Genomic DNA, 57199 nt, shown 5'->3' with positions numbered 1-57199 from the left:
CGGGTGCGGAGGGCGGTCAGGACGGCGGAGTGGTCGTGGGCCGATGCCTCCGCCCAGCCCTCGACGGTGCCGAAGAAGCCGAGCGGCACGTAGTGGACGGTCAGGCTGAGCAGGGACGTCATGCGGGACGAGCCCGACGACCGGTTGATCGTCCGGTGGAACTCGTGGTTGAGGCGGTCGACCTGCTCGGCGTCGTGCGCGCGCGCCGCGTCCTCCAGGCGGGCCTGGAGGACGCCGAGGCGTTCGATCTCGGCGTCGTCCAGCGCCTCCGCGGCGCGGGCCGCCAGTTCCCCGGCGATGTAGGCCTGCACGTCGAAGAGGTCCGCGACGTCCCGCGCGGTGAGCGGCAGCACCCGGAAGCCGCGGCGCGGCTCCCAGCGGACGGCGCCCTCGCTGTGCAGGATCATCAGCGCCTCGCGGACCGGGGTCGCGCTGATGCCGAGCTCGGCGGCCAGGTGCTCGGTCCGGATGTAGTCCGGGGCGCGCAGCTCACCGATCATGATGGCCTCGCGGACGTGGGTGGCGACCATCTCGCTGAGCTGGTGCCTGCCCTCCAGCACGGGCATGGTCTCCCCCGCTCTGTCTGCCGGAACGACGTGAGCATATCGTCGGAAGGACCCGCGCCGCCCGCCCCGGCACGGTGATGGCATATTCTATAGAATCCGCCTGAACCGAGGAGCCGCCGTGCGCGACCGAGACGCCCTCTACATCGACGGAGCGTGGACCAGCCCGCTGGGCACCGGGGTCATCGCCGTCGAGAACCCCGCCACCGAGGAGACCCTCGCCACCGTGCCCGAGGGGACCGCCGAGGACGTCGACCGCGCCGTCCGGGCCGCCAGGGCCGCGTTCCCCGCCTGGTCCGCGACGTCGTGGCAGGAGCGTTCGGAGTTCCTGCGCCGCCTCCACGCCGCGCTGGCGAGCCGGGAGGAGGCCATCGCGCGGACGATCGCGAGCGAGGTCGGCACGCCGATGCGCATCGCGACCCGCATCCAGGCGGGGCTGCCGCAGGCGGTCGTCGCCGGGTACGCCGAGATGATCGCCGATGGGCTGCCGGACGAGCGCGTCGGCAACTCGCTGGTCGTCCGCGAGCCGGCCGGCGTCGTCGCCGCGATCACGCCGTGGAACTACCCGCTGCACCAGATCACCTGCAAGCTCGCCCCCGCGCTCGCGGCCGGCTGCACGATCGTGATCAAGCCGAGCGAGGTCGCGCCGCTGGTCGCCTACGAGCTGATGGACGCCGTCCACGAGGCCGGGCTGCCCGCGGGCGTCGTCAACCTCGTCCCCGGATACGGCCCGGTCGTCGGCGAGGCCCTCGCCACCCACCCCGAGGTCGACCTGGTGTCGTTCACCGGTTCGGTGCGGGCGGGTTCCCGGGTCGCCGAGCTGGCCGCGGGCACGGTCAAGAAGGTGGCGCTGGAGCTGGGCGGCAAGTCGGCGAACGTCATCCTGGAGGACGCCGACGTCAAGACCGCGGTGAAGGTCGGGGTCTCCAACGCGTTCCTCAATGGCGGCCAGACCTGCACGGCCTGGACGCGGATGCTCGTCCACCAGGACCACTACGCGCAGGCCCTCGACCTGGCCAAGGGCTTCGCGGAGGGCTTCGCGCCGGGGGACCCGCTCGACGCGTCCACCAAGCTGGGCCCGCTGGTGTCCAAGGCGCAGCTCGACCGTGTGCGGGGCTTCATCGACACCGGCGTCTCCGAGGGGGCGCGCGTCGTCACCGGCGGAACGGCCGCGCCGGACGGTTTCGACCGCGGCCACTACATCGCGGCGACCGTGCTCGCCGATGTCGACCAGAACGCGACCGTCGCGCAGGAGGAGATTTTCGGTCCGGTGCTGTCCGTCATCCCGTTCCGGGACGAGGACGAGGCGCTCCGGATCGCGAACAACTCCCGCTACGGGCTCGCGGGGGGTGTGTGGGCGGCCGACCAGGACCGGGCCATCGCGTTCGCCCGCCAGGTGAGGACCGGGTCCATCGACGTCAACGGCGGCGCGTTCAACCCGATGGCGCCGTTCGGCGGCTACAAGCAGTCCGGGATCGGGCGCGAGATGGGCCGCTTCGGCCTCGAAGAGTTCACCGAGCTCAAGGCAATCCAGCTCTGACCCCCCAGCCGAGGAGAACCGCATGGTCAAGGCCGTCGTCGCGACAGGGCCGGACGTCCCGCCGCAGGTCCGCGACATCGAACTGCCCCGGGTCGGCCCCGGGGACGTCAGGGTCCGGGTGGCGGCGGCGGGGGTGTGCCACTCCGACCTGTCGATGATCAACGGGACGCTGGCGCCGAAGTTCCCGCTCGTCCTCGGGCACGAGGCCGCGGGCGAGGTCGCCGAGGTGGGCGCGGACGTGACGAAGGTGCGGCCCGGCGACCACGTCGTGCTGAACTGGGCCGCGGCGTGCGGCGAGTGCTGGTTCTGCGGGCAGGGCGAGCCGTGGCTGTGCAGCGCCGTGGAAGGTGCCGTGAGCCCCTCGTCCGGTGCCACGCTGGACGGCGGCGAGCTCTACGCGTGCATGGGCGTCGGCGGTTTCGCCGAGGAGCTCGTCGCGCCGGAACGCTCGGTGGTGCCGCTGCCCGCGTCCGCTCCGCTCGACCTCGGGGCGCTGCTCGGGTGCGCCGTGCTGACGGGGATCGGCGCCGTGCGCAACACGGCGCAGGTCCGCGAGGGGCAGTCGGTGCTCGTCATCGGTCTCGGCGGCATCGGCCTGTCGACCGTCATGGGAGCCCGCCTCGCCGGCGCCGGGACCATCATCGCCGTGGACCGCGGCACCGAGAAGGAAGAACTGGCGAGGACGGCGGGCGCGACGCACTACCTCGAAGCGGACCCCAAGCTTGCCAAGCAGGTCCGTGCCCTGACCGAGGGACGCGGAGCCGACCACGCCTTCGAGTGCGTGGGCAAGGCCGAGCTGATCCGGACGGCGTGGCAGTCGGTGCGCCGCGGCGGGCGGTGCACGGTCGTGGGTGTCGGGGCCCGCGACGACGCGGCGAGCTTCAGCGCCCTGGAGCTGTTCCACTTCAACCGGACCCTGACCAGCTCGGTCTACGGCTCCTCCGACCCGGACCGGGACGTCCCGCAGCTCGTCGAGGAGATGGAGGCCGGGCGGCTCGACCTGTCCACCCTGGTCACCCACCGCATCGGCCTCGACGGCGTCGCCGAGGCGTTCGACCGGATGCGGGCCGGGCGGGGAGCGCGGTCCCTCATCGAGATCGCACAATGAGCGAAGCGGCCCGGGGGGCGCGGGGGGTCGTCCCCCCGCGGGAAGCACTGAGCGAGGAGGCCCCGGGGGCGCTTCCGCTCGCCGGGATGCGGGTGGTGGAGCTGTCCAGCTTCGTCGCCGTGCCGCTGGGCGGGATGACCCTCGCCCAGCTCGGCGCGGACGTGATCCGCGTGGACCAGATCGGCGGCGGCCCCGACATCGACCGCCGTCCGCTCGCCCCGTCCGGCCGGAGCCTGTACTGGGCCGGGCTCAACAAGGGCAAGCGGTCCGTCACGGTCGACCTGCGCTCTCCCGAGGGCCGCGACCTCGTCGCGGATCTCGTCGCCGGGAGCGGCGTCGTCATCACCAACGCGCCGCCACGCGACGGCCTCACCTACGAGGCCCTGCGGGAGAGGCGTCCCGACCTGATCCACGTCCAGCTCCAAGGCCGCCGGGACGGAGGCAACGCGGTCGACTACACGGTGAACGCGGCCCTCGGCTTCCCTTACATCACGGGCCCGTCCGACCAGGTCGCCCCGGTCAACCACGCGCTTCCGGCCTGGGACATCGCGTGCGGCCTCTACCTGGCCGTCGGGCTGCTGGCGGCCGAGCGGCACCGCCTGCGCACGGGGGAGGGGCGGCGCATCCGCGTCGCGCTGCAGGACGTCGCCCTCGCCACGGCGGGGAACCTCGGCTACCTCGCCGAGGCGCAGCTCGGCGGGGTGCGCCCGCGGCTCGGCAACAGCCTGTACGGCGACTTCGGCCGCGACTTCGCCACCGCCGACGGCCGCGTCATGGTGGTCGCCCTCACCGCCCGCCACTGGCGCGACCTCGTGGACGCCACCGGGTTCGGCGAGGTGACCGCCGCACTGGAGCGCGCGCTCGGCGCCGACTTCCGCGGGGCCGGGGACCGGTACGCCTACCGCGAGACGCTCGCCGGCGTCCTCGCCCCCTGGTTCGCGTCCCGCACCTGCGCGGAGGTCGAGGACGCCCTGAAGGGCACGTCGGTCCTGTGGTCCCGCTACCGCGACTTCACGGAAGTGACCGCCGGCCTGGACGCCGAACCCCTCATGGCCGAACTGGAGCAGCCCGGCATCGGCGCGCACCTCGCCCCCGGCTCTCCGCTGCGCCTCGGCGAGACGTCCGTGCCGCCCGCCCCGGCCCCGGACCTCGGCCAGCACACCGGCGAGGTACTGCAGGACGTCCTGTCCCTCTCACCGGAGGAGGCGGACGCCCTCCGCGCCCGCCGCATCGCCGGAGAGGCCTGACCGGACTCCGCCAAGTTCGGCCCGTTCGCCGGTTGTTCGCCGTCCTATGAGATCGTTAGACAGGCGAACTAAGAGGAGGGGCACGGTGGCGGCGCGCGAGGGGCGGGGGCTGGTGCCCCTGCTGGCCTTCCTCGGCGTGATGGCGTACTCGCTGTCCATGGCCGTCGTGACGCCCGCCCTCCCGCAGATCCAGGAGGGACTGGACACGACGCCCACGGGCGCCGCGTGGGCGCTCACCGCGATGACCCTGTCCGCGGCCGTGGCCACGCCGGTGATCGGCCGCCTGGGGGACCTGTACGGCCCGCGCCGCGTCCTGCTCGCCGTCCTCGCGGTCGCCACGGTCGGGACGGTCGTCGCCGCCCTCGCCTGGACGGTGCCGGTCATGCTCGCCGGGCGCGCCCTGAGCGGCATCGGCAGCGGCGTCTTCCCGCTCGCCTACACGATCATCAGGGACGTCATCCCGCCCGCGCGGCGGGCCTCGGCCGTCGGGCTCATGTCGTCCATGCTGGGGCTCGGCGGGGCCGTCTCCTGGTGCATCGCCGGGCCGGTCATCGACCTGCTGGGATGGCGGTGGCTGCTCTGGGTCCCGGTGGCCGGCCTGGTGCCCGGACTGGTCCTCGCGTGGTGGATCGTTCCACAACCGAAGCGCCGGACGGGCGCCCGCGTCGACTGGTGGGGCGCCGTGCTGTTCGCGGCCTGGCTGGTGGCCGCGCTGACGGCCGTCGGCGAGGGCACGAACTGGGGCTGGACGTCCCCGGGCGTCCTCGGGCTGTTCGCCCTGTCGCTGGTGACCGCCTGCGCCTGGCTGTGGGTGGAGGGCCGCGTCCGCGAACCGCTGATCGACCTGAGGCTGATGCGGATACGCGGCGTCTGGACGGCGAACGCCGCGTCCCTGCTGGCGGGCTACTCGCTGATGGCGGGCGGGCTCCTGTTCCCCCTGCTCGTCCAGCTCCCGGAGGACACCGGCCACGGCTTCGGCGGGACGGCGACCCAGGCGGCGCTGCTGCAGCTGCCCGCGAGCATCGGCATGACCGCCGCCGGGCTGACGGCCGGCCTGCTCGACCGCCTGGTCGGGTCCCGCATGGTCCTGTTCGCCGGCGCCCTGATGACGGGGATCGGCTACGGCTACGTGGCGGTCCAGCACGACGCAATGTGGCAGCTCTACGCCGGCAGCGTGGCCCGCGGCATCGGCCTGGGCTTCGCCTACGCCGCCGTCGCGAACCTCGTCGTCGCCGCCGTCCCCGCGAGCGAGACGGGCGTGGCCACCGGCGTCAACACCCTCATCCGGACGGTCGGCGCCTCGCTCGGGCCGCAGATCAGCGCGGTCATCCTCGTGATGGTCCCCGGCGAGGGCGGCTACACCGCGGGCTTCGCGATGAGCGCCGCCGTCATGGTGGTGGTGATCCCCCTGGCCCTGCTCATCCCGCGCCGCGGACGCCACCGAGGGGGAGCCGTGCGGGCCCTCGAACCCGTGCGCATGCCGGGGGCGTCCCCGGCGGCGGGCAGGCGACGCTGACGGCCCCGAGACGCGAAACGGGGCCCGGCGCGGTGCCGGGCCCCGTCCGCGATGGAGAACGGGCGTATCAGAACGACTCGACGGCGCGGCGCGCCTCCGGGTCGAGGACGCCCCAGCCGATGAGCTCTTCGGTCAGCTCCGTCGGTGACTTGTCATAGATGACCGCGAGTGAACGCAGGTCTTCCTGGCGGATGGACAGGACCTTTCCGTTGTAGTCGCCCCGCTGGCTCTGGATCGTCGCGGCGTATCGGGCGAGAGGACCGGCCTTGTCCTTCGGAAGCTGCTGCAACCGCTCTAGATCGATCACGAGCTTGGGTGTAGGCCCGAGCGGGCTCGGCGCGGCTCCGCCGGGCAGCAACTCGGATACCGGCACGCCGTAGAAATCGGCGAGCTCGGCCAGCTTCTGAACGGTGACGGCGCGGTCGCCCCGCTCGTACGAACCCACGACGACGGCCTTCCAGCGGCCGCGTGACTTCTCCTCCACACCGTGCAGGGACAGGCCCTGCTGGGTGCGGATGGCGCGCAGGCGCGCGCCGAGAGCCTTAGCGTATTCAGACGGCATTGTGCGGCCCCCAGGCTCACTTTCGTCGTCGTCGGACCCCGGCGGTCGCCGGAGGGGGACAGATTTGGTGCGCTGTCGCGCCACAGGAGCCTGTCCCCAGGGATGGTTACGGACAGTGACGGTAAAACGGAGAAGGCCCTAGGTCAAGCTGATTGGAAAAAAGCGGTCGAATCCGCCGCAGACGATGCGGACGGTCCGGATCGTCCCCAGGCCGCGCGGGCGCAGGCCCGCACGGCCGCCCGCACGGCCGGGCGACGGCCCGGCGGCGGCCCGAATGTGACCCCTCTCACCTGCGAAGACGTGGAGCGGTCCGGGTGCCGGGGCGCTCCGGGCCTGCTGCTAACGTGTGCACGACAAGACGTCCTTTAAAGCCCGTCCAGTGAGGCGGGAAAGGAGGTTCCGGTGGTGAATGCTGCCTCCAGGCCGGAACGGCCTGCCGGGGCGCGCGTGGCGGACGGTGACCCTCGGCAGAAGGCCGTGCTGGAGGGACCGGACATCAGACGCGCGCTGACCCGGATCGCACACGAGATCCTCGAGCGCACCAAGGGCGGCCACGACGTCCTGCTGCTCGGCATCCAGACCCGCGGCGTGACGCTGGCCGAGCGGCTGGCGGGCGCGCTGCGCGAGGTCGAGGGGCGCCCGGTGCCCTGGGGCTCGCTCGACGTGACGATGTACCGCGACGACCTGCGGATGCGGCCCGCCCGCGCCCTCGGCCGCACCGAGCTGCCCGCCGAGGGGATCGACGACCGGGTCGTCGTCCTGGTGGACGACGTGCTGTTCTCCGGCCGGACGGTGCGCGCCGCGCTGGACGCCCTCAACGACCTCGGGCGGCCCCGCGCGGTCCAGCTGGCCGTGCTGGTCGACCGCGGGCACCGGGAGCTGCCGATCCGCGCCGACTACGTCGGCAAGAACCTGCCCACCTCGATGCGCGAGACCGTGAAGGTCCTGCTGGACGAGAACGACGGGCACGACGCGGTCCTGCTCGGGCCCGTCCCGCCCGGCCCGACGGGGGGCGCCGAATGAACCGCCATCTGATCTCCGCCGCCGACCTGAGCCGCGACGACGCGCTGCTCGTCCTCGACACCGCCGAGGAGCTCGCCCAGATCGCCGGACGCTCGATCAAGAAGCTCCCGACGCTGCGCGGCCGGACGGTCGTCAACCTCTTCTTCGAGGACTCCACCCGCACCCGCATCTCGTTCGAGGCGGCCGCCAAGCGGCTGTCGGCGGACGTCATCAACTTCTCCGCGAAGGGGTCGAGCGTCTCCAAGGGCGAGAGTCTGAAGGACACCGCCCTGACGCTGGAGGCGATGGGCGCGGACGGCGTCGTCATCCGGCACGGCGCCTCGGGCGCGCCGCACCGGCTGGCGGGCTGGGTGCAGGGCAGCGTGATCAACGCCGGCGACGGCACCCACGAGCACCCGACGCAGGCCCTGCTGGACGCGTTCACGATGCGCCGCCGCCTCGGCGAGTTGGACGGCCGCAGGGTCACGATCGTCGGCGACGTCCTGCACAGCCGGGTGGCACGATCCAACGTCCTGCTGCTCGACACCCTCGGCGCCGACGTCACCGTGGTGGCGCCGCCGACGCTGCTGCCGGTCGCGATCGACACCTGGCCGTGCTCGGTCTCCTACGACCTGGACGCCGTCCTCGCCAAGAGCGATGTCATCATGATGCTGCGCGTCCAGCAGGAGCGGATGAACGCCGCCTACTTCCCGACCGTCCGGGAGTACAGCCGCCGCTACGGCCTGACCGCCGAGCGCATGGCCGAGCTGCCGGAGCACGCCATCGTCATGCACCCCGGGCCGATGAACCGCGGCGTCGAGATCGCCGCCGAGGTCGCCGACTCGGTCCGCTCCACCATCGTCGACCAGGTCGCCAACGGCGTCAGCGCCCGCATGGCCGTCCTCTACCTCCTGCTCGGCGGCTCCGAGCCCGCCATCGGCCAGGAGGCCACCCAGTGAGCGAGCGGAGAGAAGCCGTGAAGTACATCATCAGGGGCGCGCGGATCCTCGGCGGGGAGGCCGCCGACGTCCTGGTGCGCGAGGGCGTGATCGCGGAGGTGGGGTCCGGGCTGGACGCCGCCGGGGCGCAGGTCGTCGACGCCGAGGGGCTCGTCGCGCTGCCCGGCCTGGTGGACCTGCACACGCACCTGCGCGAGCCGGGCCGCGAGGACGCCGAGACCGTCGAGTCCGGGACGAGGGCCGCCGCGATGGGCGGGTACACCGCGGTCCACGCGATGGCCAACACCGAGCCCGTCGCCGACACCGCGGGCGTGGTGGAGCAGGTGTGGCGCCTCGGGCGCGAGGCCGGGTACTGCGACGTCCAGCCCGTGGGGGCGGTCACGCGGGGCATCGCCGGCGAGCAGCTCGCGGAGCTGGGCGCGATGGCCGACTCCGCCGCCCGGGTCCGGGTGTTCTCCGACGACGGGCACTGCGTGTCGGACGCGGTCATCATGCGCCGGGCCCTGGAGTACGTGAAGGCGTTCGGCGGCGTCGTCGCCCAGCACGCGCAGGAGCCGCGCCTCACCGAGGGCGCGCAGATGAACGAGGGCGAGATGTCCGCCGCGCTCGGGCTGCGCGGCTGGCCCGCGGTCGCCGAGGAGGCGATCATCGCGCGGGACGTGCTGCTCGCCCAGCACGTCGGGTCGCGGCTGCACGTGTGCCACGTGTCCACGGCGGGCTCGGTGGAGATCCTCCGCTGGGCCAAGAGCAAGGGCTGCCCGGTGACCGCCGAGGTCACCCCGCACCACCTGCTGCTGAACGACGCCCGCGCCGGGACCTACGACCCGATCTTCAAGGTGAACCCGCCGCTGCGCACCGCCGACGACGTCACCGCCCTGCGGCACGCCCTCGCGGACGGGACGATCGACTGCGTCGCCACGGACCACGCCCCGCACCCCGTCGAGGCCAAGGAGACCGAGTGGGCGGTGGCGGCGATGGGCATGATCGGCTTGGAGACGGCGCTGCCGGTCGTCCAGGAGGCCATGGTCGAGACCGGGCTGCTCGACTGGGCCGGCGTCGCCGACCGCATGTCCGCGGCGCCCGCCCGCATCGGCCGCCTGTCCGGCCAGGGCCGCCCGCTGGAGACGGGGTCGCCCGCCAACATCACGCTGTACGACCCGTCGCCCCGCGGCACCGTCGACCCGACGGCGATGACGTCCAAGAGCCGCAACACCCCGTTCGCGGGGCTGGAACTGCCGGGACGGGTCGTCGCCACGTTCCTGCGCGGAAAGCCGACCGTCCTGGAAGGGAAACTGCAATGACCCGTGCTCTGCTCGTTCTGGAAGACGGCAGGGTGTTCCACGGGGCCGCGTACGGCGCCGAGGGCGAGACCTTCGGCGAGATGGTCTTCAACACCGGGATGACCGGTTACCAGGAGACGCTCACCGACCCTTCGTACGCCCGCCAGATCGTGGCCATGACGTCCCCCCACATAGGCAACACCGGCATCAACGGCGAGGACCCCGAGTCAGGGCGGATCCAGGTCGCCGGCTACGTCGTGCGTGAGCCCGCCCGTGTGGCGTCCAACTGGCGCGCCACCGGATCGCTGGGTTCAGCCCTGCGGGAGCAGGGCGTGGTGGGCATCGCCATCCCCGGCACGCGGGCGCTGACGCGGCATCTGCGCGACAGGGGCGCGATGCGCGCCGGAGTGTTCAGCGGGACGGCGGCCGAGCCGGGCGTGGAGGCGCTGCTGGAGCGTGTGCGGCAGAGCCCCTCGATGGAGGGCGCCGACCTCGCGAGGGACGTTTCGACCGCCGAACCGTACGTCGTCCCGGCCGAGGGCCGGAAGCGCTTCACGGTCGCGGCCGTCGACCTCGGCATCAAGGCCATGACGCCGCACCGGCTGGCCCTGCGCGGCTGCGAGGTGCACATCCTCCCGGCGGCCAGCACCACCGCGGAGATCCTCGCCCTCGAACCGGACGGCGTGTTCTTCTCCAACGGTCCCGGCGACCCCGCCGCCGCCGGCTACGCCGTGGACGCGCTGAAAGGCGTCCTGGACGCCGGGACCCCGTTCTTCGGCATCTGCTTCGGCAACCAGATATTCGGCCGTGCGCTGGGGCTGGGCACGTACAAGCTGCGGTTCGGCCACCGGGGCGTCAACCAGCCCGTCCAGGACCGCGCCAGCGGCAGGGTCCACATCTCGGCCCACAACCACGGGTTCGCGGTGGACGCCCCCAAGGACGGCCCGTTCGACACCCCCTACGGCCCCGCCGAAGTCACCCACGTCAATCTCAACGACGGCTGTGTGGAGGGGCTGAGACTCCTGGAGCGTCCGGCGTTCAGCGTGCAGTACCACCCGGAGGCGGCGGCCGGCCCGCACGACGCCTCGGGGCTCTTCGACCACTTCTGCGAGCTGATGGGAGGGTCGGAGTAATGCCGCGCAGGGACGACCTGAAGTCCGTCCTGGTCATCGGCTCCGGGCCGATCGTCATCGGCCAGGCGTGCGAGTTCGACTACTCCGGCACCCAGGCGTGCCGGGTGCTCAAGGCCGAGGGCCTGCGGGTGACGCTGGTCAACAGCAACCCGGCCACGATCATGACCGACCCCGAGTTCGCCGACGCGACCTACGTCGAGCCGATCACCCCCGAGGTCGTCGAGAAGATCATCGCGAAGGAGCGCCCGGACGCGCTGCTGCCCACGCTCGGCGGCCAGACGGCCCTGAACACCGCCATCGCGCTCTACGAGGGCGGCGTCCTCGCCAAGTACGGGGTCGAGCTGATCGGCGCCGACGTGGCGGCGATCCAGGCGGGGGAGAACCGGGAGAAGTTCAAGGACGTCGTCGCCAAGGTCGCGCGGGAGCGGGGCCTGAACGCCGAGTCCGCCCGGTCGCGCATCTGCCACTCGATGGAGGACTGCCTCGCCGCGGCGGGCGAGCTGGGGTACCCGCTCGTCGTGCGGCCCTCGTTCACGATGGGCGGCGCCGGCTCGGGGTTCGCCCACGACGAGGACGACCTGCGCCGCATCGCCGGCACCGGCCTGGACGCGTCGCCGACCACCGAGGTGCTCCTGGAGGAGTCGATCCTCGGCTGGAAGGAGTACGAGCTGGAGGTCATGCGCGACCGCCGCGACAACGTGGTGATCGTGTGCTCGATCGAGAACCTCGACCCGATGGGCGTGCACACCGGCGACTCGATCACGGTCGCGCCCGCGATGACGCTGACCGACCGCGAGTACCAGAACATGCGGGACGTCGCGATCGCCGTGATCCGCGAGGTCGGCGTCGACACCGGCGGCTGCAACATCCAGTTCGCCGTGCACCCCGGCACCGGCCGGATGATCGTCATCGAGATGAACCCGCGGGTGTCGCGGTCGTCGGCGCTGGCGTCCAAGGCCACCGGCTTCCCGATCGCCAAGATCGCGGCGAAGCTGGCGATCGGCTACACGCTGGACGAGATCCCGAACGACATCACCCGGGAGACGCCCGCGTCGTTCGAGCCCACGCTCGACTACGTCGTGGTGAAGGTGCCCCGGTTCGCGTTCGAGAAGTTCCCCGGCGCGGACGGCACCCTCACCACGCACATGAAGTCCGTGGGCGAGGCCATGGCCATCGGCCGCTGCTTCACCGAGGCCCTGCAGAAGGCCATGCGGTCGCTGGAGCAGAAGGGCTCGTCGTTCGGCTGGGCGGGCGAACCGGACGCAGCCGCGCTGGTCGAGTCGGCCCGGCGCCCCCACGACGGACGCCTCAAGGACGTCCAGCGGGCGCTCTGGGCGGGCGCGAGCATCGAGGAGCTCTACGAGGCGACCGGCATCGACCCCTGGTTCCTCGACCAGATCGCGGCCGTCAACGAGATCGCCGAGGAGATCCGCACCGCCGACGACGCGCTCACCAGGGAGAAGCTGCTGCGCGCCAAGCGGCACGGGTTCTCCGACGCGCAGATCGGCGAGCTGCGGAACCTCTCCGAGGACGTCGTCAGGGAACTGCGCCACGCCCTCGGCGTCCGCCCCGTCTACCTCACCGTGGACACCTGCGCCGCCGAGTTCGAGGCGCAGACCCCCTACCTCTACTCGGCCTACGACGAGGAGACCGAAGTACCGCCGGGCACTAAGCCCAAGGTGCTCATCCTCGGCAGCGGCCCCAACCGCATCGGCCAGGGCGTCGAGTTCGACTACTCCTGCGTCCACGCGTCGTTCACGCTGGCCGACGCGGGCTACGAGACCGTGATGGTCAACTGCAACCCCGAGACGGTCTCCACCGACTACGACACCTCCGACCGGCTCTACTTCGAGCCCCTCACCCTGGAGGACGTCCTAGAGGTCGTCTACGCCGAGCAGCAGACCGGTGAGGTCGCGGGCGTCATCGTCCAGCTCGGCGGGCAGACGCCCCTGGGGCTCGCCCAGAAGCTCAAGGACGCCGGTGTCCCCATCGTGGGCACCTCGCCCGAGAGCATCCACCTCGCGGAAGAGCGCGGCGCGTTCGGGCGCGTCCTGCACAGGGCGGGGCTGCTCGCGCCCAAGCACGGGACGGCCACGTCCTACCGGGAGGCCCTCGAAATCGCCGGCGAGATCGGCTACCCCGTTCTCGTGCGTCCCTCGTACGTCCTCGGCGGGCGCGGCATGGAGATCGTGTACGACGACGCCACGCTGGAGTCGTACATGGCCCGCGCCACCGAAGCGAGCCCGGAGCACCCCGTCCTGGTCGACCGCTTCCTGGACGAGGCCATCGAGATCGACGTGGACGCCCTGTTCGACGGCGAGGAGCTCTACCTCGGCGGCGTCATGGAGCACATCGAGGAGGCCGGCATCCACTCCGGCGACTCGGCCTGCGCGCTGCCGCCCATCACGCTCGGGCACGACGACATCCGCCGCATCCGCGAGTCGACGGAGGCGCTCGCACGCGGCATCGGGGTGCGCGGGCTCATGAACGTGCAGTACGCGCTGTCAGCGGGCGTCCTGTACGTCCTGGAGGCCAACCCGCGCGCCTCCCGCACCGTCCCCTTCGTGTCCAAGGCGACGGCCGTGCCGCTCGCCAAGGCCGCCGCCCGCGTGATGATGGGCGAGACCATCGCCGGGCTGCGCGCCGAGGGGATGCTCCCGGCGGCCGGCGACGGCGGGTCCCTGCCGCTGGACGCGCCGATCGCGGTGAAGGAGGCCGTGCTGCCGTTCGACCGGTTCCGCAACGAGCGCGGGCAGGGCGTCGACACCGTCCTCGGCCCCGAGATGCGGTCGACCGGCGAGGTCATGGGCATCGACGAGGTGTTCGGCACCGCCTTCGCCAAGTCGCAGCAGGCCGCCTACGGCTCGCTGCCGACCAAGGGCCGCGCTTTCGTCTCGGTGGCGAACCGCGACAAACGGCACATGGTGTTCCCCGTCAAGCGCCTCGCTGACCTGGGCTTTGAGATTCTTGCCACGGAGGGGACCGCCGAGGTCCTGCGCCGCAACGGCGTGCGTGCCAAGATCGTGCGCAAGCACAGCGAGGGTCCGGGACCGTCCGGCGAGCCCACGATCGTGCGGCGCGTCCTGGACGGCGAGGTCGACCTCATCGTCAACACTCCCTTCGGCAGCCCCGGCCAGTCCGGGCCGCGGCTCGACGGTTACGAGATCCGCACCGCGGCGGTGCTGCGGGGCGTACCGTGCGTGACGACCGTGCAGGGGCTCGCGGCGGCCGTGCAGGGCATCGAGGCCGTCGCGGAAGGCCAGGTCGGCGTCCGCTCCCTCCAGGAGCACGCCGAGCGGCTCGGCGGGTCCCGTGGGCGCGTCGGCGGGCCGTCCCCGGACGGTGACGGCAGTATGGCCTCCGGGTGACAGAAGCCGGGACGGGCGGGGCCGGGCGGGACGTGCCGCGCCCCGCCGGCGCACGCGACGAGGAGAGGGAGACGGGTGTCCGACACACCGGTGCAGACGTCGGGGACGGTTCTGACGGTCCGCCAGGTGCAGGACTACCACGCGCTGACGCTGGTGGCCCCGGCCATCGCCGAGCGGTTCCGGCCCGGCCAGTTCCTGGCGCTCGCCGTCGGCGGCGAGCACACGTCCCGGCTGGTCCGCCGCTGCTTCGGGGTGCACGAGGTCAAGTCCGACTACGGCGGCACCGTCGAGTTGGTGTTCGCCGACACCGAGCCCGGCACCGCCTGGCTCGCCGGGCGCCGCTCCCGCGACCAGATCGACCTCGTCGGGCCGCTCGGCCGCCCGTTCCGGCTGCCCCGCGACCCGGTGAGCTGCCTGCTCGTCGGCGGCGGGCCCGGCGCCGCCGCCGTGTTCGCCCTCGCCGACGCGCTGCTGCGCCGCGGCTGCCAGGTGCACTTCGTGCTCGGCGGGCCGTCCGCCCGGCAGGTGTTCGGCTCCCGCATGGCGCAGCGCATCGGCGACAGCTCCACCGTCGCCACCGAGGACGGGTCGATGGGGGAGACCGGCACCGTCCGCGACGTCCTGCCGCGCGTCATCGAGGAGACCGGCGCCGACGTCGTCTACGGCTGCGGCCCCACGGACCTGCTCCGCTCGGTCACCCAGGTCGCGGGCGACTTCGGCCTGCCCTCCCAGGTGTCGGTCGAGGAGTTCCTCCAGCGGACGGGCGCCTGCGGCATCGGCGTCTGCATGACCTGCATGCTGCCCGTGCACGGCGACGACGGCGTGACCCGCATGGTCCGCGCCTGCGCGGACGGGCCCGTCCTGCGCGGCGACCGCGTCCGGTGGGGCGACCTCGGAACCATCCCGTTCGACGCGCTCGGCGCGCCGCGCGTCCTGAGCGTCTCCGAAAGGGGTCCTCGATGAGCGACCGGGTCAGGACCTCACTCGGGCCCCTGGAGCTGCCCAACCCCGTCATGACGGCCTCCGGGTGCGGTGGGACGGGACGGGAGCTCGCCCAGTTCTTCGACCTCACCCGCCTGGGCGCCTTCGTCACCACGTCTGTAATGGCCCAAGCGCGCGCGGGACGTCCCACACCACGGGTCACCGAGACGCCCAGCGGCCTCCTCACCGCGATGGGCCTCCCCGGGCCCGGCATCGAGACGTTCCTGGAACGTGACCTCCCCTGGCTCATGGAGCAGGACGTCCCCACGGTCGTCTCCGTCGCCGGCAACAGCGTCGAGGAGTACGCCGACCTCGGCCGCCGCCTCCGCAACGTCCCGGGCGTCGCCGCCATCGAGGTCAACGTCGCCTGCCCGAACGCCGAGGACCGCGGCCGCGTGTTCGCCTGGCACCCGGCCGCCGCCGCGTCCGTCGTCCGGGCCGTCCGCGACCACGCCCGGCCCGGCACGCCCGTCTTCGCCAAGCTCGCCCCCGACGTCACCGACATCGTCACCATAGCGCTGGCCTGCGTCGACGCGGGCGCCGACGGCCTCACCCTCATCAACACCATGGAGGGCATGGCGATCGACCCGAAGACGCTGCGGCCCGCCCTCACCGGCGTGTCGGGCGGCCTGTCCGGGCCGGCCGTCCGCCCGATCGCGGTCCGCTGCGTCTACCAGGTGCACGCGGCGCTGCCGAGCACGCCCATCATCGGCGTCGGCGGCATCACCACCGGCCTGGACGCGCTGGAGTTCATCCTGGCCGGAGCCTCCGCCGTCGCCGTCGGCACCGCCGTCTTCCACGACCCCTCCGCCGGGCCCCGCGTCCTGCGCGAGCTGGAGGACGCCCTCGCGGCCCGCCGCATCGGGCGCCTCGCCGACGCCGTCGGACTCGCGCACAAGCCCGCCGGGTACGTCCCGCCCCAGGTGCGCCCGCAAGAGCCCGAGAAGGAGAAGCTGTGACCGCCCCCATCGCCGTCGCGCTCGACGCGCCCGACCTGGAGACGGCCGCCCGCTGGGCCACCCTGGTCACGCCGCACGTCTCCACCGTCAAGGTGGGCCTGGAGCTCTACCTGCGCTACGGGCCGGACGTCGTCGCCAGCGTCCGGGGCGCCAGCCGCGTCCAGGTCTTCCTGGACCTCAAGCTGCACGACATCCCCGCGACGGTCCGCGGCGCCGCCCGCGCCGTCGCCCGCCTCAAGCCGTCCTACCTGACCGTGCACGCCGCGGGCGGCCCCGCGATGATCCGCGCGGCCGTCGAGGCGGCCCCCGCCACGAAGATCGCCGCGGTGACCGTGCTGACGTCCCTCGGCGATGCCGACCTCACCGCCCTCGGCCTCGCGGGCCCCGCCCCGGACGCCGTCCGCCGGCTGGCCGTCCTCGCCGTCGAGGCGGGCGCCCAGGCGCTCGTCTGCTCCCCGCAGGAGGCCGCGGCCGTCCGCGCGGAGGTCGGCCCCGGCATCACGCTCATCACGCCGGGCGTCCGCCCCGAGGGCTCCGCCAACCAGGACCAGGCCCGCGTCGCCACCCCGGAGGACGCCCTGGCCGCCGGGGCGGACCTCCTGGTCATCGGCCGTCCCATCACCGCCGCGCCCGATCCCGGCGCCGCCGCGGCCGCCATAGCAGCCGCCCTCCGCAGGACGTCCGCCGGCGCACCGTGAGCGCGCGGGCCCGCGCCGGCGGCCCCGGTGCGCGGAGCCCGGCCGCCGCGCATCCGGAGGGCCTCCCCGGTGGACAAGTGACGGGTTCTGCTTTCTGAGCAGGTTTTGCTAAGGGGTTCTAGGACGTGCGGTATCGCACTTTGTGGTTTTACTCGCATGCGATTACGGAGACGGACTCCTCCGCATTGCGATACGTACCGAACGACGAACTCGTTCACGCGGGGCGACGATTCATGCCGGGGAACGTCCCCGGCGGATCGCCGGCGGTTCCGCGTCCATGTGCGATGCCCTGGCGGCGGGCGGGGAGCTGGAGCGGTGGCGGTGCCCTCCGGTGGCTGGCGCGATCTCGGCGGTCGGGGTGTTGTCGAGGATGACAGTAACCCTCCCGGCGCGACGTGCGGAACGGCGCGGCGTGACGAGTGTCACTCGGTCGGGATCATTTGTGGGGGACCTCACAGGCCCCGTCCGCGGGGCCCTGCGGAGGGTCCGCGGGGCGCCGGACGGCACCGCGGCGGGGGCGCGAACCCCGCCCGCAAACCGGTACCGAGTGCCGCATATGGGGTCAGAAAGGGGGGATTTTCACGATCAAGCGAAAGTCCCAGCAAGGCGCCGGGATGGGCGGCCGAGGGGCCCCGATTGGGTACACTCTGTATTCAGGACACTCCAAGGAGTGATTTTCATGAATTTGTGGCGGGCTAAACGGCACTTCACGTTGCCTAAAGGGCGGTGAACTCGCTAGTTTCCCAACCCGTCCGACTCCGTCGAGTGGAAACCTGAGGTGACCCGGCGTGGCTCTTCCGCCCCTAACCCCCGAACAGCGCGCCGCAGCCCTGGAGAAGGCTGCCAAGGCTCGCAAGGAGCGGGCCGAGGTTAAGAACAAGCTGAAGCACGGGGGAACCTCGCTCGCCGAGGTTCTCAAAGAGGGTCAGTCCGACGACGTCATCGGAAAGATGAAGGTCTCGGCGCTCCTCGAATCGCTGCCCGGTGTGGGCAAGGTCCGTGCGAAGCAGATCATGGAGCGCCTGGGCATCGCCGAGTCCCGCCGTGTGCGGGGCCTCGGCGCCAACCAGCGCGCATCCCTGGAGCGTGAGTTCGGCGGAAGTGCGAACCGCTGACGCGCGACTCACGGGCGGGCGCTGCGGCCAGGCCGCCGCGGCCGGCCCGGGGCGACCCGGGACCGGCACCATCCCGCCCGGCTCCGGCGCACGCGCCGAACGCCTCCCATCACCGGCCGCCCCTCGCGGGGCGCACGTCCCCGGACGGGCCGGATGAGAATGTTCGACGCAGTGCCGGAAGGCTCCGAAACGCCTGGCCCGCTCTCGCGGCGCCTGACGGTCCTCTCCGGGCCGTCGGGCGTCGGCAAGAGCACGGTCGTCGCCGAGATCCGGCGAGCGCACCCCCGGGTGTGGCTGTCGGTCTCGGTGACCACCCGGCCGCCCCGGCCGGGTGAGACCCACGGTGTGCAGTACTTCTTCGTCGACGACGCCGGTTTCGACCGGCTCGTCGACGAAGGGGAGCTCCTCGAATGGGCCGAGTTCGCGGGCAACCGCTACGGGACCCCGCGGCGGCCCGTCGAGGAGCGCCTGGACCGCGGCGAGCCGGTCCTCCTGGAGATCGACCTCCAGGGCGCCCGGCAGGTGCGCCGCACCATGCCCGAGGCGCTGCTGGTGTTCCTCGCGCCGCCCAGCTGGGAGGAGCTCGTCCGGCGGCTGACCGGCCGCGGCACCGAGCCCCCCGAGGTCGTCGAGCGCCGCCTCGCGGCCGCCCGCGTCGAGCTCGCCGCCGAGAAGGAGTTCGACGTCACGCTCGTCAACACGTCCGTCCAGGACGTGTGCGATGAGCTGCTAGCCTTGATGGCTGTTCACTAGTGCGTCCGCCGCGTCCGGCGGGCGCGGAACGCAACACCGGAGCGAGACCTAGGGAAGGCCACCGAGTGGCAGCCAGCAATGAGGGCATCACCAACCCGTCGATCGACGAGCTCCTCGAAGTCGTCGACACCAAGTACGGCCTCGTGAGCATCGCGGCCAAGCGCGCCCGGCAGATCAACGCCTACTACGCCCAGCTGGGCGAGGGCCTGCTGGAGTACGTCGGCCCGCTCGTCGAGACGCAGGTCCAGGAGAAGCCCCTGTCGATCGCCCTCCGCGAGACGCGCGAGGGCCTCCTGAACGCCGAGCCCATCGAGGGCTGAGAGCGCCCCGGGAGAGCGCCCCGCCGGGGCGACCCCGGCGGGAACCCGTCCGGTGCCTGATGGCACAGTGGGCGGCATGACCTCCCCCAAGCCGCGCGTCGTGCTCGGAGTGAGCGCCGGCATCGCCGCGTACAAGGTGTGCGAACTGCTCCGGAGGCTCACCGAGTCGGGCCACGACGTCACCGTCGTCCCGACCGAGGACGCGCTCCGCTTCGTCGGCGAACCCACGTGGGCCGCCCTGTCGGGGAAACCGGTCTCGACGGGGGTGTGGGACGGCGTCGCCGACGTCCCGCACGTCCGGCTCGGGCAGCAGGCCGACCTGGTCTTCGTCGCCCCCGCCACCGCCGACCTGCTGGCGCGGGCCGCCGGCGGCCTGGCGGACGACCTGCTCACCAACACCCTGCTCACCGCCCGCTGCCCGGTCGTCTTCGCGCCCGCGATGCACACCGAGATGTGGGAGCATCCCGCGACGCAGGCGAACGTGGCGACGCTGCGGAGCCGCGGCGCCGTCGTCGTCGAACCGGCGTCGGGGCGCCTCACCGGCAAGGACACCGGCCCCGGCCGGCTGCCCGAGCCCGCTGAGCTGTTCGAGGTCGCCCGGCACGTGCTGGCGCGCGGCGCGGACGGCCGCGACCTCGCCGGGCGGCACGTCGTCGTCTCGGCCGGCGGCACCCGCGAGGCCCTCGACCCCGTCCGCTTCCTCGGGAACCGCTCGTCGGGCCTGCAGGGCTACGCGCTCGCCCGCACGGCCGTGGCCCGCGGCGCCCGCGTGACGCTCGTCTCCGCCAACGTGGCCCTGCCCGACCCGGCCGGGGCCGAGATCGTGCCCGTCGGGTCGGCCGAGGACATGCGCGAGGCCGTCCTGAAGGCCGCCGGCGCCGCCGACGCGGTCGTCATGGCCGCCGCCGTCGCCGACTTCCGCCCGGCCGGCTACCAGGACTCCAAGATCAAGAAGACCGAGGGGAGCGAGCCGGAGCCGATCCGGCTGGCCAAGAACCCCGACGTCCTGGCCGAGCTCGGCGAGAGGCGCCGCCCTGGGCAGGTGATCGTGGGCTTCGCCGCCGAGACCGACGACGTCCTGGAGAACGGCCGCGCCAAGCTCGCCCGCAAGCGCTGCGACCTGCTCGTCGTCAACCAGGTCGGGGAGGGGCTCACCTTCGGGCGGCCGGACAACGCCGCGGTGATCCTCGGGGCGGACGGCTCGCAGACCGAGGTGCCGCGCGGCGCCAAGGAGGCGCTGGCCGAGGTGGTCTGGGACCAGGTCGCCGCACGCCTCGTCCCGCCGCCGGCCGGCTGACGCCGCCCACGCCCGGCGGCCCGCGGCCGGCGCGCCGCCGGCCGGTGCGGCGGAGCCCCCCGGCGTCTCCCGGCGATCGCGGCGGCGTTCGGCGTTCCCGCTAGACTCCGCAATGACACCCGTGGGAAACCCGGCGGGGGGCGGGGTCCCCTGCCGAACTCGACAAGACATCCGTCCCTGCGACGACAGTCAGCAGCCGCTGCAAGGAGTTCACGTACGTGCCTCGCCGCCTGTTCACCTCCGAGTCCGTCACCGAAGGACACCCGGACAAGATCGCGGACCAGATCAGCGACGCGATCCTCGACTCGATGCTCAAGGACGACCCGAAGAGCCGGGTCGCCGTCGAAACGATGATCACGACCGGGCAGGTCCACGTCGCCGGTGAGGTCACCACCGAGACCTACGTCGACATCCCGGGCGTGATCCGCGAGAAGATCCTGGAGATCGGCTACGACTCGTCCAAGAAGGGCTTCGACGGCCACTCCTGCGGTGTGTCGGTGTCCATCGGCGCCCAGTCGCCCGACATCGCGCAGGGCGTCGACGACGCCTACGAGGCCCGCGAGGGCGAGGGCGTCGACGAGCTGGACCGGCAGGGCGCCGGCGACCAGGGGCTGATGTTCGGCTACGCCACCAACGAGTCGCCCGACCTCATGCCGCTGCCGATCACGCTCGCGCACCGGCTCGCGCACCGGCTGTCCGCCGTCCGCAAGAGCGGCGACGTCCCCTACCTGCGCCCCGACGGCAAGACCCAGGTCACCATCGAGTACGACGGCGACCGCGGCGTCCGCCTCGACACCGTCGTCGTGTCCAGCCAGCACGCCCCCGACATCGACCTGAAGGAACTGCTGACCCCGGACATCAAGGAGCACGTCGTCGACCCGGTGCTCGCCGGGTTCGAGCTCGACACCGAGGGCTACCGGCTGCTGGTCAACCCGACCGGCCGCTTCGAGATCGGCGGCCCGATGGGCGACGCCGGGCTCACCGGCCGCAAGATCATCGTGGACACCTACGGCGGCATGGCGCGGCACGGCGGCGGCGCGTTCTCCGGGAAGGACCCGTCCAAGGTCGACCGGTCCGCCGCGTACGCGATGCGCTGGGTCGCCAAGAACATCGTCGCCGCGCAGCTCGCCGACCGCGCCGAGGTCCAGGTCGCCTACGCGATCGGCAAGGCCCACCCGGTCGGGGTGTTCGTGGAGACCTTCGGCACCGAGAAGGTCGCCCCCGAGAAGATCGAGAAGGCGATCTCCGAGGTCTTCGACCTGCGCCCGGCCGCGATCGTCCGCGACCTCGACCTGCTCCGCCCGATCTACCAGCAGACCGCCGCGTACGGCCACTTCGGCCGCAGCGAGCCCGACTTCTCCTGGGAGTCGACGGACCGCGCCAAGGACCTGGCCTCCGCCGCCGGCCTGTAGCCGACCGTCCGGACCGTGGTCCGGCAAACGGGAAGAGCCCCGGGGGACGCCGCCCGGGGCTCTTCTTCGTACGTGCGGTGTTTCGTTCGGCGTGGAGGTCGGCCGCGTCCGCTCAGGGGGCGCAGTGGGTGCCGCGCTGGAGACCGTAGCGGGCGCCGATGGCGTAGCGGCCGGGCGCGTCCGCCTTCAGCCGGATGAACTCGCCCTCGCGCGCCAGGCACGCGTCCCCGCCCGTCACCCTCAGCCAGGGCGACCAGTACGCGCGCACCAGGACGGAGCCGCTGGACGGCATGTCCACGACGAGTTCGCCCGCGTCGAGCTTGTGGATGGACGCCGGGCGGTCGACAAGGGGCGTCGCCCGCAGGACGCGGTACAGCCGCCAGTGCTCGTCGTGCCAGATCTCCGTCAGGTACGGCTGGCCCTTGGCGACGAGCGCGGCCTCCTCCTGCGCCGCCCAGTCGTTCTCCTGCTCGGGCAGGACGACGTACTGCACCGCCCACTTGTGCAGCCAGTCGCGGTAGGAGTCGGACGTCAGCGCGCCGTCCTCGTAGAACAGGCCGTGGCGTTCGGCGTCGACCTGGCGGTTCCAGCCGCGCGCGAGGGTGAAGTGGCGGCTCAGCCCCGCCGCCTCCCAGTGGGAGCGCAGCGGGACGACCTCGATGCGCCCCTTGCCGGCGCCGAGGTTCGTCAGCTCGGTGACGAGGCCGCTGGCGTGCGCGGCGGCCTCGTCGGCGGGTTCGGTGTGGATGAGGTCGTCGACGGGCTTCACGACCTGCCAGGACGCGGTGACGATGAAGGCCAGGGACAGCACGGCGATCCGCAGGCGGCCGTGCGCGCGCGCGACGGCCGACAGCAGGAACATCCCGCCGAACAGCAGCGAGAGCCGCTCGACGTTGCTGCCGACCGGGGACGGGATCAGCCACGTCAGGACGATCCCGGCCAGGTACACGGCGGCGCCGACCCGGACGAGGGTCCAGTTCTTCGGCGCGCACGTCAGCACGGCGATCACGCCGGTGACGGCGGGCAGGACGATGGCGGTGAACGAGATGGGCTGGATGCCGTCGAAGGGGAACAGCAGGCTCGTCGTGCCGACGACGAGGGGCAGGCCCACGGCGAGGCAGACCCCGGCGCGGCGGCGCCCGGTCAGGAACAGCGCGGCGGCCAGCACGAGGAGGAACAGGCCCGCGACCGGGCTCGCCAGCGACGCGAGGAGGCTCAGGACGACCATCCCCGCCGCGCGCAGGGCGGGGGTGCCGCGGCGGGTGAACGCCGCGAGCGTCGCCAGGAGCGCGAACATGAGGCCCAGCCCGAACGTGGTCCGGCCGGACGCGGCGTTGCACGCCAGCGCGAACGCGACCCAGAGGGAGGCGGGCAGCGCCACGGGCGCCTTGAACCGCCGCAGGAGGTGCGCGGTGAGCGCCGCCGAGACCGTGCCGGTCACCACGGCGACCGTGCGGATGCCGAACAGCGCCATGAGGTGCGGGGACAGGACGCTGTAGGAGGCCGGGTGCATGCCGCCGTACCAGGCGAAGCTGTACGCGGCGTCTGGGTGCTGCCAGACGAAGTCCGTCCACGCGGCCTGCGCCGCGAGGTCACCGCCTTCCGTCGCCAGGTACAGCGCCCACACCAGGTGGAGGACGGCCGAGGCGAACGTGGCCGCCACCACGGGGTGACGCGGGTTCGCCCACTTTCTCCAGGGCGCAGGGGACGCGGAGCGGCGCGACGCGCTTCGCAGGGCAGGAGCGTCCGCCCGCTCTCGGGTATGCGGTGTTGTCATCGCCTGCTTGTCATCGCCTGCACGGGCTCGTCGGGCGGCTGGGACTCGGGAGGCATCGGGCGGTTGACCGGCGCGACCGGTGGATGCGCACCCCGTTCGAACGGATCAACCCTAGCGTGCGCGATCGGCTGTCGGGCTGATCTGGTAGGACGGGGTCGTGACGAAGGACGGCGGGGGGACGGACCTCATCCCGGGGCTGGGCGATCTGCCGGAGCGGCCCGCGGACGGGCCGGGCAAGTCCGCTAAGCCGGGCAAGAACGGCAAGCCGGGGAAGGCCGCGAAGAAGGGTGCGCGGCGGCCCGCCGAGGACCTCCCCGTCGCGCGGATAGCGGTCGACATGTCCCTGCCCCACCTGGACAGGCCCTTCGACTACCTGGTTCCCGCCGAGCTGGACGCAAGGGCCGTGCCCGGATGCCGCGTGCGGGTGCGTTTCGCCGGGCAGCTCGTCGACGGTTTCCTGCTGGAGCGGGTCGCCGAGAGCGGCCATGACGGGAAGCTCCTGTACCTGGAGCGGGTCACGTCGTCCGAGGCCGTCCTCACCCCGGAGGTGGCGGCGCTGGTGCGGGAGGTGGCCGACCGGTACGCGGGGACGTTCGCGGACGTGCTCCGGCTCGCCGTCCCACCGCGGCACGCCCGTGTAGAAGCGGAGCCTGTGGCCGCGCCCGGTGACGACGACGAACCGCCCGATGCCAGTGCCGAAGGTGACGGCGCCGGAGTGGACGTCGGCGTATGGCGTGACTACCCGGCGGGGGCCTCGTTCCTGAGCGCTCTGGCCGATGGCAGGGCGCCCCGTGCGGTGTGGACGGCCCTGCCCGGGCCCGACTGGACGGGCGCCATAGCGCGCGCAGTCGCCGTGGCCCTGCGGAGTGGACGCGGCGCCCTGGTCGTCGTGGCCGATGGCCGCGATGTGGCGCGGATGGACGCCGCGCTGGAGGCGGAGCTGGGGGAGGGCCTGCACGTCGCGCTGACGGCGGAGCTCGGCCCGGCGGAGCGCTACCGGAGGTGGCTGGCCGTCCTGCGCGGCTCCGCGCGGGCGGTGGTGGGCACGCGCGCCGCCATGTTCGCCCCCGTCGCCGAGCTCGGCCTGGTCGTGCTGTGGGACGACGGGGACGACGTCCACGCCGAGCCGCACGCGCCGTACCCGCATCCGCGCGAGGTCCTCGCCCTGCGCGCCCACAGGGTGGGCGCGGCGGCGCTGATCGGCGGGTACACGCGGACCACCGACGCCACCCAGCTCGTCGAGACCGGCTGGGCGCACGCGCTCGCGGCGGACCGGCAGCGCGTCCGGACGGCGATGCCCCGCGTCCGCTACGTCGGCGAGGACGCCCAGCTCGCCAGGGACGCCGCCGCGCGTACCGCCCGCCTGCCGAACGTCGCGTTCGAAGCGGCGCGGCAGGCGTTGCAGGACGGGCCCGTCCTGGTGCAGGTGCCGAGGCGCGGATACGTGCCGGGCATCGCGTGCGGGCGCTGCCGTACCCCGGCCCAGTGCGCGGCCTGCCAGGGGCCGCTGTCGCTGCCGTCGTCCCATGCCGCTCCGCACTGCCGGTGGTGCGGGCGCATCGCGGGCGACTGGCACTGCCCCGAGTGCGGCTTCTTCCAGGTGCGTGCCGTGGTGGTGGGCGCCAAACGCACGGCGGAGGAGCTGGGCAGGGCGTTCCCCGGCGTGCCGGTGCGCACCTCCGGCCGGGACGCCATCCTCGAACGGGTCGGCCCCGAACGGGCTCTAGTGGTGGCCACGCCCGGGGCGGAACCGCCCGCCGAGGACGGCTACCGGGCCGCGCTGCTGCTGGACGGCTGGGTGCTGCTCGGGCGGCCGGACCTGCGCGCAGGCGAGGAGACGCTGCGGCGCTGGATGAACGCGGCGGCGCTCGTGCGCCCGCAGGGGCCGGTCGTGGTGGCCGCGGAAGGGACCCTGCCCGCCGTCCAGGCCCTCGTCCGGTGGGACCCGGTCACCTACGCGGAGCGCGAGCTGGCCGAGCGCAGGGAGGTCGGTTTCCCGCCCGCGGCGCGGATGGCCTCCCTGACCGGGACGCCCGCGGCCATCCGGGACCTCCTGGCCGACGCCCGGATGCCCGACGGCGCGGAGGTGCTCGGGCCCGTCCCCGTCCCGCCGGCTCCCGGCCCGCAGGCGGGAACCGACGCCCAGGACAGGGAGCGCGCACTGATCCGCGTGCCCCGTGCCGCAGGGCACGCGCTGGCGCGCGCGCTGAAGGAAGCCCAGGGCGTGCGCAGCGCGCGCAAGGCCACGGAGACCGTACGAGTCCAGATCGACCCCCTGGAGTTGATCTGACCAATAGGGTTCTCGCGTGGCCGACAACTGGGTGGAGACCACCGTGGGCGACCTGCGGCGGTGGGCGGACGAACACGGCGAGGCGCTGGACGAGCCGGGAGCTCGGATCCTGCTTGACCTCGCGCAGAAGGAGATGGGCCTGCCCGGCCCGGATGCGCTCACTCCGGAGCATCTGCGCGAGCTCCTGCTGAAGGTGTTCCCCGAGTCCGTGGTCGCCGGGCGCGAGGACGTCCCCACGATCCTGGACGTCCTCCGCCGGATCGCCGCGTACCTGCGCGACACGAAGGCCGTGACGCCTGACGCCGCCGCCGGTCTGGAGGCCGAGATCGACCGGATCGGACCCGAGTTCGAGGAGCTCGTCGCCTCGGTGGACACCGAGGAGCGGCAGGCCGCCGCGGAGGTCATCGGCGGGCTGATGCAGGCCGACGGGGTCTCCCTGGACGACCAGGAGGCGGTCGAGGCGTGGATCAGCGACTTCGAGGCGCTGCCCGACCACGAGCGCTACGCCCGCACCGAGGGCTACCTGCGCCAGGTCGAGGAGCTGGTCGTCCCGCCGGTGCACCTCGCCCCGCAGGCGGAGCTGGCGGACGCCGTGCGCCGGTCCCGCCTGACCCGGCTCACCCTCGCCCTGGCCGACTGGACGGGCGAGCGTGACCTCACCGAGCACGACACGCTCACCGAGGCCGACGCCGAGGCCGCCGGTGCCGCGCTCGGCCTGGACACCCCGCGGCGGCACGGCCAGATGGAGGACTCGGGGGAGCTGGAGCGGTTCTGGTGGGCCGCCGTCGAGGCGGAGGTGATCACGGCCGACGACGGTACGGCCGGCCCAGGCCCCGCCCTGGACGGCCTCCGTTCCACCGATGACACGACGCTGCTCGGCGCCTGGCTGCCGCTGTTCGACGCTCTGGCGGTGCCCGGCCACGACTATGCGGACGGCCTGGACGCGGTGGAACTCGTCCAGAACGAGATGACCGGCGTCCTCATCCACCTGTACGAGCAGGAAGAGCCGACGGAGCCCGCGACCCTTCTCGGGGCGTTGCTCGGCCACGTCGAGGAGGCGTACGACCTGTCGGACGCCGATGGCATGCCGGCGCTCGTGTCGGACGCGTTCCACCTCGAACTGGCGACCCTGGAGGAATGGGGCGTCATCCAGAAGTCCGGTGCGGAGGAGTCCGGTGAGGGGCGCGAGCTGACGCCGCTGGGCGTGTGGGCCGTGCGGGAGCTGCTCATCGCGGACGGCTTCGCCGCGCCGGTCGTCGGCGAGCTGGCCGGCGCCAGGGCGTCCGAGCTCATCGCCGGCCTCACCTGGTACCGGCCGGAGGCCGCGGACGAGGAGATCGACGGCTGGCTGGCCGGCCAGGACCCGAAGGACGCCGCCGCCGACCTCCTGGACGTCATGCGCACCGGCGGTCCGGGCGCGCGCAACCTGGCGGCGGCCGTCCTGCACCGCATCGGCCCGGAGGCCGCCGGCGTGGTCCGCGCCGCGCAGGAGCATCCGCTCGTCTCGCCCTACGCCGCGCTTTGGCTGAACGCCACTGGGGACCCGTCGGGACGGGAGCTGGCCCGCGAGGAGTACCTGTGGGTGTTCGTCGACACCGTCGCAGGGATGCTGGAGACCGCCGAACCCGAGGAGGCGGTCGAGGCGGCGCTCCTCGACACCCCGCCGGGGACGGAGATGGAGCAGATGGTCGACGAACTGTGGCGCACCGACCATCCCGGTGTGGCCGACGTCCTGGAGGCCCTGGGCGCGCACCACCCCGACAGGGCGACCGCCAAGGCGGCCCGCACCGCCGCCTACAAGGCGCGTTCGGCCAACCAAGGAGCCGGTCGCAGCGTGTGAATGTTCACGGCTCGCCTCCGTAGACTGAACGGAGCATCCCGCCGTGCACGAACCGCAGGAACTCCCGGGGAATCTCGTAGGAAACGGAGCCTTCGTTGGCCGTCAAGCCCATCCGCCTTTTCGGTGATCCCGTGCTGCGCACGCCCGCTGAGCCGGTGAAGGACTTCGACAAGGAGCTGCGGCAGCTCGTCAAGGACCTCACCGACACGATGATCGACGCGCCCGGCGCCGGCCTCGCCGCGCCTCAGCTCGGTGTCGGCCTGCGGGTGTTCACCTACTACGTCGACGACCGGCTGGGCCACGTGGTCAACCCCACCCTGGACCTGTCGGACGAGCGGGAGACCGACGACGAGGGCTGCCTCTCCCTGCCCGGCCTCGCGTTCCCGACGCCGCGGGCCGTCCGCGCCGTGGCGAAGGGCTTCAACATGCACGGGGAGCCGATCACGCTCGAGGGCACCCACATGCTGGCCCGCTGCGTGCAGCACGAGACCGACCACCTCGACGGCATCATCTTCATCGACCGGATGGACCCGGAGCAGCGCAAGGCCGCGATGAAGGCGATCAGGGAGGCCGAGTGGTTCGGCGACCCGGTCCCCGTCGTCAAGGAGTCGCCGCACCGGACCTTCGGGAAGGCGATCTAGGTGCGGCTCGTCTTCGCGGGCACCCCCGAGACCGCGCTCCCGTCGCTGAGAGCGCTTCTGGAGTCCTCGCACGAGGTCGCGGCGGTCGTGACCCGTCCGGACGGGCGTTCGGGCCGTGGGCGCCGTCTGAGCGCCAGCCCGGTCGGTGCATTCGCCGCCGAGGCCGGTCTGGAGGTGCTCAAGCCCGCCAAGGCCCGCGACCCCGAGTTCCTCGACCGGCTGCGCGAGATCGCGCCCGACTGCTGCCCGGTCGTCGCGTACGGGGCGCTGCTGCCTCGCGCGGCCCTGGACATCCCGCGGCACGGCTGGGTGAACCTGCACTTCTCGCTGCTGCCCGCGTGGCGCGGCGCCGCTCCCGTCCAGCGCGCCATCCTGCACGGCGACGACATGACCGGCGCGGCCACGTTCCAGATCGAGGAGGACCTGGACACGGGTCCCGTCTACGGCGTCCTCACCGAGCCGATCCGGCCCGATGACACCACCGGTGACCTGCTGGGCCGGCTGGCGGTCGCCGGCGCCGCCCTCCTGCGGGACACGATGGACGGCATCGAGGAGGGGGTCCTGGAGCCCCGGCCGCAGCCCACCGAGGGCGTCTCCCACGCGGCCAAGCTGACCCCCGAGGACGCGCGCGTCGAGTGGAACAGCCCCGCCCTGCACATCGATCGCCTCGTCCGCGCCTGCACCCCCGCCCCGGGTGCGTGGACCAACTTCCGCGACATGCGGGTCAAGCTGGGGCCGGTGCGCCTCAGGCCCGACGCAGAGAAGCTCTCCCCAGGTGAACTGCGCCCTAGGAAGAACGAGGTCCTGGTGGGGACGGCCACACACCCTGTCGCCCTTGGCGAGGTCCAGCCGCAAGGGAAGCGCCGCATGGGCGCCGCCGACTGGGTACGCGGGCTCGACCTCACCGGCAAGGACGCGCTGCACTGATGCCGCCCGCACGCAATCGCCGACACACCCAGAACCGCAGGCCCGGCGGGCCGCGCAAGACGGGACGCCCGCAGGACCTCGTCCGCCGCACCGCGTTCGACGTCATCCGCGCAGTGGAGACACGCGACGCCTACGCCAACCTGCTGCTGCCCTCCCGGCTCCGCGACCGCGGGCTAACCGGACGCGACGCGGCCCTCGCCACCGAGCTGACCTATGGCACGCTGCGGGGCCGCGGTACCTACGACGCGGTGCTCGCGCTGTGCAGCGACCGCGAACTGCGTCGCATCGACGCGCCGCTCCTGGACGTCCTGCGCCTCGGCGCGCATCAGATCCTCGCGACCCGCATCCCCCCGCACGCCGCGGTGGCGACCACGGTCGAGCTGGCGCGGTCGGTCTCCGGCCCGGGGCAGGCCAAGTTCGCCAACGCGGTGCTCCGCAAGGTCGCCGGCCGCGACCTGGACGCGTGGCTGGCGATCGTGGCACCCGCCGACGCCGACACGTTGACGCGCCTCTCAATTGCGCACAGCCACCCCAAATGGATCGTGTCCGCTCTGCGGGACGCCGTCGGCGCCGCCGAGATCGAGGATCTGCTCGCCGCCGACAACGACCGCCCACGCGTCACCCTCATTGCCCGCCCCGGCCGGGCCACGGTGCAGGAGCTGCACGAGGCGGGTGCCAAGCCGGCGCCGTACTCGCCGTACGCCGCCATCTTGGGCGAAGGGGACCCTGCGGATATCACTGCCGTCCGTGACGGGCGCGCCGCCGTCCAGGACGAGGCGAGCCAGATGGTCGCCCTGGCCCTGACCGAAGCTCCCTTGGACGGCCCAGATGCGCGCTGGGCCGACCTCTGTGCCGGGCCTGGAGGCAAGGCGGGCCTGCTCTCGGGCCTGGCGACCCAGCGCGATGCGCGGCTGCTGGCGGCCGACATCCAGCCGCACCGCGCCGGCCTCGTCCGCCGCGCGGTCGACGACCGCGCCGGGGTGGTCGCGGCCGACGGCACCGCGCCCGCGTGGCGGCCCGGTTCCTTCGACCGGGTCATGGTGGACGCGCCCTGCACCGGCCTAGGCGCGCTCCGGCGCCGCCCTGAGGCCCGCTGGCGGCGCGGCCCCGAGTCGGTCGCCGAACTCGGCCCCCTCCAGCGCGGGCTGCTCGCCTCGGCCTTGGACGCCGTCCGCCCGGGCGGTGTCGTCGCCTACGTCACCTGCTCGCCGCACATCGCGGAGACCCGGGTGGTCGTGGACGACGTCCTGCGCAAGCGCGACGACGTGGAACGGCTGGACGCGCCGTCCGTCCTGGCGTCTGTGGCGCATGACCTGACCGGATTGGGGAACGGCCCTTACGCCCAGTTCTGGCCGCACCGCCACGGAACGGATGCGATGTTCCTGGCTCTGTTGCGCCGCACCTGACCTCCTGGAGGTTCCGTGCTGACCGGCTTCTGGCACGCCGTGTCGTTCCTGGGCAGCGCGGGCTTCTACGTACCGGTGCTCCTCGTGCTGTTCTGGTGCGCGGCTCCACGGGTGGCGGCACGGGCCGCTGTGCTCCTGCTGCTCGGCGGGTATGTCAACACGGTCCTCAAGTTCGTCTTCCACGACCCCCGCCCCTACTGGACGAACCCCTCGGTCGAGGGCGAGCAGGCGTATTCGTCGTTCGGCATGCCCTCGGGCCATTCGCAGAACGCCGTGGTGGGCTGGGGCTTCGCGGCCACCCTGACCCGGCGCCGGGCCCTGTGGGCGGCCGCCGCGGTGCTCATCGTTCTGATCGGGGTCTCCCGCGTCCAACTGGGTGTTCACTCGGTGGGGCAGGTCCTGGGCGGCTGGGGGATAGGGCTGACCCTCCTGCTGGTCGCCCTCCTCGTGGAGCCCTTCGTCCTCTCTTGGTGGACGCGGCGCCCCCTGAGCATCCAAGTGGTGCTCGCCCTGGGGCTTTCCCTGCTGTTCCTGGGAGTGGCGTGGGCGGCGATACAGCCGCTCGAAGGCTGGCGGTGGCCGCACGGGTGGGCGCGGGAGATCAGGGAGGCCGGCGGCGAGACCGAACCCATCACGCTCGTCGACTCGGCCCGGGCCGCCGGCGGGCTCTGCGGAGTCATGGCGGGCCTGTCCATCTTGGCGGCCCGCGGCTGGTTCGACCCCCGCGGGCGGCCGTGGCAGCTCCTGGCACGCCTCGCCGTGGCCATGGCCGGCGCCGGTGTCATCTACCTGCCCGCCCTCCTGCTCGACGCGTCCGGGCTGTTCCCGATGTTCGCCGTCCAGGCGGCGCTGGGCCTGTGGGTGACGGCCGGTGCACCGGAGGCCTTCGTCCGCCTCCGCCTGGCCGCCCGCCCCACCCCCGCTCTCACCCGGCCGGGTGAGGAGCAGTCGGAACTGCGCCAATAGACTCGGATCATCATGGCTCCTCAGATCGCACCCAGCATCCTGTCCGCGGACTTCGCCCGCCTGGCCGACGAGATCGCGCGCATCGCCGACTCCGCCGACTGGGTCCACGTCGACGTCATGGACAACCACTTCGTCCCCAACCTCACCTTGGGGCTGCCGGTCGTCCGGGCGCTGCTCGAACACAGCGCGCTGCCCCTCGACTGCCACCTCATGATCGAGGACCCGGACCGCTGGGCCCCTGAGTACGCCGAGGCGGGCGCGAAGAGCGTCACCATCCACGCCGAAGCGGCGAAGGCCCCGATCCGCACCCTGCGCGCCATCCGCGCCGCGGGCGCGCGCGCGGGCCTGGGCGTCAACCCGGCCACCCCCGTCGACGGCTTCGAGGACATCCTCGGCGAGATCGACATGCTGCTCCTGATGACCGTCGAGCCCGGCTTCGGCGGCCAGAAGTTCCTGGACGTCGTCCTGCCGAAGGTCCGCCGCGCCCGCGAGCTCATCAAGGGCCGCGACCTCCCCGTCTGGCTCCAGGTCGACGGCGGCGTCAGCACGGAGACCATCGAACGGTGCGCCGAGGCGGGCGCCGACGTGTTCGTCGCGGGCAATGCCGTCTACGGCGCCGACGACCCCGCCGAAGCCGTCCGCGGGCTCCGCGGCCAGGCCGAGGAGGCGACGGCCAAGGCGGACTGGTGATCCTGCCCTGCGACGCCGTCCTGCTCGACGTGGACGGCACCCTCGTCGACTCGACGCCCCTCGTCGAACGCGCGGCCCGCGAGTGGGCCGCCGAATACGGCATCGACCCGGACGAGTTCCTGTCCGACGCCCACGGCCGCCGCACCGCCGACCGCGTGGCCGACTTCCTCCCGCCCGAGCAGGTCGGGGAAGCCACCGCACGCCTCGACGCCTTGGAGAGCACCGGGACGGACGGCATCACCGCCCTACCCGGCGCCGTGGACCTCCTGACCGGCATGAACGGCCTGCCCTCCGCCTTCGTCACCTCGATGGGCAGGGAGCAGCTGGAACTCCGCGCCCGAGCGGCCGGCGTGCCGCTTCCGCCCGTGGTGATAACCGCCGAGGACGTCCAGGACGGCAAACCGGACCCGTCCGGCTACCTGCGGGCGGCCGGGCACCTGGGCGTGGCACCCGCCCGCTGCGTGGTCATCGAAGACGCCCCCGCGGGCGTGGCGGCCGGCCGCGCCGCGGGCGCCACCGTCCTGGCGGTCCTCACCAGCCACCCGCCGGAGGTGCTGACGGCGGCCGACCATGTCGTCGAGAACCTGACGCGTGTCACGGCCGCCCCGGACGGCCTCCGCCTCGCCGCCGGCTGACCCGCGGCCCCTCCGCCCTCACCCCTGCGCGGGCACGATCCCGAGGGAGGCGTGGAACATCTCGTGCACGCGGAAACGCTTGACGGCCGCCAGGTTGAGGTGCTGCACCTGATGGCTTCCCAGGAAACGGCCGTTGTCGACGGCCTGTGCGGTGAGGAGCCCCGAACGCCACAGGATCTCGATGAGGTCGTTGGGTTCGCGCAGGGGCAGCCATGACTGCGTGCCGCGTGTGGGGATGTCGCCGAAGGCCAGTTCGAGGCAGAGCATCTCCAGGTCCGCGCGGTCGAAGGTGTGCGGATGGCTGCGGAAGACCTCGAAGACGCTCAGCAGGCCCGGGTACTGGGAGCGGTACTCGGCGGCGATGTCCTTCGTGCGCTCGGCTGAGTAGCCGTACTCGGACCGCTCGATCGCCGAGTACGGCACGGGCAGGCGCGACGTCCGCCCCCTGGCCAAGTCCAGGGCCTCCGAGCAGAACTGGATGAGCTCCCTGGGCCGGTACAGCGTGCGGTCCACCATGTAGCCGAACGAGCCGTCCCGCGCCCTGCCCGGCGGCGGCGGGGCGAACACCGCGGACCAGCAGGCCCGGTCCCCGGCCCGTTCGAGCGCCTCGACGTCGAACCCCTTCTCGTGGGCCGAGTACCGGATCCGCTTGGCGATGAGCTCGAGCAGCGACTCCTCCGACCAGGAGATCTTCTCCACCAGGTCCCGGTGCTTCTGCGCGTCCTCGTACAGGGCGGGGATGTCGTCGTAGAGCTCCTGCCTGAGCGACATGTACACGCGCAGGTTCCGGTGCAGCGCGTTGACGGAGACGCACGCCTGGAACAGCCCGGACACGAACGCCTTCGCGTCCTCGGAGGAGTCCCAGCCGCGGTCGAGCTCGTCCACGAGGACCACGACACGCTGGCTCTCCAGGACGTTCTGCAGCGCCGGGAGCAGGTTCTGGATCTCCTCCAGCTTGTAGAGCCGGTCGAGCTCCCGGGTGCGCAGCCCCGCCTCGATCGGCCCGATCTTCACGGCCTCCAGCCGCTTCAGGTACGACATCAGCAGCGACAGCGTGCCGAGCTGCTGGGCGCCGTGGCTGTCCCTGACGTACTTGTGGATCTCCCTGCCGCCGCCCTTGGTCAGCCGCATCCCCTTCCTGGCCAGCGCCTTCATGACCAGGACGTAGATGAGGTACTTCCAGGCGGCGGCGTAGGCGCCCTGCTTCGCCCACGAGCCCGCGTCCTCCGCGGCCATCGTCGCGTTGAGCAGCTCGTACGAGTAGTCCTCGGGCGACAGCTCGATCACGTGGCTGCCGGCGGCGCGCTCCCGCTTGGCCAGCACCTTGAAGATCGCGCTCTTACCGGACCCGCGGTTGCCCATCAGGATCGTCTTCGCGCCCGTCCGCACCCGCTGGTAGGCGGGGGACTCCACGAAGTACTTCTCCAGCCCCCGCGAGATGTCGCGCTCGGCGGAGGGGGTGCCGAAATCGAGCACGTCCAGGATTTTCGGCGACAGAGTCAGTTTGGCCATGGGCCTGTTCCCCGAGTCGGTGGCGGAGGGTTTCGTCACCGAGTTTCACCCGTGGCCGGACCTCCGGCAAGACTCCCCGTAAGGGGGATCTGGAGCGCTCCTATGTCCCATGGAGGAGCGCCAGTTGAGCGACTTGCCCGGCCTACCGCGCCGCCGGGGCCGGGGCCGGGGCTCCGGCGGCGCGGTGGCGCGTGTCAGCCCAAAAGCGGGCCGACGAGGTTCAGGCCGGGGTGGGACTCCGCGGCGTAAAGGGCGAAGAGGGCCAGCGCACCGCCGGCCAGGGAGAGGTCCTTGAGGAACTGGAGCTGCTCCTGCTGGCGCGTCTCCGGGGCCTCCTGCTTCCAGAAGTCGTGGAACACGAACGCCGTGATCAACAGGAACGGGACGAAGGCCAGCGCGGCGAGGTCGGGCCAGATGCCGAGGATCAGCATGGCCGAGGCCACGAGGATGTAGACGCCCGAGACCTGCACGGCGAGCTTCGGCTGCGGAAGCTTCTTGGCCGCCGCGTAACCGGCCATGGCGCCGGTGGCGGTGAGATGCCCGACGCCTGCCCCGATGAAGATCGATGTGAACGCGATGCGGGCGATGAGGGCGACGACGTCCATGACTGCCTCCTGCGGGATTGTCGTCATGCGTCACTTCTGTCCCGCGATCTACCCCGCCCTCATGATCGTTGAACGTTTAAGCAACTTGCCGCGTGCTGTGGAACGTGCCGATTTCGTGGCGATGGTCACATCGGGCGCCTGTGGACGGCGTGGCACACTGGATGGCAAAGCATGAACGCGTGCTCCGGGGTCGGTGAAATTCCGAACCGGCGGTTACAGTCCGCGACCCGGCCGAAGCCATCGGCCGGTTGACCCGGTGGAACTCCGGGACCGACGGTCAAAGTCCGGATGGGAGGCAGCGCGCGGCACGTCCCTGACCTGGGGGCGTGCGCCGATGTATGGACGTCCCCGGAGCCTTGACCTAGGAGGCCCGGGTAGATGTTCACCGGCATCGTCGAGGAACTCGGCGAGATCACGGGGGTCGAGCCCCAGGGGGATTCCGTCGAGCTCGCGGTCCGCGGACCGCTCGTCACGCAGGACGCCGTGCACGGCGCGTCGATCGCCGTCAACGGGGTCTGCCTCACCGTCGTGGACGTCAAGGGCGAGGTCTTCACCGCCGACGTCATCAAGGAGACCCTCGGCAAGTCCAGCCTCGGCGCGCTGGAACCCGGCTCCAAGGTCAACCTCGAACGCCCGCTCCGGCTCTCCGACCGGCTCGGCGGCCACCTCGTCCAGGGCCACGTGGACGGTGTCGGCACGATCATCTCCCGCGAGCCGGGGGAGCGCTGGGACGTGGTCACGGTGTCCCTCCCGCACGACCTCGCGCGCTACATCGTGGACAAGGGCTCGATCACCGTGGACGGCATCAGCCTCACCGTCGTGGAGGCCGGCGCGGACCGGTTCAGCGTCGCCCTCATCCCGACGACGCTCGCGCTCACGACGCTCGGCCACAAGACGCCCGGCGACCCGGTGAACCTTGAAGTGGACGTCGTGGCCAAATACGTCGAGCGCATGCTGGGGGACCGCTCATGACCCGGCCCCGGCGCGACCACGCGACGACGGTGACGATCAGCTTCAGGACGCTCAGCTTCGAGACGACCAGCTTCGACCAGCGGCCCCGGGACGCCCGGGACCTGCACGCCCCCGGGCAGAAGGCGGTGACCGCATGAGCGGCAACGGCAGTGCAAGCGAGACGGCGACCGGCGAGACGGGGATCGGCGAGACGGGGATCTTCGACTCCATCGAATCGGCGCTCGCGGACATCGCGGCGGGACGTCCCGTCGTGGTCGTCGACGACGAGGACCGCGAGAACGAGGGCGACATCATCTTCGCCGCGGCGAAGGCGACGCCCGAGCTGCTGACGTTCACGATCCGCTACACCAGCGGCGTCATCTGCGTCCCGATGGAGGGCGCCGACCTCGACCGCCTGCACATCCCCCTCATGACCGCGCAGAACACCGAGCGCATGCGCACCGCGTACACGGTCAGCGTGGACGCGCGGCTCGGCGTCACCACCGGGATCTCCGCCGCCGACCGGGCCCGGACGATCCGCACGCTGTGCGACTCGGCGTCGGAGCCGCGCGACCTCGTCCGCCCCGGCCACATCTTCCCGCTGCGCTACCGCGAGGGCGGCGTGCTGCGCCGGCGCGGGCACACCGAGGCGGCCGTCGACCTCGCCAGGATGGCCGGGCTCACCCCCGCGGGCGTCCTCGCCGAGGTCGTCAACGAGGACGGCACCATGGCGCGCCTGCCGGAGCTCCAGATCTTCGCCAAGGAGCACGGGCTCAAGCTCATCTCGATCGAGCAGCTCGCCGAGTACCGCAGGCGCACCGAAGCGATGGTCACCCGCGTGGTGGAGACGCGCCTGCCCAACCGGTACGGGCATTGGCGCGCGGTCGGGTTCTCCAGTGCGATCGACGGCGGCGAGCACGTGGCGATGGTGCTCGGGGACATCGGCGACGGCGAGGACGTCCTGATCCGCGCCCACTCGGAGTGCCTCACCGGCGACGTCCTGCACTCCGAACGCTGCGACTGCGGCACCCAGCTCGACGCCGCCATGGAGCGCATCGCGGAGGAGGGGCGCGGCGTCGTCCTCTACCTGCGCGGGCACGAGGGACGCGGCATCGGCCTCCTCGCCAAGCTGCAGGCGTACGCGCTCCAGGACAACGGGTCCGACACCGTCGACGCCAACCTGGAGCTCGGGCTCCCCGCCGACGCGCGCGAATACTCCAACGCCGCCCACATGCTGCGTGACCTCGGCGTAAGCTCGGTGAGGGTGCTCACCAACAACCCCGCCAAGCTCAAGGGCCTTGACGGCTTCGGCCTGGACGTGCGGGGCCGCGTGCCGATGCCCGTCATCGTCACCGAGCACAACCGGCGCTATCTGACGGTCAAGCGCGACCGTCTCGGACACCAGATCGAGGGACTCGCATGAGCGGCGAAGGACGTCCCGAGGCGAGCACGGTCGACGCCGCCGGCGTCACGCTCGGCATCGTCTGCACCCGGTGGCACGCGCGCATCACCGGCCAGCTCCTCGACCGCGCGCTCGCGGCCGCCAAGTCCTGCGGCGTCGACCAGCCCGTCGTCACCCGCGTCGCGGGCGCCCTGGAGCTGCCGGTGATCGCGCAGCAGCTCGCCCGCGACCTGGACGCCGTCGTCTGCCTCGGCGCGGTCATCCGCGGCGCCACCGCCCACTTCGACTACGTCTGCGACTCGGTCACCGCGGGTGTGACCCGTGTCGCGCTCGACGAGGCGACTCCGGTGGGCAACGGAGTTCTCACATGTGACACCATTGAGCAGGCACTGGAACGCAGCGGGCTGCCCGGCAGCTCCGAGGACAAGGGATGGGAGGCGACGGTGGCCGCACTCGACACGGCACTGACCCTGCGAGGTCTGCGGCATCACGGTCACGCCGGGAGCGACCAGAAGCATATGTAGGTCCGGAACGACCGCATTCGACTTCTGAGCCTCCGGGCCCTCGCACTTCCATCTCATCGAAAGGCAATTCCGTGCTGTCACTGGTCCTGCCCAAGGGGTCGCTGGAGAAGGCGACCATGCAGCTGTTCGACGCCGCCGACCTGACCGTCCAGCGCTCGTCGGACCGCGACTACCGCGCCTCCATCGACGACCCCCGCATCGACCGGGTGCGGGTCCTGCGCCCGCAGGAGATCCCCACCTACATCGAGCAGGGGCTGTTCGACCTCGGCATCACCGGCCGCGACTGGATCACCGAGACCGACGCCGACGTCGCGAGCCTCGGCGAGCTGCAGTACTCGAAGGCGACGTCCAACCCCGTCCGCGTGATCATGGCGGTGCCGGACGGCGCGCCGTGGCAGCAGGTGTCCGACCTGCCGGAGGGCGTCCGGATCTCCACCGAGTTCCCGGCCCTGACCAGGCGGTTCCTCGACAAGCACGGGGTGAAGGCCACGGTCGTCCCGTCCTACGGCGCGACCGAGGCGAAGGTCCCCGACATCGTGGACGCGATCGTCGACCTCACCGAGACCGGCTCGTCCCTGCGCAAGAACGGCCTGCGCATCCTCGACACGCTCCTGACCAGCTACACCGAGCTGGTCGCCAACCGCGCGGCCTACGAGGACGCCGAGAAGCGCGCCGCGATGGAGGACATCTCCCTGCTCCTGCAGGGCGCGATCCGCGCGCGCGGCAAGGTCCTGCTGAAGCTGAACGTCGCCCAGGCCGACCTGCGGGGCGTCCTGGAGATCATGCCGTCGATGTCCTCGCCCACGGTCACGTCCCTGGCGGGCGGCGACTCGCACGCCGTGGAGTCCGTGGTCGCCAAGCGCGGCGTGAACCGGCTGATCCCGGCGCTGAAGGCGGCCGGCGCGCACGACATCCTCGAGATCCCCATCGCGAAGATCGTTGACTGAGACCCCGGCGCTCCCGACCGTGTGGCGTCCCCGCGTCACCCGGATCGTCGCCTACATCACGGCGGGCGTGATCATGCTGGCCCTGATCGTGCTCGCCGTGGTGGTGGCGCCCCAGTTCAAGCTGTTGGACCGCATCCTCATCGTCGTGTTCGGCGCCTTCGTCGCATGGGTCCTGCACATGCTCGCCCGCTGCCGCGTCGCCGCCGACGATTCGGGCCTCACGGTCGTCAACGCGTTCCGCACCCGCACCTTCGAATGGCCCGAGGTCCTGGACGTCACCATGTCCGAGGGCGAGCCCTGGCCCACCCTCGACCTGGCCGACGGCACCTCGATGAGCGCGATGGGCATCAACGGCACCGAAAAGGCCCTGGCCGCCCGCCAGCTCACCGAACTGAGAACCCTCCTCCACACCCGAGGCGAAGCCCCCGACCCCACCTGAACATGCCTGGCTTAGGCTGTTGCCCGGACCAGAGCGCCCTACCAATTTAGACGACTAACCCACCGCGCGTGCCCATCGAGCGAAGCCCCCGTGGGCGGCGAAAACGCAAGGGTCCGGACCATGTGACTTGCGCCTCGGGCTGAGTAGCCTGAAAGCCGTGGGGGAGACGGCACCGATGACACTGGACCAGGTCGGATCGCCCGCGGACCTCGCGGGCCTGCTCGACAGGCACGCCTACCTGTGCGACGAGGGGCTCGCGACGGCGTGCTTCCTCGCGCTGCGCATGGGCCGCCCGCTGTTCCTGGAGGGCGAGGCCGGGGTCGGCAAGACCGAGCTCGCCAAAACGCTCGCGCGGGGCCTCGGCGCGCCACTGATCCGGCTGCAGTGCTACGAGGGCCTCGACGCCTCCCAGGCCCTCTACGACTGGGACTTCCCCCGCCAGCTCCTGCACCTGCGCGCCGCCGAGGCGGCGGGCGTCAGCGACGTGGCGCGGCTGGAGGGCGAGCTGTACGACCGGCGGTTCCTGGTGGCCCGCCCGCTGCTCCAGGCCCTGGAGACCTCGCCGAGCGTCCTGCTGGTGGACGAGCTCGACCGCGCCGACGACGAGTTCGAGGCGTTCCTCCTGGAGGTCCTCAGCGACTTCACCATCACCGTCCCGGAACTGGGCACGATCCGGGCCGAGCGGCCGCCGGTCGTCGTGGTCACCTCCAACCGCACCCGCGAAGTCCACGACGCGCTGAAGCGGCGCTGCCTGTACCACTGGCTGGAGCACCCGTCGTTCGACCGCGAGGTGGCGATCATCCGGCGGCGGCTGCCCGGCGCGGCGGAGCGGCTCGCCGGGCAGGTCGCCCGCGCCGCGCAGCGGATGCGCGAGACCGACCTGCTGAAGCCGCCCGGGGTCGCCGAGACCATCGACTGGACCGAGGCCCTCGTCGCGCTCGGCGTCCGCGACCTGGACCCGGGGACGGCGGCGGTGACGCTCGGCGCCGTCCTGAAGTACCGCGAGGACCAGCAGCGCGTCCTCGGCGGCGGACTAGAGGCCCTGCTCAACGGTGGGTGAGGGCGTGGAGCGGGACGTCACCGAGACGATGGTCGGCTTCGCCTGGACGGTGCGCGCGGCGGGCGGGAGCGCCGACCCCGAGCGGATGCAGGCGATGCTCGCCGCCCTCGACCACCTCGACGTCCTCGACCCGTCCGACGTGTACTGGGCGGGCCGCCTGACGCTCTGCGCCGACCCCGACGACGTCGCCCGCTACGACCGGTGCTTCGCCGCGTACTTCTCCGGCGCGACCGCCCGCCCGGGGCGCCGCCCGCCGCCGCCCGTGGTCGTCCGCCGGGTGACGGTCCCCGACCCGGGCGCCGGGGACGGCGCGGAGGAGTCCGGGAACATGAAGGCCGTCACCGCCAGCGCCGTCGAGGTGCTGCGCGACCGGGACGTGGCGCGGCTCAGCGCCGCCGAGCGCGCCGAGGTCGCCCGGCTGATCGCGATGCTGGACGCGGGCGCCGAGCGGCGCCGGTCCCGCCGGTTCACGGCCGCCGCGACCGGGCGGCTCGACCCGGCGCGGACCGTCCGGGAGACGCTGCGGCGCGGCGGCGAGACCGCGCTGCTGCGGCACCGCACGCACCGCACCCGCCCCCGCCGCGTCGTGCTGATCGTGGACGTCAGCGGGTCGATGAGCCCGTACGCCGACGCGCTGCTGCGGTTCGCGCACGCCGCCGCCCGCTCCGGCGGGCGCGACGTCGAGGTGTTCAGCGCCGGGACGCGGCTGACCCGCCTCACCCGCGAGCTGCGGCACCGCGACCCGGACGCGGCGATGGCGGCGGCGTCCGCGGCCATCCCCGACTGGAGCGGCGGCACCCGGCTCGGCGAGGAGCTGAAGGAGTTCCTCGACCGGTTCGGGCAGCGCGGCCTGGCCCGCGGCTCGATCGTCGTGATCGCGTCGGACGGCTGGGAGCGCGGCGACGCGGCGCTGCTCGGCGAGCAGATGGCGCGGCTGCACCGGCTCGCGCACCGGGTGGTGTGGGCGAACCCGCACAAGGCGCGTCCCGGGTACGAGCCGCTGACCGCGGGGATGGCCGCGGCGCTCCCGCACGTCGACGACTTCACGTCCGGGCACAGCCTCGCGGCGCTCGAAGCGCTGGCCCGCCTGGTGGCCGGCGCCGGACGTGGCTCAGGGAACCTCGGAAAGGGGAGGGCACATGCGTGACGTCCTCGGCGACATCGCCGGCTGGTACGCGTCCGGGGAGACGTTCGGCCTCGCGACCGTGGTGAACACCTTCCGCAGCGCGCCGCGCCCGCCTGGCGCGGCGATGGCGGTGTCGCCGGGCGGGGAGGTCGCGGGCAGCGTGTCCGGCGGCTGCGTCGAGGGCGCCGTGTACGACCTGGCGCAGTCGGTGATGGAGAGCGGCGAGCCCGTCGTCCAGCGGTACGGGGTGAGCGACGACGACGCGTTCTCCGTCGGCCTGACCTGCGGCGGGATCCTGGACGTCCTGGTGGAGCCGGTCGGCCCCGCCACGTTCCCCGAGTTCGCGGACGTCACCGCGTCGATCGAGCGGCACGAGCCCGTGGCCGTCGCCACCGTCGTCGCCGGCCCGGGGCGCATCGGCGCGCGCCGCGTCATCTGGGCCGACCGCGCCTCCGGGTCGCTCGCGCCGGGCGCCCCGCACGCCGGGCGCCTCGACGCCGCGGTGGACGACGACGCCCGCGGCATGCTCGCCCAGGGCCTCACCGGCCAGCGGCACTACGGCGCGGAGGGGGAGCGGCGCCTGGACGACCTGACCGTCTTCGTGCACTCGTTCGCCCCGCCGCCGCTTCTGCTGGTGTTCGGCGCGATCGACTTCGCCGCCGCCGTCGCCCGCATCGGCAAGTTCCTCGGCTACCACGTGACGGTGTGCGACGCGCGGCCGGTGTTCGCGACGCCCAAGCGGTTCCCGGAGGCCGACGAGGTCGTGGTGAAGTGGCCGCACAAGTTCCTGGAGGAGACGGCGTCCGCCGTCGACGAGCGGACGGCGATCTGCGTCCTGACCCACGACCCCAAGTTCGACGTCCCGCTGCTGGAGGTCGCGCTCCGCACCGGCGCGGGCTACGTCGGCGCCATGGGGTCGCGCCGCACCCACGACGACCGGCTCGCGAGGCTCCGCGAGGCGGGCCTGACCGAGGCCGAGCTGGGCCGGCTGCGCTCCCCGATCGGCCTCGACCTCGGCGCCCGCACGCCGGAGGAGACGGCGGTGTCGATCGCGGCCGAGCTCGTGCAGCTCCGCTGGGGCGGTTCCGGGCGGCCGCTCACCGACACCACGGGCCGGATCCACGCCGACGCGCCGTGACGGCACTACCCTCGCGGGATGACGTTGCACGGTGCGGAGCCGCCGGCGGGACTGCTGCTCGCGGCGGGTGAGGGAAGCCGGCTCGGGCGTCCGAAGGCGACGGTGGAGCTGGCCGGGGAGCGCCTGGTCGACCGGGGCGTGCGGATGCTGCGGGACGGGGGCTGCTCCCCGGTCCTGGTGGTCGCCGGGGCGGAGCCGGTCGAGGTGATCGGCGCCGTCGTGGTGCCCAACGCCGGCTGGCGGGACGGCATGGGCTCGTCGCTGCGCGCCGGGCTCGCCGCGCTGCCGCCCGGCTGCCCCGCGGTGGTCGTCGCGCTGGTCGACCAGCCCCTCGTCACCTCCGCGGCGGTGGCACGGCTGATCGCCGCCTACGAGGACGGCGCCGAGATCGCCGTCGCGACCTACGGGGGAGCGCCGCGCAACCCCGTGCTGCTGAGCGCCGGGCACTTCGCCGCCGTGGCCGAGGCCGCCGTCGGCGACACGGGCGCCCGCGCCTACCTGCGCGCCCACCCCGACCGGATCACCCGCGTCCCCTGCGACGGCGTCGCGGCCCCCGACGACATCGACACCCCCGACGACCTGCGCACGGTCGAGCGGGCGGCGCTGGACCGCCGCGCCGGAGGGCCCGGCGGGGACGGCCGGTAGGGGCCCGGTAGGGGCTAGGTGGCGGGCAGGACGCTCTCGTCGAGGGCGCCGCAGTCGACGGCGCGGCGGAGGCGGGCGGTGAGCGCCTTGATGGTGGCGGGCTCGTCCAGGACGCCCGCGTCGCCGGCGACCTGCTCGTGCCACGCCCGGACCCGCCCGATGACGTCGTCGACGCCGCTCAGGTGGAACGCGTACACGGCGGCGTACCGGCTCGGCAGGTGCGCGGGGTGCAGGTCCCAGCCCTGGTAGAAGCCGTGCCGCAGCGAGTGCCGGACGTGCGCGGCGTGCGCGGCCCACGCCGCGTTGACCTCGTCGGGCCCGTCGTTGCGGGGGATGACGTTGGTGGAGCCGTCCGACAGCCGCACGCCGGTGCCGGCGAACGACACCTGCATGACGTGCCGGGCGAAGTCGCACGCGGGATGGTCGAGGCGCTGCTCGTGCGGCGGCAGCCCGATCGCGGCGGTGTAGTCGAACACCCCGAAGTGGGCGGCGGTGAGCCGGCCCCCGGCGGCGGCCGCGATGGCGCGCAGCGCGGTCCGGCCCTCGCCGTCCAGGATCGACTCGGGCGTCTCGACCTGCACCTCGAACCGCAGGATGCCGGCCGGCAGGCCGAGCGCGGTCTCCAGCCGCTCCAGGTACTCGGTGAACAGCGCGACGTGCTCGGCCGCGACGACCTTCGGGAACGTGATGGTGAACCCGCCGGGCAGCCGCCCGAGCCGGTCGCGCAGCGCGGTGAGGAACGCGTCGAGCGTGCGCATCGCGCGCTCGTGCCCGCCGTCGGCGAACGACTTGACCCGCACGCCCCAGTAGTGGGGGAGGCCCTTGACCTGGTACGCGGCGGCGACGGCCTCGACGACCTGCGCGACGTGCGCGTCCTCCTCGGCGTCGGGGCGCACGCCGTAGCCGTCCTCGAAGTCGATCCGCACGTCCTCGACCGGCTCGGCGGACAGCTTCGCCGCGACCCGCTCCCGGACGAGCCCCGCGATCTCGGGGTCGAGCCCGAACGCCGCGCCGAACGACCCGGCGCCCGGCGTGTGCGTGTTCAGCAGCCGCAGGGCCTCCGCGCCGAAGTCGGCCGGGGTCGAGCGGGAGAACCGGTCGGCCGGCACGTACACCGTGTGCACCGGCTGCCGCCCGTCGGCGCCGCCGGGGTGGCGCTCGCGGTGCTCGTCGCGGACGGCGGCGATGCGCGCGGACAGGTCGTCGAACGAGGAGACGCTGAGATTCACCACCCCGCCATGATCCCGCAACCCCCACCTGCTGGGAAACCGGCTTGCCGGGGAATTGTCCCCCTTCGGAGCGGAAAGGGGACCGGGTCAGGACACCGCCTGGATGCCGTACATGCCGGTGTGCTCGGCGCCGGGGGCCAGGTCGATGACGCCCTCGCCGGAGGCGAAGGCGTTCGGCGGGCACGTCATGGGCTCGACGCCGAGGCCCGCACGAGGGGCGGGGGCGTTGTCGGCGGTGTAGATCATCATCCAGGGGTACGCCTCGTCCGCCCAGAGCCGCACCGCGCGGCCGCCGCCGGACAGGGTCACCCGCACGCGGCCGTCGCCGTCGCGGTTGAGGTCGGCGAACGCGTTGTCGATCACCCGGTCGCCGAAGACCGCGCCCGTGCGCAGGTCGTACCGGGTGCCGGTGACGTCCAGGGACGGCCCGGACGGGATCATCCGCTCGTCCACCGGGATGTAGCGGTCGGCGCCGAGGGTCACCTCGCAGGCGTCGATGGGCTCGCCGACCGTGAGGTAGGGGTGCGCGCCGTGCCCGTACGGGGCGGTCGCCGTCCCGGCGTTGCGGGCGGTGACGCGGACGCGCAGGCCGTCGCCGGCGTCCAGGGTGTACTCGGCCTCCAGGTCGAGGCGGAACGGGTATCCGGCCGTCGCGAGCAGGCGGTGCGTCAGCCGCACCCGGTCCGGCTCGTGCTCGGCGGCCCGCCAGGAGGCCCAGCGGACCAGCCCGTGGATCGCGCAGTCGCGGCCGGGCTCGGAGATGTCGAGCTGGTGCGGGACGCCGCCGTAGTCGTAGCGGCCGCGGTCGACGCGGTTCGGCCACGGGAGCAGCAGGTGCCCGAACGCCGCCGGGGCGGGCTCGTCGGCGCCGTACGACAGGACCAGCGGCCGGCCGTCGTGGGTCAGCTCGCGCAGGCCGGCGCCCGACTCGGTGACGACCGCCTGGTACGGCCCGGCGCTGAGGGCGTACTGCTCCCCGGTGATCTGCTCTCCGATGATCCGCTCCCCGGTGATCGACTCGCTCATGCCGGGGACGCTACCCCCTGCCGCGGCCGCTACGCGATCTCGGCGAGGGCGTGCAGGGCGTCGGTGAACACGCCCGGCGGCGGTTCGACGAGGCCCGCGCCGACCTGCCCGGTGCCCGCCTCGCGGCCCGCGATCCCGGTGTCGATGACCGGCAGGATCCCGGTGCGGACGACGCGGGTCACGTCGATCCCGGCCGGGGTGCCGCGGAACGACAGCAGGGGGATCTGCAGCGCCGGGTGCTCGGTCAGCGTGATCTCGTACATCCGCTGGGTGGCGGCCACCGCGTCCGGCACCTCGCCGCCGACGAAGCGGACGATCGCGGGCGCGGCGGCGAGCGCGAACCCGCCCATCCCGGCCGTCTCGGTGATCGCCGAGTCGCCGATGTCGGGGTTGGCGTCGTCCGGGCCGTAGCCGCCCAGGTAGAGGCCGTCGGGCACGCCCGCCGGGCCGGTGAACCAGCGGTCGCCCGTGCCGGACACCTGGATGCCGAACTCGGTGCCGTTGCGGGCCATCGCCACGACCAGGCTGGACCCGGCGACGCCGCGGGCCGCGTCGGCGCACGCCTTCGCCGCGGCCATGCCCGGGTTCAGGAAGAAGTGCTCGTTGCCAGCCGCGAACCGAAGGGCCTCCGCAGCCAGGTCGCGCGGCACCTCCTCGGCGGCGGCGAGGTCGGGCGCCAGCTCGCGGAGCAGCAGCGACGTCGCCGCCCGGTTCCGGTTGTGCAGCTCGTCGCCCATCTGGACCGCCTGCGCGATGAGCGCCATCAGGTCGAGGGGGCCGTGCCGGCGGACGGCGGCCCGGAGCGCGGGGCCGAGGAACTCGCCCATCCACCTCAGCCGCTCGATGACCTCCGGCCCGTACGCCCCGTACCGCAGGACCTTCCCTAGGCCCTCGTTGAGGGAGCAGTACGACCTGCCGCCGTGCTCGGCGTCCTCCACGACCCACATCCACATGGACGGGCTGACGACCCCGGCCATCGGCCCGACCGCGGCGTGGTGGTGGCACGGTTCGAGCGCCGCCGCCCCGCGCGCCAGCTCGCGCTCCGCCTCCTCGGGTGTGGCGGCCAGGCCCTCCAGCAGCATCGCGCCCATCAGCGCGCCGCGCATCGGCCCGGACGCCCGCTCCCACTCCAGCGGCGGGCCCGCGTGCAGGAACGTGCCGGCGTCCAGGCCGAGGACCTCCCGCGCCGGGCGGACGTCCACGAGGTGCGGACGGGCCGTCACCATGCGCCGCACGGCGCGGGCGTTGGCGTCCGCGTGGCCGGGGTCGCCGAGCACCGCCGCGAGCGCCTGCTCCGTCCCGGCGGGCGGCGGCCTCCAGTCGACCGCCTCCACCGGCACCGCCTGCTCGGCGAGCGCCCCGGCGAGGACCTCCACCCCGGCGGCGACGACCCTGGTCTCCCGTGTGAGCAGGCCGCCCAGCCGGTGCCGCTGGTCGTTCATCCGGGCATCCCTTCCACCGTCGCGAGGGCGTGCCGGGTCGCCTCGGCGTTGGACGCGAACACGTCCGCGCCCGCCCCGCGCAGGGCCGCCGCCTGCCGGTCGCGGCCCTGCGGGTCCGCGGGCGTCCCGCACAGCGACACGGCGACGGCCAGGTCGGGGCGGTCCTTCACCGCCTCGGCGATGGCCGGGGCCAGCGACGCCGCCGGGTCCGGCTCGGCCCCGTACCCGAGCACCACGTCCAGCAGCAGGACGCCGACCCCCGGGTCGGACGCCGCCTCCCGCACCGCCTCCAGCCGCAGCGTCGGGTCGATCATCGGGTGCGCGCGGCCGCGCGTGTAGGCGTCGTCGCCGAAGTCGGTGAACCGGTGGCCGGGTGCCTCCGCGTCCCGCGCTTCCAGGTCCCAGCCCAGCGCGCCCCGCGCGATCATCTCCGCCTCGTCGCGGAGCGTCCCGCCGGCGAACAGCCCGCGCAGCGTCCGGCCGCTCCCCGGCTCCGGACGCCGCTCGGCCGCCCACCGCGGCCACCGCGGGACCGGCCGGCCGAGCGCCCGCAGCGCCTTCTCCGCCGCCTGCGTGATGTCGTCCTCGCCGGGCATCGGCAGCGCGAAGACGACCGGGGTGTCGAGCCGCCGCGCCGCCTCCCGGATCAGGTCCGCCACCTGCGGTGCGGGCGGCTTGGACACCAGCACGATCAGCTCGGTGCCCGGGTCGGCGTCCAGCGCCGCCAGCGCGGACAGCGCCGAGCGGCCGCTCACCTCCGGCGACAGGTCGCGCCCGCCGACGCCCAGCACATGGTCGACGCCCACGCCGGCCGCGTCCAGCAGGCACATCAGCTGCTGCGCGCCCGTCCCGGACGCCGCGACGATCCCGACCGGCCCCGGGCGGACCGCGTTCGCGAACCCCAGGCCCGCGCCGCCGATCACCGCGGTGCCGCAGTCCGGGCCCATCACGATCAGGCCGCGGCGTGCCGCCGCCTCCTTCAGCGCGATCTCCTGGTCGAGCGGCACGTTGTCACTGAAGATCATCACGTTGAGGCCGGCGTCCAGGGCGTCCATCGCCTCCGGGAACACGTGCGGGCCCGGCACCGACAGCAGCGCCACGGTCGCGTCGGCCCGCGCCGCCGCGGAGCCCGTCGTCCGGGCCGGTACCGGGGCGCCCAGCAGCCCGGCCCCGGCCGGGGGACGGGACGCGTCGCGGAGCAGCCCGTCCAGCGCCTCGCGCGCCGCGTCGAGTTCTCCGCCGCCGGCCGCGTCGGCCACCCGGATCGCGACGACCAGGTCGTCCGCTCCCGCGTCCGCCGGCACCTCGAAGCCCATGCCCTCGACGATCTCGCGGTTGAGTTCGGTGCCCATCGCGACCATCGCCCCGGCGACCCCCGGCCGCTCCGACAGCGACCGGCTCACCCGCATGAGCGTCACCGAATCGTGGTAGGCCCCCCGCCGCACCTCGACCCAGTCCCTCACGTGGCGCCTCCCGCGGACCGTCCGGTGCCTCCCGCGAGCCTCGGGGGCGCTTTCCGGCGCCGCCCCTTCTCGTCGCCCTGCTCGCCCGCTCCGTGCTCCGGGCCGCTCATGCGGACACCCTCGGGGCGGGGCGGCCGGCGCGGGAGGCGTGCGCGGTCAGCGCGAGGACGGCGCGGCAGCCGGCGAGGACGCCCTGCGCGAGGTCGGTGCCCGAGGTGTGGCCGACCGCGAGGAGGCGGCGGACCGCCGTGTCGGGCGGCTCATGGCCGGCGACGCAGCGCAGGACGGCGGCGACCTCGGCGCCCGCGCCGCCCGCCGTGGCGCAGTGCAGCAGCGTCGCGGCCAGCGCGGTCGTCCGGGTGCCGGCGTCGGCGGTGACGGCGGCGCCCAGCCAGTCGGCCAGCCGCACCGCCTCATGAGCGGAGCGAACCGGGGGGTGCGGGGGGTCGCCCCCCCGCAGGGGGACCGCGTCATGAGCGGAGCGAACCGGGGGGTGCGGGGGGTCGTCCCCCCGCAGAGGCACCGCCTGATGAGCGGAGTGAGCCTGGGCGTCGGTTCCACGCAGGTGGACCGGGCGGCCGTGCCGGACCGCGCCGCCGACCAGTCGCAGCGACACGAGCAGGCCGCACAGGATGTCGTCCCCGCTCGGCGTGAGTCCGGGGCCGAGGCCGACGATCCGCTCGGCGGCCTCCACGGCGCCCGCGAGGTCGCCGGCGGCGCAGGCCGCGGCGAGCTCCACCGGGTCCGGGTGGCCGGCGAGGCCGCCGCCTGCCATCCCGGCACCGTCCAGCGCGGCCTCCAGAGCGGCCTCCAGGGACCGGACGCCGGCGGCGAGCGCGGCGGGCTGCAGCGTGCCGAGCGCGGGCGACGGGTCCCACCAGCGGCGGACGCGCACCCGCAGCCCGTCGGCCTCCACCCGGCCGTCGCCGACGAGCGCGTCGCCGCCCTCGCGGACGGCGCGGAACGGGTGCTCGCGGCGCGTCGCGACGAGCACCACGGCGTTCGGCAGCCGGTGCGCGTCGGAGGTGACGACGGCGAGCACGCGCGGCTCGGGGCCGCCCCGCATCTCCAGGTACAGCGCCGAGGGGAACACGGCGATGACCCGCGCCGGGCGGCGCGGCGGGTCCAGCAGCGGCCGCAGCGCGAGGCTCGCCGCGCCGGCGGCGGGCGGCCGTCCGCCCGGCCGTGCCGGGAGCGGGATCGGGTCGCGGACGAGGGCAGTCACGGATCCTCCCGAGGCCGGTGACGGTGGCCGTCCGGCACGCGGGCGGACCGGCCTCTGCGGAGACCGTAGAACGGCCCCCGCGGCGGACGTATGGGGAAAGCTGCCAAGGATGGTTGTCATCGTTCGTCTTTGTTGTCACTGTTGATCAGGAACAGGTAGCGATCACGCCGTAACGGGCGATGTACGCACCAAAAGGCGAGGTGACCCCTGGCATGAGTTACACCAGCGCGGACCCGGGCCCACCGGCCCTCAGGCTCGCGAGCACCGGAACACTGACCTATGGCCTGTCGGTCGGCGAGGTCCTCGGCGTCAGCACCCTCAACGGCGCCCGCCTCATCGCGGGACGGACCGGACTCGACCGCATCGTCCAGCGGCTCAATGTGATGGAGGTCCCCGACATCCTGTCGTGGGTCAAACCCAACGAGCTGCTCCTCACCACCGGCTACCCGCTGCGCAACACGCCCCAGTCGCTCGACAACCTGGTCGCCGACCTCGACGAGCGCGGCCTCGCGGCACTGGCGATCAAGCTGGGCCGCTACCTCGACTCGCTGCCCGCCGAGATGATCGCGCAGGCGGACCGGCGCGGCTTCCCCCTGATCCTGCTCCCGAACGACGTCGGCTTCGACGACATCCTGAACCAGGTCCTGACCGACATCCTGAACCGGCAGGCGGCCGTGCTCGCGCGCACCGAGGAGGTGCACCGGGCGCTCGTCCAGATCGTGCTGTGCGGCGGCGGCCTCCAGGAGGTCGTGGACGAGGTCGCGACCCTCCTCGACGTGGCGGTCGTCGTCCTGGACGGCGAGCAGCGCGTCCTCGCCGGCGCCGGGCCGGACAAGCACGTCCAGGCGATGCGCGCGTTCGACGCGGGCCGGCACGCGGCGTGCGGGCGCGGCGGCTGCGGCATCATCGGCGCGCACGGCACCGGCGACCACCTGGTCGTGCCCGTGATGGCGGGCGGCTTCGACCACGGCCGGATCGTCGCGTTCAGCCCGGCCGGCACGCTGCGCGGCACCGACCTCGGCATCCTGGAGCGCGCCGCGACCGTCGCCGCGCTGGTGGTGACCAAGCAGCAGGCCGTCGCCGCCGTCGAGAGCAAGTACCGGGCCGACTTCCTGCGCGACATCCTCGCGGGCCGCGCCGGCGACGACGGCCGGGTCATCGCGCACTGCGACGGGTTCGGCTGGAACCTGGACCGCCCGGTGATGGTCGTCGTCGCCGAGCTCGACGGCCGCCCGCGCGGCGCGCCGGCCGCGGGCGCCGACGCCGACGGCAAGGGCCGCGGCAAGGGGGCCGACGCCGACGGCGGGAACCGCGGCCGCGGCGCCGAGGAGCGCACCGCGCAGGAGCGCCTCGCCGCCGCGTGGACGACGGCCGTCCGGCGGCACGACCGGGGCGCGGCCGTCGCGAGCTTCGCGCACGAGGTCGTCGCGGTCGTCGGCGCGGACGGCTTCGACTCCGCCGAACTGACGGCCGGGCCCGTCCAGGCGATGGTCAAGGAGGCGTCGTCGATCTTCGCGGAGCACCTGCCGGTGCGGCGCACGTTCTCGACCGGCATCAGCCGGACGGTGTCGTCCCCGGCGGCGCTGCCCGAGGCGTACGAGCAGGCGGTCAAGGCCGTCCGGGTCGGCCGGCAGCTCAACGGCGCGGGCGCGCGGGCGCACTTCGACCAGCTCGGCGTGTACCGGCTGCTGAGCCTCGTGTCCGACCCGGAGGAGCTGCACGCGTTCGTCCGGGAGACGCTGGGCGACCTGGCCGCGGACGACGAGCCGGAACTGGTCGACCTGCGCCGCACCCTCCAGGTGCTGCTGGAGACCAACCTCAACGTCGCCGAGACCGCGCGGCGGCTCCATTTCCACTACAACACGCTGCGCTACCGCATCGGGAAGCTGGAACGGATGCTCGGCGCGTTCACCGAGGACGCGCATCTGCGGCTCAACCTCACCCTCGCTCTTCACGTTCTGCGCATGCGAGGTATCTGACGGTAGTACGCCCACACCGGCGCGTCCGCCAGGCGCGCCGTGCGGCCGATTGCACCGGCCGCTCCTCCCAATCGGGGGCGCGGGCTTTGGCAATAGTCGCCGATGCCCGCCCACCAGGGTAGATCTACCTTGCCCGCATACCGCGGACGGTTGAGCGCGGACGGTTGAGCAGGGAGGGGCCCGATGGCGATCGGCTGGAAGCTGCACGGCGACGGACGAACACCGCCGCCAGGGGAGGTCGTCAGACCGGACGAGCGCCTGTCGTGGCCGCGCACCGCCGGGATCGGCGCGCAGCACGTCGTGGCGATGTTCGGCGCGACGTTCGTGTTCCCCGTGGTGATGGGCCTGGACCCGAACCTCGCGATCATGATGTCCGGGGTCGCGACGATCCTGTTCCTGCTCATCGTCGGCGGCCGGGTGCCGAGCTACCTCGGCACGAGCGCGTCGTTCGTCGGCGCGGTCGCGGCGATCCGCGCGGCGGGCGGCGACACCGCCACGGTGACCGGCGCGATCCTGGTCGCGGGGCTCGTCCTCGCGCTGATCGGCCTACTGATCCATTTCGTGGGCGGCGAAGTCATCCACAAGGTCTTCCCGCCCGTGGTCACCGGGGCCGTGGTCATGCTCATCGGGTTCAACCTGGCCCCGGTGGTCGCCAACGTCTACTGGCCGCAGGACCAGTGGGTCGGGCTGGCGACGCTGGGCTTCGCCGTCCTGTGCGCGGTGCTGCTGCGCGGGTTCTGGGGACGCATCACGATCCTGCTGGCGCTGGTCTTCGGGTACGCCCTGTCGTGGATCCTCGACAAGACCGTCGGCCAGATCACCTCCGTTCTGCCGGGCCAGAACCTGCTGGACGCCAACGGCCAGCCGTGCACGGCCGAGGGGCCGTACTGCGTCGCGACCGCCTTCCCCCACGACCGGGTGGACTTCGGCGGCGTGAGCGCGGCCGACTGGTTCGGGCTGCCGAGCATGCACGGCCCCGACTTCAAGACCTCGGCGATCCTGCTGGCGCTGCCGGCGGTCATCGCGCTGCTCGCGGAGAACACCGGGCACGTCAAGGCCGTCGCCGCGATGACCCGGGAGGACCTCGACCCCGTCCTCGGCCGGGCGATCGGCGCGGACGGCGTCGGCACCGCCCTCGCCAGCGCGGTCGGCGGCGCGCCCACCACCACCTACGCCGAGAACATCGGCGTCATGGCCGCGACGCGGATCTACTCGACCGCCGCGTACTACGTCGCCGCGGCCGTGGCGATCCTGTTCGGGCTGTGCCCCAAGTTCGGCGCGCTGATCGCCGCCACGCCGGGCGGCGTGCTCGGCGGCATCACCGTCGTCCTCTACGGGATGATCGGCCTGCTCGGTGCGAAGATCTGGGTCGAGAACCGGGTGGACTTCGCCGACCCGGTCAACCTCGTCCCGGTGGCGGCCGGCGTGATCCTGGCGATCGGGGACGTGACCCTGAAGGTCACCGACGACTTCCCGCTGCAGGGCATCGCGTTCGGCACCATCGCCGTGCTGCTCGGGTACCACGTCCTCAACGCGCTGCGCCGGCCGGACGCCTCGGGCGCCGGGATCATCGCCCCGGGCGAGGAGATCGGCGGGCCGGTGCGCCGCGCGGACGGGCCCGGCGAGACCGGGTCCGGCGAGAGCGGGTCCGGCAAGGGCGAGTCGAGCGGACCGAAGGACGACCCCGGCACCGGGCCGGGCTGAGGAGGCGGCCGGTGAAACCACCCCCGTTCGGATACCGCGCCCCGCGCACGCTCGACGAGGCGCTGGACGCGCTCGCCGCCGTACCGTCGGGCAAGGTGCTCGCCGGGGGCCAGAGCCTCATCCCGCTGCTCAACATGCGGCTCGCCGCCCCGTCCCACCTCGTCGACATCAACCGCGTGGCCGGGCTCGACACCGTCCACGCGGGCGACGAGGGGGTGCGGGTCGGCGCGCTCGCCCGGCACGCCCGGGTGGAGCGCTCGCCGGAGGCCGCGGCGATCCAGCCGCTGCTCGGGCGGGCGCTCCGGCATGTGGCGCACCCCGTCATCCGGAACCGGGGCACGGTCGTCGGGAGCCTCGCGCACGCCGATCCCGCCGGGGAGATGCCCGCCGTGCTGGCGGTCCTCGGCGGGACGGTGGAGGCGGCGTCCGCGCGGGGCCGCCGGACGATCCCGGCCGCCGAGTTCTTCCGGGGCCCGCTGGAGCCGGCGCTCGAACCGGGCGAGCTGGCCGTGTCGGCGTTCTTCCCGGCCGCGCCGCCGCGCACCGGCACCGCGTTCGCCGAGACGGCGCGGCGGCACGGCGACTACGCGCTCGCCGGGGTCGCCGCCGTCGTCACCCTGGACGAGGACCTGCGGGTGTCGGCCGCCCGCGCCGGGTACCTCGGCGTCTGCGGGGTGCCGCTCGTCCTCGACCTGGCCGGCGCCGCGGGGCCGGCGGGCGACTGGGCGGCGGCCGCCGCGCACGCGCGCGACAGCATGGATCCCGAGCCCGACATCCACGCGGGCGCCGAGTACCGGCGCCATCTGGCCGGTGTGCTCACCGAGCGCACCCTGAGCATCGCGGCGGCCGAGGCGCTGCGGAGGGCGGGAGACTGATGGAGGAGTGCTTCGAGGTCGCGCTGACCGTCAACGGGACCCCGCGCGCGGCGAGCGTCCCGGCCAGGCGGCTGCTCTCGGACCTGCTCCGGCACGACCTCGGGCTCACCGGCACGCACGTCGGCTGCGAGCACGGCGTGTGCGGCTGCTGCACCGTCCTGCTGGACGGGGAGCCGGTGCGGTCGTGCCTGATGTTCGCCGTCACCGCCGCCGGGCACGAGATCACGACCGTGGAGGGCCTCGCCGCGGAGGACGGCACCCCCTCGGCGGTGCAGCGGGCCTTCCGCGAATGCCACGGCCTGCAGTGCGGATTCTGCACGCCCGGGTTCCTGTGCACCGTCACCGCGCTGCTGCGGGAGACGCCGCGCCCGACGGACGACCAGGTCCTTGAGGGGATCTCCGGGAACCTCTGCCGCTGCACCGGCTACCAGAACATCGTCAAATCGGTGCACCGCGCCGCCGAACTGCTGCAGGAGGGGGAGGGCTGAGTGGCGACGCGATTCTTCGGGGAGCCGGTCGAGCGCCGCGAGGACGGCAGGCTCACCACCGGCCAGGGGCGCTACCTGGACGACCTCGGCCCCGGCGCGCTCGCGGCGGCGTTCGTCCGGTCCCCGCACGCGCACGCCCGGATCGCCGACATCGACGTGTCGGAGGCGCTCGACGTCGACGGCCTCGTCGCCGTCTACACCTGGGAGGACCTGCCGGGCCGGGTCGGGGAGCCGCTGCCGCTGCTGATCCCGCACCCGTCCCTGACGCATGGCCGCACCGGCTACCCGCTGGCGCGCGACGTCGTCCGGCACGTCGGCGAGCCGGTCGCGATGGTCGTCGCCCGGGACCGGTACCTGGCCGAGGACGCCGCCGAGCGCATCCGCGTGGAGTACGAGCCGCTCCCCGCCGTCGTCGGCATCGAGGCGGCTTCGCGGGCGGACCGGCTCGTCCACGACGACGTGCCGGGGAACGTCGGGGCGGTCCTGGTCCAGGAGAACGGGGACGCGGCCGCCGCGATCGACGCCGCCCCCCATGTGCTGGAGTTCAGCCTCGCCATCGAGCGCAGCGCGTCCATGCCCCTGGAAGGGCGCGGCGTGTACGCGCGGTGGGACGCCGACGACGGGTCGCTGCGCGTGTACTCGTCCACGCAGGCGTCCACCAGCGTGCGCGCCGCGATCGCCGCGCGGCTCGGGCTCCCGAACGGCAAGGTCGAGGTGGTCGCGCCGGACGTCGGCGGCGGGTTCGGCGTCAAGATCGTCCACCCGTGGCCGGAGGAGATCCTGGTCCCGTGGGCGGCGCGGCTGCTGGACCGCGAGGTCAAGTGGACCGAGGACCGCCGCGAGCACTTCGTCGCCGCCGCCCACGAGCGCGGCCAGCTCCAGGACGTGCGGGTCGGGTTCGACGACGAGGGCCGCATCCTCGGCCTGGACGTGCGGATCCGGCACGACCACGGCGCCTACACCCCGTACGGGATCATCATCCCGATCATCACGTCCACCCAGCTGCTCGGCCCGTACAGGATCGGCGCGTACCGGGCGGAGGTCGTCAGCCTCTACACCAACACGCTGATCGTCACGCCGTACCGGGGCGCGGGCCGTCCGCAGGGCGTGTTCTGCATGGAGCGGACGATGGACCGCGTCGCCCGCCACCTCGGCCGCGACCGCGCCCGGGTCCGGGAGGCGAACCTCATCCAGCCCGACGAGTTCCCCTACGACCAGGGCCTGACGTTCCAGGACGGCCGCCCCCTCATCTACGACTCGGGCGACTACCCGGAGCTGCTCCGCAAGGCCCGGGAGCTGATCGGCTGGGACGGGTTCGAGGCCGACCGCGCCGCCGCCGAGGCCGAGGGCCGCCGCGTCGGCATCGGCCTCGGCATCTACGTCGAGGGGACCGGCGTCGGCCCGTACGAGGGCGGGCACGTCGAGATCGACACGGCCGGGCGGGTGCACGTCTCCACCGGCCTGACCTCGCAGGGGCAGAGCCACGAGACCGTCTTCGCGCAGATCGCCGCGTCGGAGCTCGGCGTCCCGATCGACGACGTGCGGGTCACGACGGGCGACACCCGCCGGTTCGGGTACGCGGTCGGGACGTTCGCGTCCCGCGCGGCCGTGATGAGCGGCAACGCGATCGCGCTCGCCGCCCGGAAGGTGCGGGCCAAGGCGCTGCGCATCGCCGGCGAGGCGCTGGAGGCCGACCCCGGGGACCTCGACATCACCGACGGCGTCGTCCACGTGCGCGGCGACCCGTCGGCCGCGGTCCCGCTGCGGACGGTCGCGGTGCTGTCGAACCCGCTGCGGTACGCGTTCGACGAGGAGGCCGCGGCGGCGACGCAGTTCGCGGTCGGCCGCCCGGCGACCGAGCCGCCCGTCGCGGAGGGGGACGAGCCCGGCCTGGAGGGGCGCGACTACTACTCGCCGGTCCGCTCCACGTTCGCGGCCGGGGCGCACGCCGCGATCGTGGAGGTCGATCCCGACACGGCGGAGGTCGGCATTCTGCGGTACGCGGTCGTCCACGACTGCGGGCGGCTCATCAACCCGATGGTGGTCGAGGGGCAGATCCACGGCGGCGTCGCGCAGGGCATCGGCGGGGCGCTGTACGAGCGGATGGTCTACGACGAGTCGGGCCAGCTGCTGAACGCCTCGTTCATGGACTTCCTCATGCCGTACGCGACGGAGATCCCCCGCATCGAGACCGACCATCTGGAGACGCCGTCGCCGCTGAACCCGCTGGGCATCAAGGGCGCGGGGGAGGCGGGCGTGATCCCGGTGTCGGCGGTGGTCGCCTCGGCGATCGAGGACGCGGAGGGCGTCCGGGTGGACACGATGCCGATCTCGCCGGACGAGCTCTACACGCTCCGGCTGCGCGCCGCCGCCGATCCGTCGCTGCGCGTCGGGGAGGACGTCCGGACCGGGTGACGCGGGCGGGGGGTGATGC

Annotated in this window: 50 protein-coding genes and 1 riboswitch; of the genes, 40 read left to right on the top strand and 10 right to left on the bottom strand. The window is 73.4% G+C overall.

Annotated features, from left to right (window positions below; translation table 11 throughout):
• The coding region (locus E1266_RS05925; protein ID WP_243718251.1) for a GntR family transcriptional regulator at positions 1–566 on the bottom strand (566 nt) is incomplete at its 3' end.
• A 118-nt stretch (positions 567–684) separates the two neighbouring features.
• Here E1266_RS05925 and E1266_RS05920 point away from each other — a divergent pair.
• The 4 genes from E1266_RS05920 to E1266_RS05905 all read left to right on the top strand — a co-directional run bounded on the left by E1266_RS05920 (position 685) and on the right by E1266_RS05905 (position 5974).
• On the top strand, positions 685–2103 hold the full coding sequence (locus E1266_RS05920; protein WP_207945446.1) for an aldehyde dehydrogenase family protein: 1419 nt from the start codon (positions 685–687) through the stop codon (positions 2101–2103).
• A gap of 22 nt (positions 2104–2125) precedes the next feature.
• Complete coding sequence (locus E1266_RS05915; RefSeq protein WP_132044521.1) at positions 2126–3211, top strand: Zn-dependent alcohol dehydrogenase; 1086 nt, start codon at positions 2126–2128, stop codon at positions 3209–3211.
• Positions 3208–4458: a CoA transferase gene (locus tag E1266_RS05910; protein ID WP_132044519.1), complete on the top strand. Its 1251-nt coding sequence runs from the start codon at positions 3208–3210 to the stop codon at positions 4456–4458. Before E1266_RS05915 ends, E1266_RS05910 begins: the two co-directional genes overlap by 4 nt.
• An 85-nt stretch (positions 4459–4543) precedes the next feature.
• A complete protein-coding gene (locus tag E1266_RS05905; protein ID WP_243718250.1) occupies positions 4544–5974 on the top strand; it encodes an MFS transporter in 1431 nt (476 codons plus the stop codon).
• A gap of 67 nt (positions 5975–6041) precedes the next feature.
• On the opposite strand, the gene E1266_RS05900 is transcribed toward E1266_RS05905, so the two are convergent.
• The gene (locus E1266_RS05900; RefSeq protein WP_021597992.1) at positions 6042–6536 is read right to left on the bottom strand and encodes a transcriptional regulator; all 495 of its coding nucleotides are present in this window, start codon (positions 6534–6536) and stop codon (positions 6042–6044) included.
• A gap of 447 nt (positions 6537–6983) precedes the next feature.
• Between E1266_RS05900 and pyrR the strand changes: the two genes are divergently transcribed.
• From pyrR to metK, 13 genes are all read left to right on the top strand, one after another.
• Positions 6984–7559, top strand: a complete 576-nt coding sequence (gene pyrR, locus E1266_RS05895; RefSeq protein ID WP_132044515.1) for a bifunctional pyr operon transcriptional regulator/uracil phosphoribosyltransferase PyrR — start codon at positions 6984–6986, stop codon at positions 7557–7559.
• Positions 7556–8497 (top strand): aspartate carbamoyltransferase catalytic subunit, encoded by a 942-nt coding sequence (locus E1266_RS05890; RefSeq protein ID WP_132044513.1) that lies wholly within the window; start codon positions 7556–7558, stop codon positions 8495–8497. Before pyrR ends, E1266_RS05890 begins: the two co-directional genes overlap by 4 nt.
• Positions 8494–9798 (top strand): dihydroorotase, encoded by a 1305-nt coding sequence (locus E1266_RS05885; protein WP_207945445.1) that lies wholly within the window; start codon positions 8494–8496, stop codon positions 9796–9798. The genes E1266_RS05890 and E1266_RS05885 overlap by 4 nt, the downstream gene beginning before the upstream one ends.
• On the top strand, positions 9795–10910 hold the full coding sequence (gene carA / locus E1266_RS05880; protein WP_132044511.1) for a glutamine-hydrolyzing carbamoyl-phosphate synthase small subunit: 1116 nt from the start codon (positions 9795–9797) through the stop codon (positions 10908–10910). The genes E1266_RS05885 and carA overlap by 4 nt, the downstream gene beginning before the upstream one ends.
• Complete coding sequence (gene carB, locus E1266_RS05875) at positions 10910–14278, top strand: carbamoyl-phosphate synthase large subunit (protein WP_132044509.1); 3369 nt, start codon at positions 10910–10912, stop codon at positions 14276–14278. Before carA ends, carB begins: the two co-directional genes overlap by 1 nt.
• Positions 14279–14353: 75 nt before the next feature.
• Complete coding sequence (locus E1266_RS05870) at positions 14354–15241, top strand: dihydroorotate dehydrogenase electron transfer subunit (protein ID WP_132044507.1); 888 nt, start codon at positions 14354–14356, stop codon at positions 15239–15241.
• The gene (locus E1266_RS05865) at positions 15238–16218 is read left to right on the top strand and encodes a dihydroorotate dehydrogenase (protein ID WP_132044505.1); all 981 of its coding nucleotides are present in this window, start codon (positions 15238–15240) and stop codon (positions 16216–16218) included. Before E1266_RS05870 ends, E1266_RS05865 begins: the two co-directional genes overlap by 4 nt.
• Positions 16215–16916, top strand: a complete 702-nt coding sequence (pyrF, locus tag E1266_RS05860; protein ID WP_132044503.1) for an orotidine-5'-phosphate decarboxylase — start codon at positions 16215–16217, stop codon at positions 16914–16916. Before E1266_RS05865 ends, pyrF begins: the two co-directional genes overlap by 4 nt.
• Positions 16917–17704: 788 nt before the next feature.
• On the top strand, positions 17705–18031 hold the full coding sequence (mihF, locus tag E1266_RS05855) for an integration host factor, actinobacterial type (protein ID WP_021597647.1): 327 nt from the start codon (positions 17705–17707) through the stop codon (positions 18029–18031).
• Positions 18032–18190: 159 nt separating this feature from the next.
• The gene (gmk, locus tag E1266_RS05850) at positions 18191–18784 is read left to right on the top strand and encodes a guanylate kinase (protein WP_132044501.1); all 594 of its coding nucleotides are present in this window, start codon (positions 18191–18193) and stop codon (positions 18782–18784) included.
• 65 nt (positions 18785–18849) lie between these two features.
• Entirely contained in the window at positions 18850–19104 is a 255-nt protein-coding gene (rpoZ, locus tag E1266_RS05845; protein WP_021597645.1) for a DNA-directed RNA polymerase subunit omega, read from the top strand.
• A gap of 76 nt (positions 19105–19180) precedes the next feature.
• Positions 19181–20401: a bifunctional phosphopantothenoylcysteine decarboxylase/phosphopantothenate--cysteine ligase CoaBC gene (coaBC, locus tag E1266_RS05840; protein WP_132044499.1), complete on the top strand. Its 1221-nt coding sequence runs from the start codon at positions 19181–19183 to the stop codon at positions 20399–20401.
• A 218-nt stretch (positions 20402–20619) separates the two neighbouring features.
• The gene (metK, locus tag E1266_RS05835; RefSeq protein WP_132044498.1) at positions 20620–21813 is read left to right on the top strand and encodes a methionine adenosyltransferase; all 1194 of its coding nucleotides are present in this window, start codon (positions 20620–20622) and stop codon (positions 21811–21813) included.
• A gap of 112 nt (positions 21814–21925) precedes the next feature.
• Here the strand turns inward: metK and E1266_RS05830 are convergent, their stop codons facing one another.
• Complete coding sequence (locus E1266_RS05830) at positions 21926–23479, bottom strand: MFS transporter (RefSeq protein ID WP_132044496.1); 1554 nt, start codon at positions 23477–23479, stop codon at positions 21926–21928.
• 268 nt (positions 23480–23747) lie between these two features.
• On the opposite strand from E1266_RS05830, the gene E1266_RS05825 reads away from it, so the two are divergent.
• The 8 genes from E1266_RS05825 to E1266_RS05790 all read left to right on the top strand — a co-directional run bounded on the left by E1266_RS05825 (position 23748) and on the right by E1266_RS05790 (position 32985).
• Positions 23748–25880, top strand: a complete 2133-nt coding sequence (locus tag E1266_RS05825; protein ID WP_132044494.1) for a primosomal protein N' — start codon at positions 23748–23750, stop codon at positions 25878–25880.
• Positions 25881–25896: 16 nt separating this feature from the next.
• Positions 25897–27720, top strand: a complete 1824-nt coding sequence (locus E1266_RS05820; protein WP_132044492.1) for a hypothetical protein — start codon at positions 25897–25899, stop codon at positions 27718–27720.
• Positions 27721–27815: 95 nt separating this feature from the next.
• Entirely contained in the window at positions 27816–28361 is a 546-nt protein-coding gene (def, locus tag E1266_RS05815) for a peptide deformylase (protein ID WP_132044490.1), read from the top strand.
• The gene (gene fmt / locus E1266_RS05810; protein WP_132044488.1) at positions 28362–29288 is read left to right on the top strand and encodes a methionyl-tRNA formyltransferase; all 927 of its coding nucleotides are present in this window, start codon (positions 28362–28364) and stop codon (positions 29286–29288) included.
• Positions 29288–30694 (top strand): transcription antitermination factor NusB, encoded by a 1407-nt coding sequence (locus E1266_RS05805; protein ID WP_132044486.1) that lies wholly within the window; start codon positions 29288–29290, stop codon positions 30692–30694. Before fmt ends, E1266_RS05805 begins: the two co-directional genes overlap by 1 nt.
• A gap of 15 nt (positions 30695–30709) precedes the next feature.
• Positions 30710–31660: a phosphatase PAP2 family protein gene (locus E1266_RS05800; protein WP_132044484.1), complete on the top strand. Its 951-nt coding sequence runs from the start codon at positions 30710–30712 to the stop codon at positions 31658–31660.
• 12 nt (positions 31661–31672) lie between these two features.
• Positions 31673–32350: a ribulose-phosphate 3-epimerase gene (rpe, locus tag E1266_RS05795; RefSeq protein ID WP_132044482.1), complete on the top strand. Its 678-nt coding sequence runs from the start codon at positions 31673–31675 to the stop codon at positions 32348–32350.
• Positions 32347–32985: an HAD-IA family hydrolase gene (locus E1266_RS05790; protein ID WP_132044480.1), complete on the top strand. Its 639-nt coding sequence runs from the start codon at positions 32347–32349 to the stop codon at positions 32983–32985. The genes rpe and E1266_RS05790 overlap by 4 nt, the downstream gene beginning before the upstream one ends.
• Positions 32986–33003: 18 nt before the next feature.
• On the opposite strand, the gene E1266_RS05785 is transcribed toward E1266_RS05790, so the two are convergent.
• Both E1266_RS05785 and E1266_RS05780 read right to left on the bottom strand, forming a co-directional pair.
• Positions 33004–34497 carry a hypothetical protein gene (locus E1266_RS05785; protein ID WP_132044478.1) on the bottom strand — a complete coding sequence of 498 codons (1494 nt, stop codon included), beginning with the start codon at positions 34495–34497 and terminating at the stop codon, positions 33004–33006.
• A gap of 194 nt (positions 34498–34691) precedes the next feature.
• Positions 34692–35129, bottom strand: a complete 438-nt coding sequence (locus tag E1266_RS05780; protein ID WP_207945444.1) for a DoxX family protein — start codon at positions 35127–35129, stop codon at positions 34692–34694.
• A 148-nt stretch (positions 35130–35277) separates the two neighbouring features.
• A riboswitch (FMN riboswitch) is annotated at positions 35278–35408 on the top strand.
• Positions 35409–35480: 72 nt separating this feature from the next.
• Here E1266_RS05780 and E1266_RS05775 point away from each other — a divergent pair.
• The 10 genes from E1266_RS05775 to E1266_RS05735 all read left to right on the top strand — a co-directional run bounded on the left by E1266_RS05775 (position 35481) and on the right by E1266_RS05735 (position 43334).
• A complete protein-coding gene (locus E1266_RS05775; protein ID WP_132044476.1) occupies positions 35481–36074 on the top strand; it encodes a riboflavin synthase in 594 nt (197 codons plus the stop codon).
• Positions 36071–36211 (top strand): hypothetical protein, encoded by a 141-nt coding sequence (locus E1266_RS37805; protein WP_165965948.1) that lies wholly within the window; start codon positions 36071–36073, stop codon positions 36209–36211. Before E1266_RS05775 ends, E1266_RS37805 begins: the two co-directional genes overlap by 4 nt.
• A complete protein-coding gene (locus E1266_RS05770; protein ID WP_132044474.1) occupies positions 36208–37476 on the top strand; it encodes a bifunctional 3,4-dihydroxy-2-butanone-4-phosphate synthase/GTP cyclohydrolase II in 1269 nt (422 codons plus the stop codon). The genes E1266_RS37805 and E1266_RS05770 overlap by 4 nt, the downstream gene beginning before the upstream one ends.
• Positions 37473–37979, top strand: a complete 507-nt coding sequence (gene ribH / locus E1266_RS05765) for a 6,7-dimethyl-8-ribityllumazine synthase (protein ID WP_132044472.1) — start codon at positions 37473–37475, stop codon at positions 37977–37979. Before E1266_RS05770 ends, ribH begins: the two co-directional genes overlap by 4 nt.
• 71 nt (positions 37980–38050) lie before the next feature.
• Positions 38051–38926: an ATP phosphoribosyltransferase gene (gene hisG / locus E1266_RS05760; RefSeq protein ID WP_132044470.1), complete on the top strand. Its 876-nt coding sequence runs from the start codon at positions 38051–38053 to the stop codon at positions 38924–38926.
• Positions 38919–39365, top strand: a complete 447-nt coding sequence (locus E1266_RS05755; RefSeq protein ID WP_243718249.1) for a PH domain-containing protein — start codon at positions 38919–38921, stop codon at positions 39363–39365. Before hisG ends, E1266_RS05755 begins: the two co-directional genes overlap by 8 nt.
• 175 nt (positions 39366–39540) lie before the next feature.
• The gene (locus E1266_RS05750) at positions 39541–40425 is read left to right on the top strand and encodes a MoxR family ATPase (RefSeq protein WP_132044468.1); all 885 of its coding nucleotides are present in this window, start codon (positions 39541–39543) and stop codon (positions 40423–40425) included.
• Between the two features lie 4 nt (positions 40426–40429).
• Positions 40430–41572 (top strand): VWA domain-containing protein, encoded by a 1143-nt coding sequence (locus E1266_RS05745; protein ID WP_243718248.1) that lies wholly within the window; start codon positions 40430–40432, stop codon positions 41570–41572.
• Positions 41565–42689, top strand: coding sequence for an XdhC family protein (locus E1266_RS05740; RefSeq protein ID WP_132044466.1), 1125 nt, complete (start codon positions 41565–41567; stop codon positions 42687–42689). The genes E1266_RS05745 and E1266_RS05740 overlap by 8 nt, the downstream gene beginning before the upstream one ends.
• A gap of 18 nt (positions 42690–42707) precedes the next feature.
• Positions 42708–43334: a nucleotidyltransferase family protein gene (locus tag E1266_RS05735; RefSeq protein WP_132044464.1), complete on the top strand. Its 627-nt coding sequence runs from the start codon at positions 42708–42710 to the stop codon at positions 43332–43334.
• Between the two features lie 14 nt (positions 43335–43348).
• On the opposite strand, the gene E1266_RS05730 is transcribed toward E1266_RS05735, so the two are convergent.
• The 5 genes from E1266_RS05730 to E1266_RS39250 all read right to left on the bottom strand — a co-directional run bounded on the left by E1266_RS05730 (position 43349) and on the right by E1266_RS39250 (position 49719).
• Complete coding sequence (locus E1266_RS05730) at positions 43349–44566, bottom strand: aldolase (protein ID WP_243718247.1); 1218 nt, start codon at positions 44564–44566, stop codon at positions 43349–43351.
• Between the two features lie 84 nt (positions 44567–44650).
• Positions 44651–45589 (bottom strand): aldose 1-epimerase family protein, encoded by a 939-nt coding sequence (locus E1266_RS05725; RefSeq protein ID WP_243718245.1) that lies wholly within the window; start codon positions 45587–45589, stop codon positions 44651–44653.
• A gap of 29 nt (positions 45590–45618) precedes the next feature.
• Positions 45619–47031 carry a DUF1116 domain-containing protein gene (locus E1266_RS05720; RefSeq protein ID WP_132044462.1) on the bottom strand — a complete coding sequence of 471 codons (1413 nt, stop codon included), beginning with the start codon at positions 47029–47031 and terminating at the stop codon, positions 45619–45621.
• Positions 47028–48494, bottom strand: a complete 1467-nt coding sequence (locus tag E1266_RS05715; protein WP_207945443.1) for an FdrA family protein — start codon at positions 48492–48494, stop codon at positions 47028–47030. Before E1266_RS05715 ends, E1266_RS05720 begins: the two co-directional genes overlap by 4 nt.
• Positions 48495–48600: 106 nt before the next feature.
• Positions 48601–49719, bottom strand: coding sequence for a DUF2877 domain-containing protein (locus E1266_RS39250; protein WP_243718244.1), 1119 nt, complete (start codon positions 49717–49719; stop codon positions 48601–48603).
• A gap of 212 nt (positions 49720–49931) precedes the next feature.
• Between E1266_RS39250 and E1266_RS05705 the strand changes: the two genes are divergently transcribed.
• The 5 genes from E1266_RS05705 (at position 49932) to cutA (ending at position 57180) form a co-directional block, all read left to right on the top strand.
• Positions 49932–51698, top strand: a complete 1767-nt coding sequence (locus tag E1266_RS05705) for a PucR family transcriptional regulator (protein WP_132044460.1) — start codon at positions 49932–49934, stop codon at positions 51696–51698.
• 183 nt (positions 51699–51881) lie between these two features.
• The gene (locus E1266_RS05700) at positions 51882–53402 is read left to right on the top strand and encodes a solute carrier family 23 protein (RefSeq protein WP_132044458.1); all 1521 of its coding nucleotides are present in this window, start codon (positions 51882–51884) and stop codon (positions 53400–53402) included.
• Positions 53403–53413: 11 nt separating this feature from the next.
• Positions 53414–54277, top strand: coding sequence for an FAD binding domain-containing protein (locus E1266_RS05695; RefSeq protein WP_132044456.1), 864 nt, complete (start codon positions 53414–53416; stop codon positions 54275–54277).
• On the top strand, positions 54277–54765 hold the full coding sequence (locus E1266_RS05690; RefSeq protein WP_132044454.1) for a (2Fe-2S)-binding protein: 489 nt from the start codon (positions 54277–54279) through the stop codon (positions 54763–54765). Before E1266_RS05695 ends, E1266_RS05690 begins: the two co-directional genes overlap by 1 nt.
• A complete protein-coding gene (gene cutA / locus E1266_RS05685) occupies positions 54766–57180 on the top strand; it encodes an aerobic carbon-monoxide dehydrogenase large subunit (RefSeq protein WP_132044452.1) in 2415 nt (804 codons plus the stop codon). It begins immediately after the preceding gene.
• The last annotated feature ends 19 nt before the right edge of the window (positions 57181–57199 follow it).

Origin of the sequence: Actinomadura sp. 7K534 (assembly GCF_004348575.1) — a bacterium.
Taxonomy (GTDB): Bacteria; Actinomycetota; Actinomycetes; order Streptosporangiales; family Streptosporangiaceae; genus Spirillospora; species Spirillospora livida.
The sequence above is the reverse complement of the archived record's forward strand: the minus strand, read 5'-3'. Positions and strand labels throughout refer to the sequence as shown.

What these genes read in the sequence shown, in the direction of transcription:
- E1266_RS05865 (WP_132044505.1), top strand. Translation starts at nt 15,238, where the DNA reads ATGAGCGACCGGGTCAGGACCTCACTCGGGCCCCTGGAGCTGCCCAAC.
- E1266_RS05700 (WP_132044458.1), top strand. Translation starts at nt 51,882, where the DNA reads ATGGCGATCGGCTGGAAGCTGCACGGCGACGGACGAACACCGCCGCCA.
- carA (WP_132044511.1), top strand. Translation starts at nt 9,795, where the DNA reads ATGACCCGTGCTCTGCTCGTTCTGGAAGACGGCAGGGTGTTCCACGGG.
- E1266_RS37805 (WP_165965948.1), top strand. Translation starts at nt 36,071, where the DNA reads ATGACCCGGCCCCGGCGCGACCACGCGACGACGGTGACGATCAGCTTC.
- carB (WP_132044509.1), top strand. Translation starts at nt 10,910, where the DNA reads ATGCCGCGCAGGGACGACCTGAAGTCCGTCCTGGTCATCGGCTCCGGG.
- gmk (WP_132044501.1), top strand. Translation starts at nt 18,191, where the DNA reads ATGTTCGACGCAGTGCCGGAAGGCTCCGAAACGCCTGGCCCGCTCTCG.
- E1266_RS05770 (WP_132044474.1), top strand. Translation starts at nt 36,208, where the DNA reads ATGAGCGGCAACGGCAGTGCAAGCGAGACGGCGACCGGCGAGACGGGG.
- E1266_RS05805 (WP_132044486.1), top strand. Translation starts at nt 29,288, where the DNA reads ATGCCGCCCGCACGCAATCGCCGACACACCCAGAACCGCAGGCCCGGC.
- ribH (WP_132044472.1), top strand. Translation starts at nt 37,473, where the DNA reads ATGAGCGGCGAAGGACGTCCCGAGGCGAGCACGGTCGACGCCGCCGGC.
- E1266_RS05785 (WP_132044478.1), bottom strand. Translation starts at nt 34,497, where the DNA reads ATGGCCAAACTGACTCTGTCGCCGAAAATCCTGGACGTGCTCGATTTC.
- E1266_RS05720 (WP_132044462.1), bottom strand. Translation starts at nt 47,031, where the DNA reads ATGAACGACCAGCGGCACCGGCTGGGCGGCCTGCTCACACGGGAGACC.
- E1266_RS05910 (WP_132044519.1), top strand. Translation starts at nt 3,208, where the DNA reads ATGAGCGAAGCGGCCCGGGGGGCGCGGGGGGTCGTCCCCCCGCGGGAA.
- rpe (WP_132044482.1), top strand. Translation starts at nt 31,673, where the DNA reads ATGGCTCCTCAGATCGCACCCAGCATCCTGTCCGCGGACTTCGCCCGC.
- E1266_RS05725 (WP_243718245.1), bottom strand. Translation starts at nt 45,589, where the DNA reads ATGAGCGAGTCGATCACCGGGGAGCGGATCATCGGAGAGCAGATCACC.
- E1266_RS05690 (WP_132044454.1), top strand. Translation starts at nt 54,277, where the DNA reads ATGGAGGAGTGCTTCGAGGTCGCGCTGACCGTCAACGGGACCCCGCGC.
- E1266_RS05735 (WP_132044464.1), top strand. Translation starts at nt 42,708, where the DNA reads ATGACGTTGCACGGTGCGGAGCCGCCGGCGGGACTGCTGCTCGCGGCG.
- coaBC (WP_132044499.1), top strand. Translation starts at nt 19,181, where the DNA reads ATGACCTCCCCCAAGCCGCGCGTCGTGCTCGGAGTGAGCGCCGGCATC.
- E1266_RS05740 (WP_132044466.1), top strand. Translation starts at nt 41,565, where the DNA reads ATGCGTGACGTCCTCGGCGACATCGCCGGCTGGTACGCGTCCGGGGAG.
- E1266_RS05775 (WP_132044476.1), top strand. Translation starts at nt 35,481, where the DNA reads ATGTTCACCGGCATCGTCGAGGAACTCGGCGAGATCACGGGGGTCGAG.
- E1266_RS05750 (WP_132044468.1), top strand. Translation starts at nt 39,541, where the DNA reads ATGACACTGGACCAGGTCGGATCGCCCGCGGACCTCGCGGGCCTGCTC.
- E1266_RS05900 (WP_021597992.1), bottom strand. Translation starts at nt 6,536, where the DNA reads ATGCCGTCTGAATACGCTAAGGCTCTCGGCGCGCGCCTGCGCGCCATC.
- E1266_RS05915 (WP_132044521.1), top strand. Translation starts at nt 2,126, where the DNA reads ATGGTCAAGGCCGTCGTCGCGACAGGGCCGGACGTCCCGCCGCAGGTC.
- E1266_RS05780 (WP_207945444.1), bottom strand. Translation starts at nt 35,129, where the DNA reads ATGACGACAATCCCGCAGGAGGCAGTCATGGACGTCGTCGCCCTCATC.
- E1266_RS05705 (WP_132044460.1), top strand. Translation starts at nt 49,932, where the DNA reads ATGAGTTACACCAGCGCGGACCCGGGCCCACCGGCCCTCAGGCTCGCG.
- E1266_RS05890 (WP_132044513.1), top strand. Translation starts at nt 7,556, where the DNA reads ATGAACCGCCATCTGATCTCCGCCGCCGACCTGAGCCGCGACGACGCG.